Raw genomic sequence first — 57,022 nt, forward strand, 5'->3', positions numbered from 1 at the left:
GGCGAGCGCGCCTGGGGGGTGCAGTACCACCCCGAGGTGCTCACGTCAGACCTGCTGGCCTGGCTGCAGGAGTGGCACACCGCCGTGCTCGCGGGGCGCGGCAGCTCGGTGGAGGCCGAGCGGGCGGCGCTCGCGGCGGCCGAGCCGCACCTGGCGCAGCTGGCGGCGGTGCACGCCCGGGTGCTGCTGGACGCAGCCGGGGGGCCGCGGTGAGCCCCGCCGCCCCCGGCGGCCCCGCCGGCCCCGGCGCGCTGGAGCCGGGCGCCCGGCTCGACAGCGCCGCCGCCCAGCTGCTGCGCACCGGCTTCACCGGCGGGCGCAGCGCGGTGGCCCTGCTGTCCGACGCCGCCCTCGAGCCGCTGGCGCGCCGCGCGGGCGGGCTGGAGGGGGTGGTGGCCGCCCTGGGGGCCACCGCCGACCCCGACCGCGCCCTGCTCGCGCTCGTGCGGCTGCTGGAGCGCACCGGCGACCCCGAGCTGCTCGGCGTGCTCGCGCAGCCCTCGCCCGTGCGCGAGCGGCTGCTGGCGGTGCTGGGCGGCTCGGTGGCCCTGGGGGAGCAGCTGGTGCGCCACCCCGAGCAGTGGCGCGCGGTGCGCGAGGACCCGCTGCGCCCGCCCGTGGACGACGACGCCGACGGCGCGGGCGACGACGACGACGCCGAGGGCGGCGGTGACCGCGCCGCGGTGCGGGCGCTGCTGCTGCGGGCGGTGGGCGCGGACCCGGCCGACGCCGCGCCGGTGGCCGCCCTGACCGGTGACGCCGGGCGCGACGCGCTGCGGCTGGCCTACCGCGAGCGGCTGCTCGCCGTCGCCGCCGCCGACCTGGCCGGGCCGGACCCGCTGGCGGCCGTCGACGCGGTGACCCGCTCGCTGTCCGACCTCGCCGACGCCGCGCTGGAGGCGGCGCTGGCGCTGGCCCGCGCGGTGGTCGAGGGCGCGCAGCGCTGCCGGATCGCGGTCATCGCGATGGGCAAGTGCGGGGCGCGCGAGCTGAACTACGTCAGCGACGTCGACGTCGTCCACGTCGTGGCGCCCGGTGAGGACGCCGAGGGCGGCCCGGTGGACGAGGAGACCGCCGTCGCCGTCGGCACCCGCCTGGCCAGCGAGCTGGCGCTGGCCTGCTCGGCGACCACCGCCGAGGGCGTGCTGTGGCCGGTGGACGCCAACCTGCGCCCCGAGGGCCGCGACGGCCCGCTCGTGCGCACGCTGGAGAGCCACCTGCACTACTACCGGCGGTGGGCGAAGACCTGGGAGTTCCAGGCGCTGCTGAAGGCGCGCCCGGCCGCCGGTGACCCCGAGCTGGGCGCCGCGTACGCCGCCGCGACCGCCGACCTGGTCTGGCGCGCCGCCGACAGGCCCGACCTGGTGGAGGGCACCCAGGCGATGCGCCGCCGGGTCGAGCAGCACGTGCCCGCCAAGGAGCGGGACCGGCAGCTGAAGCTCGGCCGCGGCGGCCTGCGCGACGTGGAGTTCAGCGTGCAGCTGCTGCAGCTGGTGCACGGGCGCACCGACCCGGCGCTGCGCACCGCCAACACCCTCGACGCGCTGCAGCGCCTGGCCGCCTACGGCTACGTGGGCCGCCACGACGCCGCCGAGCTCGACCACGACTACCGGTTCCTGCGGGTGCTGGAGCACCGCCTGCAGCTCAAGGCCGTGCAGCGCACGCACCTGCTGCCCACCGCCGAGGCCGACCTGCGCCGCCTGGGCCGCGCCGCGGGGGTGCCCGGCGGCGTGGAGGGGCTGCAGCGGGAGGTCGCGGTGGTGCGCCGGCGGGTGCGGCGCCTGCACGAGGCGCTGTTCTACCGGCCGCTGCTGGCCGCCGTGGCCGCCCTCAGGCCCGACGAGGTCCGCCTGTCACCCGCCGCCGCCCAGGCCCGGCTGGGGGCGCTGGGCTACCGCGACCCCGCCGGGGCGCTGCGGCACATCGCCGCGCTGAGCTCCGGGGTCAGCCGCCGCGCGGCCATCCAGCGCCAGCTGCTGCCGGTGATGCTCGGCTGGTTCGCCGAGGGCGCCGGGCCCGACGAGGGGCTGCTCAGCTTCCGGCGCATCAGCGAGAAGCTGGGCGGCTCGCACTGGTACCTCAAGATGCTGCGCGACGAGGGCGCGGCCGCCCAGCGCGTGGCGGTGGCCACGTCGTCCTCGCGCCTGGTCGCCGACGGCCTGGAGCGCGACGGGGAGGCCGTGCGCTGGCTCGGCGACGACGCCGAGCTGGCCCCGCGCCCCCGCTCGGCGCTGCGCGCGGAGGTCGCCCGGGCCACCGCCCGCCAGGAGGACCTGACCGCCGCGGCCGCGCTCGTGCGGCGCCTGCGCGGCCGGGAGGTGCTGCGCACGGCGCTGGCCGACGTGCTGGGCCTGCTCGAGGGCGCCGCGGTCCGCGAGGCGCTGAGCACCTCCACCGGCGCCGTGCTCGACGCCGCGCTGGAGGTCGCCTGGCGCGCCCCCTCGGTGCTCGCCGCGGGCAGCGGGGAGCCGGTGACCCGCTTCGGGGTGGTGGGCGTCGGGCGCCTGGGCGGGGCGGAGATGGGCTACGGCTCGGACGCCGACGTCATCTTCGTCCACGACCCGCTGCCCGGGGTGGCCGCCGCCGACGCCCAGGAGCAGGCGCTGGCGCTGGCCACCGAGCTGACCCGGATCCTCACCGCCCCCGGACCGGAGCCGGCCCTGGAGGTGGACGCCCGGCTGCGCCCCGAGGGGCGCAACGGCCCGCTGGCGCGCTCGCTGGGCTCCTGCCGGGAGTACTACCGGCGCTGGTCGGAGCCCTGGGAGGCCCAGGCGCTGCTGCGGGCGGTGCCGACCGCCGGAGACCTCGGCGTCGGGCGCGCGTTCTGCTCCCTGGTCGACCCGCTGCGCCACCCCGACGGCGGCGCCGACGAGGCGGTGCTGCGCGAGGTGCGACGGGTCAAGGCGCGCGTGGAGGGCGAGCGGCTGCCCCGCGGCATCGACCCGCGCCGCCACCTCAAGCTGGGCCCGGGCGGGCTGGCCGACGTGGAGTGGACCGCGCAGCTGCTGCAGCTGCGCCACAGCGGCGACCTCCCGGCGATGCGCACGCCGTCCACCACCGGCGCGCTGCGCGCCGCCGCCGAGGCGGGACTGGTGGACCCCCACGACGTCGACGTGCTCCTGGAGGCCTGGGAGCTCGCCTCCCGGCTGCGCGACGCCCTGGTGCTGCACAGCGGCAGGCCGACGGACGTGCTGCCGCGCGAGGCGCGCGACCTGGACGCGGCCGCCCGGCTCCTGGGCTACCCGGCCGGGTCGGCCACCGCCGTCGAGGACGACCTGCGCCGCACGGCGCGGCGCGCCCGCGCCGTGGTGGAGCGCGTCTTCTACGGCTGAGGCGGGCCCCCGAGCGCTGGACGTGCGCGAGCGCGGCGGGCGGGAGAGGGTCGGCCCGTGGACCTGAAGGACGCTCGGGTGCTGGTGACGGGTGCGACCGGGGGGCTGGGGCGGCCGACCGCCACCCGCCTGGCCGCGGCGGGAGCGCGGCTGGCGCTGACAGCCCGCGACCAGGGCCGCCTGGAGGAGCTCGCCGGGTCGGTCGAGGGCGGGCGGCCGGGGACCGTGGCGGCCGACCTCACCCTGCCCGACCAGCCGCAGGCCGTCGTCGACGCTGCCGTGGCGCACCTGGGCGGCCTCGACGCCGTCGTGCACCTCGCGGGCGCGTCGGGGTTCTCCGCCGTGGGCGAGGAGGACGACGACGCCCTCGACGAGCTGCTCCTGGTCGACTACCTGGCGCCCGTCCGCCTGCTGCGCGCAGCCCTGCCGGCGCTGCGCGAGAGCCGGGGCACCGCGCTCGTGGTCACCGCGGTGCTCGCCGAGGGGCCCGTGGCGGGCATGGCCGCCTACGGCGCCGCCAAGGCCGCCCTGTCCAACTACGTCGGGGCGGCCGCCAAGGAGCTGCGCCGCTCCGGGGTCCGCGTGGTCGACGCCCGCCCGCCCCACACCGAGACCGGCCTGGCCGAGCGCCCGCTGACGGGCACCGCACCTCGGCTGCCGAGGGGCAAGGACCCCGACGACGTCGCCGCCCGCCTCGTCCAGGCCCTGGTCGACGACGAGCGCGAGGTCCCCTCCTCCGCCTTCTGAGCCGGCCACCCCGCTCCGGCTCCAGACCTCGGGCACCCGCGGGGCGGGGACGGGTCGCCGGTGGGCTTCCGGAGATGGCCCCCTCCCGGCGGTACCGCCCCCGCCTCGAGCTTTGAGGGCCATCTCGGGAAGCCGCCGGAGCCACGTGGCGCGGGCTGTCCCGTCCCGGCTCCAGACCCCCGACCGCCGCCAGGCGGGGACGGGTGCCCGGTGGGCTTCCGGAGATGGCCCTCATCCCCGGCGCCGGGGGGACCGTCAGGCAGGCCGCTGCGCGGCGGCCGCAGGCGGGCTGGACCGCGTCAGCAGCCGCACTGCTTGAGCGCCGGGTCCAGCGGGGCGTGCTCGGCGATGACGCGGCCCTCGCCGTCGTACCAGGTGAACAGCTCCACGCCGTCGACGACGCCCTCGCTGACCAGGCGCACCTCCTCGCTCGTGCTCACCCGGCCATCCTGGCGCGGCCGCGCCTCAGCGGCGAGGGGTCTTGCCCCGCCACGCCAGCGACTGCGCGTCCAGGGGGCGCAGCACCGCGTCGCCGCCGTCGGCGATGGACTCGGCCAGCGCCACGGCGCGGGCCAGCTGGTCGTCGGAGAGCCGCTCGAAGGCCGGCCCGCGCCGCCCGCCCGTCCCGGTGCGCCCGAGGACGTCGTACCAGCGCCCGCCCACGGCGTGGTCGAGCACCACGCGGCCCAGGCAGTGGTCGGCGTGCACGACCCAGCGCTCGCGGGCGGCGCGCTCGGGCAGCTCGCGCAGCACCAGCTGCCGGTAGCGCGCCAGCAGCGCCTGCCGCTCGCTCACTGGCCCAGCGAGCGGGCCACCGCCTCCAGCGGCGCCGGCACCACGCGCCGCGCGCGCAGGGCCCGCGGCGCGTCCCGCAGCGCCGGCACGAGCGCCGCGCGCTCGGGGCCGCCGGCCGCCCACGCGCGCCGCACGCGCTCGGCCACCACCGGCCAGGGCCGCCTCATGAGCGCCGTGAGCAGGGCCGAACGGGTGATCCGGGTGCGGCGCCGCTCGTCGGTGTCGCGCGAGGCGGACTTCTTCGGGTGGTGGTGCACCACGAGCTCGGGCACGTAGGCGCTGCCCCAGCCGTCGCGGGCGAGGTCCAGGGCCACGCGCTCCTCCTCCCCGGGGAAGACCACGACGTCGTCGAAGCCGCCGACCTCCAGGAAGGCCGAGCGGCGCACCACCGCGGCGCACGCGATGAAGCCCAGCGTGGAGGGACCGGGCAGGTCCGGCTCGGTGCCCAGCGGCGCCTGGGCGAGCACGTCGTTGAAGGGGTCGGGCCGCTCAGCCTCCCCGACGAGGATCCGCGCGGTGAGCAGCGCCGCGCGCGGGTGGGCGTCGAGCAGCTCCACGGCGCGCTCCAACGAGCCCGGCGCCCACCAGGAGTCGTCGTCGGCGAAGGCGACGTAGCGGGTGACCGCCCGCTCCACCCCGAGGGTGCGCGCGGCCGCGCCGCGGTTGGCCGGCAGCGGCACCACCTGCACCTGCGGCAGCGCGGCGCGCACGGCCTCGACGGTGCCGTCGCGGCTGCCGTTGTCGACCAGCAGCACCGGCAGGCCCTGCTCCAGGTGCCGCGGCAGGGAGGCCAGCAGCTCCTCGCGGCGGTCCATGCTCGCCACCACGACGGTGACGGCGTCGGCGAGCGGGCCCGGAGGCGTCGTCGTCATCCGACGTACGACCTGGCGGTGGAGCGGGTCTGGGCGTCCTCGAGGGCCAGGAAGCGCGCCTCGGCGTGCGGGGGCAGCGGGCGGCGCTCGCGCAGCACCCACGGCAGCCCCCGCACCGCGTCGCCCACGGCCAGCGCCGTGGTGCGGTCCTTGGGCACCTGCAGCGCCAGCACCCGCAGCCGCCGCAGCGCCGCGGGCCAGGGACGGCGCAGGAGCGTGAACCACACGGTGTTGCGGATGCCGTGCCGGCGCCGCAGCGAGGAGTCGCGGACGGTGGAGGCGTGGTGGTGCACGGTGAGGTCGGGCAGGTAGCACAGCTCCCAGCCGGCGGCGGCGAGGTCGGCGGCGCACATCTCCTCCTCCCCGCCCAGCCACAGCCGGGCCGAGAAGCCGCCGACCTGCTGGAAGGCGTCGACGCGCACCACCGAGGCCCCCGCGAGGAAGCTGCCCAGCGCCGGGCCCGGCAGCCCCGGCCGCGAGCCGGCCACGGGGGAGTCGCGCAGCTCGGCGACGATCGGGTCCTCCCGCCCGCTGGGCTCCACGACGATCCGGGCGGTGAGGACGGCGACGTCGGGGTGGGCGTCCAGCACGTCAGCCGCACGGGCCAGGCTGCCGGGCTCCCACCAGGTGTCGTCGTCGCAGAAGGCGGCGTAGCGCAGGCCCAGCTCGGCCAGGCGCGCCACCCCGACGTTGCGCCCGACGGCGCCCGCGTTGTGCGCCAGGGCCACCACTTCCAGCCTGCCGGAGGCCACGGCGGCCGGGTGCGCGCGGCGCAGGGCGCCCGCGGTGCCGTCGGTGGAGCCGTTGTCGACGACGACGACGCGGGGCCGCTCGGGCAGCTCCAGGAGCCGCGCCACCGCCGCCAGGGCCTCCTCGCGGCGCTGCCAGGTGATGACCACGACGCCGGTCCGCGCGTCAGGGGCGTCGCCGCGGCCGCCGTCGTCGGCGGGGGCTGTGGCGGGGGAGGGGCGGGTGGCTGCGCGGGAGGGGGCGGTGCTGGACATCGCGGCCGATCCTGCACCGGCCCTGCTCGGTTCGCGCGTCCAGCCCCGGTGGGGTGCACTGGCCCCCGGGTGGCGCCACCCGGTCGAGACCAGCGGCCGCCCGGCGCCGTGAGCAGGAGGGTCCGACCGTGGCCGACACCAGTCCCATCGAGCTGACCAAGCACCTCAAGGGCGTGGACTACCCCGCCAGCAAGCAGGCCGTCATCGACACGGCCAAGGGCAACGGCGCGCCGAAGGACGTGCTCGACGGCCTCGAGCGCATCCCCGACCGCGAGTACGAGGGGCCCTCGGGCGTCACCCACGAGTTCTTCGCGTGAGCGCCCCCTCCTCGGCCACCCCCTCGAGCGTGCTGCCGCAGCGCGGCTCCTGCCGCGCCGTCGTCACCGGCGGCGCCGGCTTCCTGGGCAGCCACCTGTGCGAGGAGCTGCTGGCGCGCGGCACCCAGGTGGTCTGCCTGGACTCCTTCCTCACCGGCGGGCCGGGCAACGTCGCCCACCTGGCCGAGCGCTACCCCTCCTCGCAGTTCCGGATGGTCCGCTGCGACATCACCGACTTCGTGCACGTGCCCGGTGAGGTCGACCTGGTGCTGCACTTCGCCTCCCCGGCCTCCCCGATCGACTACCTGCAGCTGCCCATCGAGACCCTCAAGGTCGGCGCGATCGGCACCCTGCACGCCCTGGGCCTGGCCAAGGAGAAGGGCGCGCGGTTCCTGCTGGCCTCCACCAGCGAGGTCTACGGCGACCCGCAGGTGCACCCCCAGGGCGAGGACTACTGGGGCCACGTCAACCCCGTCGGCCCGCGCGGGGTCTACGACGAGGCCAAGCGGTACGCCGAGGCGATGACGACCGCCTACCGCACCACCCACGACGTCGACACCGCGATCGTGCGCATCTTCAACACGTACGGGCCGCGGATGCGCCCGCACGACGGGCGGGCGATCCCCACCTTCATCCGCCAGGCGCTGGCGGGGGAGCCGATCACGGTGGCCGGTGACGGGATGCAGACCCGCTCGGTCTGCTACGTCGACGACCTCGTGCGCGGCATCCTGGCGCTGGCCGGCAGCGGCCACCCCGGCCCGGTCAACGTGGGCAACCCCCACGAGATGACCGTCAAGCAGATCGCGCAGGACGTGGTGGCGGCCACCGGCTCGCGCTCGGCGATCGAGTTCGTGCAGCGGCCCGTGGACGATCCCCAGGTGCGCCGTCCGGACACCACCCTGGCGCGCACGCTGCTGGGCTGGGAGCCGGCCGTGCCGTGGGAGCAGGGGCTGGCCAGCACCGTCGACTTCTTCACGGGGCTGCGGCAGGCGGCGTGAGCGCGGCAGCGGTCCCTGCGGGGACCGACGGGCGGCCGCTGGTGGTCACGCTGGCGCTCGACGGCGCCAGCCAGGACCGCCTCGACGCCCTGCGCCGCGCCCACTTCCCCGCCGACCGCAACCACCTGCCCGCGCACGTGACCCTCTTCCACGCCCTGCCGGGCGCCCGGGAGGCCCGCGTGCACGAGCTGCTCGCCGCCGAGGCCGCGCACGTCCCGGCCTTCGAGGTGCGGGTCGGTGAGGTGATGCGCCTGGGGCGCGGCACCGCGCTGCGGCTGGCCTCCCGGGAGCTGGACGGGCTGCACGCCCGGCTCCTGGCGCGGCTGCGCACCGAGCTCGGCGATGAGGAGCTCACGGCCCAGGACCGCCACCGGCTGCGGGCGCACGTCACGGTGCAGAACAAGGTCGACCCCGCGGCGGCGCGGGCGCTGGCCGACCGCCTGGAGGTGGAGGTCTCCCCGTGGAGCGCCCGAGCCGCGGCGCTGGAGCTGTGGCGCTACGACGGCGGCCCGTGGCTGCCGGTGCGGGACTTCCCCCTCGCCACCTGAGGTGCGCCGGGCGCCCCGGGCGCCCTTGGCGTCCGGGTGGCGCCAGCGCTTGCGGGCAGCGCGTTGATCGCGTGCGGCAGCACGCCCCACAGGTGCTGCACGGCGTAGGACCGCCACGGCGCCCACCCCGCGGCCCGTCGCTCCAGCGCCCGCGCCTCGCCCGGCAGCCCGAGCGAGCGGGCCGCCGCGAGCACGCCGAGGTCGCTGGCCAGGAAGGCGTCGGTGTCGCCCAGGGCCCGCATCGTCACCGTGTGCGCCGTCCACGGCCCGATGCCCGGCAGCGCCAGCAGCTGCGCGCGGGCGCGCGGCGGGTCCCCGCCGTCGTCGACGTGGCGCAGGTCGAGCGCTCCTGAGGCCAGCACCCGGGCCAGGTGGCGCAGCGTCTCGCGGCGCCGCGCGGGCAGGGCGAGCAGGCGCGCGGCGGCGTCGTCGTCCAGGGAGGCCACGGACGCGGCGCTGGGGAACAGCCGCAGGCCCGCGGGTCCTCCTCGGAGCTGCGGCAGCGGCTCACCGAGGGCCGCCACGAGCCGGGCGGCGTGCGTGCGCGCCGCCGCCGTGGAGACCTGCTGGCCGAGGACGGCGCGCAGCGCCACCTCCTCCGCGCTGGGGGAGCCGGGCACGCGGCGCCCCGGGACGGCGGCCACGAGCGGGGCGAGCACCGGGTCGGCCGACAGCGCGGCGTCGGGCGCGGCCGGCTCGAGGTCCAGGTCGAGCAGCCGCCGGCACAGCACCACCGCGAGCCGGCCGTCGGCGGGGGCGGTGGTGGTCACCTCGGCGCGCACCGCGCTGCCGCCCGGCCGCGGCACGTGCAGGACGACCGTGCCGGGGCCGCCGGGCAGGCGCAGGCTGCGCCGCAGCGCCCCGCTGCCGGGGCCCTCACCGGGCAGCCACTCCTCGACGCCCGGGACCGCCGTCGCCGCCAGGTGGCCGAAGAGCTGGTCGGCGTGCAGCGGCGCGGTGAGGGGCAGGTCCACGCCCGACAGCCTGCTGCCGGCGCGCCGCGGGCCGGCCGGGGGGTGCGCGGGGAGCCGTAGCCTGGTGGCATGGCCAGCACCTCCACGGCAGCGCACCCCACCCGATCGGCCGCGGAGCTGGAGACGATGCGCGAGTCCGGCCGGGTGGTCGCCCTGGCGCTGCAGGCCGTGCGCGAGGCCGCGGTGCCCGGGGTCAAGCTGCGCGAGCTCGACGACATCGCCAGGACCGCCCTGCACGAGGCCGGCGCGGAGAGCAGCTTCTTCGGCTACGCGCCCGCCTGGGCGCCGACGCCGTACCGGGGCGTGCTGTGCCTGTCGCCCAACGAGGTGGTGGTGCACGGGCCGCCGACGGGCCGGAAGGTGGCCGACGGGGACGTGCTGAGCATCGACTTCGGCGCGGCCGTCGACGGCTGGCACGGCGACGCGGCGATCACCGTCATCGCGGGGACCTCCACCGAGGAGGACCGCCGCCTGGTCGCCGCCACCGAGGAGGCGCTGGCCGCCGGCATCGCCGCGGCGGTGCCGGGGGCGACGCTGCTCGACGTGGCCACGGCCATCGACGCCGTGGCCCGCCGCCACGGCTTCGCCCACCTGCCCGACCACGGCGGGCACGGCATCGGGCGCGCCATGCACGAGGCGCCGTTCGTGCCCAACCAGCCGCTGGCGGGCGCCCGCGACGTGCGGCTGGAGGCCGGGCACACCATCGCGATCGAGCCGATGCTGCTCGCCGGCTCCAGCGAGTACCGCACCGCGCGCGACGGCTGGTCGGTGGTCACCCGCGACCGCCGCCGCGCGGCGCACGCCGAGCACACGGTGGCCGTGACCGACGACGGCCCCGTCGTCCTCACCGCCCCCTGACGCCCCCGGACCGCAGCCGGGCGCCCGGTTGCGGTCCCGCACCCCTCGGGAACCGCAACCGGGCGACCGGCTGCGGTTCCCGGGCGGGTCAGCCGGCCAGGAAGCCGAGCAGCACCCGGTTGAACTCCTCGGCGTGCGAGGCGTTGATGCCGTGCGGGCCGCCCTCGACGACGTGCAGCTGGGAGCCCGGGAGCGCCTCGTGGCTGCGCTTGCCGGACACCTCGAAGGGCACGACGGCGTCGCTGTCGCCGTGGATGACGAGCACCGGGATGCCGGAGGCGGCCAGCGCCTGCACGTCGCCGCGGAAGTCCGTGCGGCCGAAGGCGGTGATGCAGTCGAGGGTGCCCTTGGGGGACGCCCCCTCGGCGAGGTGGCGGGCGTACTGCCGCTGCGGCTCGCTGACCGCGACCTTCGGGCCCGTCAGCCCCCTGCCGGCGCTGAAGAAGCTCGTCGTGAAGTCCTCCAGGAAGGCGATCCTGTCGGTCTTCACGCCGGTCTGGAACTGCGCGATGGTGTCGTCGTCCAACCCGCCGTCGGGGTTGTCGGCGGACTTGTACAGGTACGGCGGCACGGCCGCGGCCAGCACGGCCCTCGCCACGCGCGAGGTGCCGTAGCGGGCGACGTAGCGGACCACCTCGCCGCCGCCCATGGAGAAGCCCACGAGCGTGGCGCCGGTGACGTCCAGGTGGGTCAGCAGCGCGTCGAGGTCGGCCGCGAAGGTGTCGTAGTCGTACCCGTCCCACGGCTGGGAGCTGTCCCCGAAGCCGCGGCGGTCGTAGGTGATGACGCGGTGGCCGGCCTCCACGAGCGCGGGGACCTGCGCCTCCCAGGAGCGCCCGGACAGCGGCCAGCCGTGGATGAGCACCACGGGGGCGCCGCTGCCGTGGTCCTCGTAGTGCAGTTCCACATCGGTGCGCGAGCCCGTGGCGCTCTGGCCGACGACGAGGCGGGGCATGGTGGGTCCCTTCGCTGGAGGTGCAGCCGTGCTGGCTGCTGACCCACCGTCCCCCGAGGACGTGTCGTGCGCGACCCGAGGGGGTCAGGAGACCGAGACGCGCTCCAGGCGCTCGACGAGCTCGGACAGCTGCTCCACGACGCCGCCCACCTCGGCCGGGGACAGCCCGGTGGCCCGGCACACCGCCCACGGGACGTCCTTGAGCTCCTCGCCCAGGGCCGCGCCCTGCGGCGTCAGGGACACCTCCACCCGGCGCTCGTCGTCGGTGGAGCGGGTCCGCGTCACCAGGCCGCGCTCGGCCAGGCGCGTCAGCAGCGGGGACAGGGTGCTGGACTCCAGCCCCAGCTCCTCCCCGACGCCGCCCACGGTGAGCGTGCCGTCCTGGCGCAGCAGGGTGATGACCAGGTACTGCGGGTAGGTGAGCCCGTGCGGGGCCAGCAGCGGCCGGTACTGCGCTGTCAACGCCCGCGACGCGCGGTGCAGGGCCAGGCACAGCATCTCGCGGACCGGGAACGCCTCGTCCGCAGCGGCGGTCTGCTCGGGCGCCTTCTCGGTCGGTTGCATCAGCCCACCGTACCGGCGAGGACGTCGCTCGGGGTCGCCCGCAGCAGCACGGGGTCGGGCGCGTCGGCGTGCGGGTCGCCCGGCGGGTCGCCCTCCCGCGCGTGCCAGACCACACGGTGGCGGTCGGCGTCCACGGCGGGTCCCCAGCGCGCGGGGGAGGTGGGGCCGAACAGCAGCACCGAGGGGGTGCGGGTGGCGGTGGCCACGTGCGCGGCGCCGGTGTCGCCGGACAGCAGCAGCGGGCTGGAGGTCACCAGCTCGAGCAGCTCGGCCAGCGGCAGCCGGCCGCACAGGTCCTGCGCGCCCGCCGCGGCCACCTGGGCGCACACCGGCGCCTCGGCACCGGCGCCGGTGACGACGACGGCGCGCCCGCGCGCGCGCAGCGCGGACACCACCTGCGCCCAGCGCTGCGCGGGCCAGCGCCGCGCCGCCGACGCCGCGCCGGGGTGGACCACCACCGGGCCCGTGCGCCCGGCCAGCGGCACGTCGCGCAGCACGAGGTCGGCCGCACCGCAGGCGCCGCCCAGGCCGCGGACCAGGGAGCACCAGCGCTCCACCTCGTGCACGTCGTCCGCCCAGGCCGGCCGCCCGGGCAGGTCGAAGGCGACCAGCTCGCGCGGGGCGAGCGCCGCCAGCGCCGCGGTGCTCTGCGGGCCGCGCCCGTGCAGGTTCACGGCGAGGCCGACCGCGTCCCCGCCGAGCACCCCGGGGTGCTCGGCGGCGGCGTGCACCAGGGCGTCGGGCGCCAGCGGTGCCAGGCCGCGCACGGGCAGGACGGCGTCGACGACGCCCTCGGCCACGAGCAGCTCGCCGGTCTCCGGCGGGCCCGCCAGCACCAGGCGGTCAGCGGGGCGGGCGCGGCGCAGCCCGCGCAGCGCGGGCACCCCGGTGAGCGCGTCGCCCAGCCCGAGGGCCCGCAGCGCCAGCGTCGTCGTCATGCGGCGGCGCGCAGGCTCACGGCCAGGACGGCTCCGTGGAGACGGTGACCACGATCTCGCGCACCTCGGTGCCGACCGGCTGGCGCAGGGCGTGCACCACCGACAGCGCGACCTGGCGGGGGTCCATGAGCGCGGCGTCGGGGCCGGGGCGGTACTGCTCGGTGCGGCCGTCGAAGAAGGCGGTGCGCATGCCGGCGGGCACGAGCATCGTCACGCCCACCTGCCCGGCCAGCTCCAGCTGCAGCGCGCGCGTGAACCCGACGACGCCGAACTTGCTGGCGCAGTACGCGGTGGCGTCGCTGGCGGCGCGCAGGCCCAGGGAGCTGGCCACCGTGACCACCGTGCCGCGCGCGGCCACCAGGTGCGGCAGGCAGGCGCGCACGGCCGCGGCGGTGCCGATGAGGTTGACCCCGACGACCTTCTCCCACCGCTCGGCGGGCACGTCCTCCAGGCGCCCGACGGCGTCGGTGCCGGCCGCCGTGAACAGCGCCGTGGGCGGCCCCACCCGCTCGACGAGCTCGGCGACGACGCGCTCCACGGCGGCCGCGTCGGAGACGTCGGCCACCGCGCTGGCGGCGGCCGCGGAGCCCTCCGGGGGAGCTGCCCTGTCGATGACCGCCGCCGTGCCGCCCAGGGCCGTGACGACCTCGACCACGGCGGCGCCCAGGCCGCTGGAGCCGCCGGTGACGTAGACGGTGCCGAGCGGTCGCTCCAGCTCCATGCCGTCGAGCAGGGGGGTCGGGCTGGCGGTGGAGCTCGTCACGGAGCGGTCTCCCGGGTGGTGGTCTGGCTCACCGGCGGCACGGCGCCGCGGGCGAGGATGGAGGTGGTGGAGCGCCCGTCGAGGTAGGGCAGCAGCACCACGCGGCCGCCCCAGCTGCGCACCAGCGGCGCCTCGGGCAGCTCGGCGCCGCCGTAGTCACCGCCCTTGGCCCACACGTCGGGGCGCAGCTCGGCCAGGGCCGTGCGCGGGTCGTCCTCGGCGAAGACGACCACGGCGTCGACGCAGTCGAGGGCGGCGAGCACGCGCGCGCGGTCGACCTCGTCGTTGACGGGACGGGTGGGGCCCTTCAGCCGGCGCACGGAGGAGTCGGCGTTGAGCAGCACCACGAGGGCGTCGCCCAGGCGGCGCGCGGCCTCCAGGGTGGCGACGTGCCCGGCGTGGAGCACGTCGAAGCAGCCCCCGGTGGCCACCACGGTGCCGCCCGCGGCGCGCACGCGGGCCACGACGTCGGCCGCGCTGCCCCCGCCGGCCGCCGCGCCCGGCGCCGCGGCGGAGCCCTGCTGGGCGGCCTCGCGCTGGGCGGCGCGCCACCCGGAGGCACCTCCGCCGGCGACCCACGCGGAGGCGTCGGCGACGGCGGCGACCACGGCCTCCGACGGCACCCGGCCCGTGGCCAGCGACACCGCCGCGGAGGCGGCGAAGCTGTCCCCGGCGCCGCACGGGTCGCCGCCGGCGACGACCGCCGCGGGGGCGAAGACCGCCTCGGTGCCGGGGGCGGCCAGCCACGCGCCCTGCGCGCCGGTGGTGACGCAGACGCCGCGCACGCCCCACGTGCTGGCCAGGTGCTCGGCCAGCACGTCGGGGGTGGCGCCGGCGACGGCGGCCGACGCGGCGGCGCGCGCCTCGGCGAGGTTGGGGGTCACCAGGGCGCAGCCGGGGACCGGGGCACCGCCGCGGGGGTGGGGGTCCCACACGACCGGCACCCGGCGGGCCGCCTCGGCCAGCGCCGCGCGCACCACCGGGTCGCGCGTGGTGCCCGCGCCGTAGTCGCTGACCAGCACGACGTCGGCCTCGGCCAGCACCGCGGCCAGCGCCCCGGCGTCCACGCCGGTGGGCGTGGCGGGGCCGCCCTCGTCCAGGCGGACCAGGGACTGCCCGGCCACCCGCACGCGGGTCTTGGTGCGCGTGCCGCCCTCGTGGCCCAGGGCGTGCACCGCGACGGGGTCGAGAGCGCCCTCGAGGGCCTCGCGCAGCCGGCGTCCGGCGTCGTCGTCGGCGAGCGGGGCCACCAGGGTGGTCTGCGCGCGGCCGGCGACGAGCAGGGCGGTGAGCCCGGCGCCGCCGGGGCTCTCGTCCACGCCGTGCAGGTCCACCACGGGCACGGGCGCGTCAGGGGCGACCCTGTCGCTGCGCCCGAGCAGGTCCCTGTCCAGCACGGCGTCGCCGACGACGACGACGCGCGGCCGGCGCACACCGGCGGCGCGCGGCGCCCGCGCGGCGGCGGGGCGCAGGTCCAGGGGCGCCGAGGAGGGCGCGGCCGCGGCCGGCGCGGCGGTGGCGGACGGCGCGGCGGTGGCGGCGGTGCCCAGCAGGTGGGCGTCGACCGCCGCGCACAGGGCGTGGACGGCCACCAGGTGGCCCTCCTGCACCGCGGAGGTGGACGAGCCGGGCTCGCCGACGCGCAGCACCTCGTCGCTGGCCTCGGCCAGCGGGCTGTGGGCCGCACCGGTCATCGCCCACACGCGCAGCCCGGCCCGCCGGCCCGCCTGCGCGGCGCGCACGACGTTCTCGCTGCGCCCGGAGGTCGAGAGCAGCAGCAGCACGTCACCGGGGCGGCCGTGGGCGTGCACCTGGCGGGCGAAGACCTCGGCGGCGCCGTAGTCGTTGCCGATCGCGGTGGTCGAGGAGGTCTCGGCGTGCAGCGCGATGGCCGACAGCGGGCGGCGCTCGGCGACGAACCTGCCGACCAGCTCGGCGGTCAGGTGCTGGGCCTCCGCGGCGCTGCCGCCGTTGCCGGCGGCGAGCAGGCGGCCGCCGCCGTCGAGCACGCGCGCGAGGTGCTCGCCCCAGGCGTCGAGCTGGCCGGCGGCGCGCAGCAGGCCGCCGACGGTCGCGTCGACCTCGCCGCGGTGCTGCGCCAGCCAGTCGGCCGCCGGGGTGGGGTCCTGGGGAGCGCCCGTGGAGCTCACACCGCCTCCTGCTCGTCGTGGGGCGCCGCCGTGGCGAGCGCCAGCTGTGTGGGGGCGGTCCGGGGCGCCGCGGAGGGGGCCGCGCGCCGGGCGGACCCCCGCAGGGCCCGACCGTAGGCGTCCTCCGTCGAGGCCGCCACGCGGTCCCACCCGTAGTGCGCCACCGCGCGGCGCCGGCCCGCCCGCCCCCAGCGGCGGCGCCGCTCGGGGTCGTCGAGCAGGTCGCGCACGGCGGCGGCCAGCCCGGCGGTGTCGCGCGGCTCCACCAGCACGCCGGTCGAGCCCTCCGCGACGGTGTCCAGCAGCCCGCCGACGGCGGTGCCGACCACGGGGAGCCCGCAGGCCATGGCCTCCAGCGGGGCGATCCCGAACGGCTCGTACCAGGGCACGTTGACCGAGACGTCGGCGGAGCGCAGCAGGCGGGGGACGTCGGGCTGCTCGACCCGGCCGACCAGCAGCAGGCGGTCCGCCACGCCCAGGGAGCGGGCGACGGCGCGCAGGCGCACGGCCTCGGGGTCCAGGTGCAGCTCGCGCGGCGGGGGCCCGCCGGCCACCACCAGCTCGGCGTCGGGCAGCCAGGACAGGGCGCGCACGGCGGTCTCCACGCCCTTGCGCTCCACCAGCCGGCCCACGCTCACCAGGCGGTGGCGGGGGGATCCGGGCGCGCGCGGCTCGACCTCGCCGTCGGGGGTGAAGTGCTCCACGTCCACCCCGCACGGCACCACGGCCAGCCGCCGGCGCGGGGCGCCGAGGGCCTCCAGCTCGGCGACCTCGTCGCGGCAGGTGGCCACCACGAGGTCGACGTCGCGGGCGAGCATCGCCTCCAGGCGCACGCGCTGCGGCGGTGAGGTGTCGTGGTCTCCCTGGTGGCGGCGCTTGACCGAGCCCAGCGCGTGGAAGGTCTGCACCACCGGCACCCCCGCGGCGCGCCCGGCCTCCAGGGCCGCCAGGCCGGACATCCAGAAGTGGGCGTGCACCACCTCGGGCCGCCGGTCCGCGCGGGCCCAGTCGCGCTGCAGCCAGGCGGCGAAGGCCGGCATCCACGGCAGCAGCTCGTCCTTGGGCACCGACCGGGCCGGGCCGGCGTCGACGTGCACCACGTGGACGCCGGGGCCCATGCGCACGCGGCGGGGCAGGTCCGGCGCGTCGCGGCGGGTGTAGACCTCCACCTCGTGCCCGCGGTCCGCCAGCGCCTGCGCCAGCGCCGCGACGTGGACGTTCTGCCCGCCCGCGTCGACGCCCCCGAGGACGGCCAGCGGGCTGGCGTGCTCGGAGACCATCGCGATCCTCATCCGGTGACTCCTGGGTAGGTCCAGGCGGGGGCCGTGCTCTCGACCCCGGGGCGTGCTCGACCGGGGCTCACGAGTGCACCCCGGCGCCGTCCAGGACGTCGTCCCAGTCGGCGAGGAAGCGCGCCAGCCCGAAGCGGCGCAGCGCGTGCTCGCGCGCGGCGAGGCCACGCTCTCGCGCCTCGCCGGGGTCGGCCAGCCAGCGCTGGGCCGTCCGCTCCAGCGCGGCGGGGTCGGTGGACAGGTACCCCGCCTCCGGCGGGACCGACTCCGGCGCCGCGGTGGTGGCCAGCGCGAGCACCGGCAGGCCCATGGTCATGGCCTCCACCAGGGCCAGGCCCAGGCTGGTCCACCGGTAGGGGTGGAAGTACGCGCGGTGGCGGGCCACCTCGGCGTGCATCCGCGCCTGCGGCAGGTCCTCGTGCAGGTGACCGGCCAGGTGGGGCGCCGTCTGCTCCAGCGCGTCCATGCCCATGCCGTACACGTCCAGCGGCACGCGCCGGGACAGGTCGACCACGAGGTCGGTGCCGGCGACGCGCCAGCGGCGCACCGGTTCGTTGACCACCACGGCCAGCGACGCGCGCTCGCCGGTGGCCAGGTGGCCGGGGTCGAGCACCCCGTGCTCGACCACCCGGACGGGTGCACCCCCGCAGTCCCACATGAGCGCGTTGAAGTGCGTCACGTGCACCACGGGGACGGGCACCGGCCGCGCGCCGCCGCCGTCGTGGACCAGGCCGTCGGCCAGCGGGTGGCGCGAGCGGGCGGCGTGCTCGCGGGGGGAGTCGTGCTCCACGTAGACCGCCGCGACGTCGACCCCGGCGCGCAGCCCGGTCCACTCCCGCAGCAGCCGCGCCTCGTGGGGCCGCTGGAGGACGACGACGTCGGGCCGCGCGCCGGGGCCCCCCGCCGACCCGTCCGTGCTGGCGGCGAGCTGCTCGGGGGTGACCTCGCGCACGGAGGCCGGCCAGTCCCACGTGCGGGCCCGCCCGCGCCCGTCGGGGCCGCGGTCGGGCAGCACCGGCACGAGGTAGTCGTGCCGGCCCTGCACGAACGCGGTGGTCCACGAGCCGTGGACGTGCCACAGCAGCACCCTCACAGCGCCTGCCCCCCGCTCGCGGCGAGCGGCCGCGCCGGCGGGGGCACCGGCACCCGCCCGCCGAGCAGGTCGGCCACCGCCGCCACCACCGCCTCCGGCGCGACGTCGAGGCAGGGGTGTCCCGGCACCGGGCACACCTGCACCCGGGTCAGGCGGCAGGGGGCGCCGAGGTCTCCCAGCACCACCACGGGCACCCCGAAGGGCGCCCACCGCTCCACGGGCATCACCGCGGAGAACAGGCTGGCCACGGGCGTGCCCACGGCGGCCGCCAGGTGCGCGGGCCCGGTGTTGCCCACCACCACCGCGTCGGCCGCCTCGAGCAGGGCGGCCAGCTCGGCCAGCGACGTGCGCCCGCCGGCGTCGAGCGCGCCGGGCGCGGCCGCGGCGACGCGGGCGGTGAGCCCGACCTCGCCGGGGCCGCCGGTCACCACCACGTGGTGCCCGGCCTCCACGAGGGCGCGGGTCGCGCGGGCGACGACGTCGGGGTCCGCGGCGCGGGCCGGCACGGAGGCGCCGGGGTGGACGACGACCAGGGCGCCCGTGGCGCCGGGGGAGCGCTCCAGCAGCTGGGCGGGGACGTCGGGCAGCGGGCGCCGCAGCGCCATCCGGGGGTCCTCGGGGACCTCGCGGCCGCTGGCGGCCACCAGGCCGAGGCTGGCGACCACCTCGTGCTCGCCGCCGGTGCCGTCCGGGTCGCCGGGCCGCTTGTGGCGCAGGTCCAGCAGGGAGCCGGGGTAGTCGTCGCTGGCGGCGATGACGCGGGGCACCCCGGCCAGGCGCGCGAGCACCGCCATCGGCAGGGGGCTCTGGTGGTAGGAGGTGAAGACGACCACCTCGTCGTAGGAGCGCTCGCGCAGCAGGTCCACGAGGCCGGTGAGCACCTCGGCGTCCGGGGCGGGCGGGCGGTAGCCCGACCACGGCACGTCGGCGACGAGCACCTCGTCGACGCCCGGCAGCAGCCGCGCCGCGCCGGCGCCGGCGGGGGAGGCGAGCAGGTCGAGGCGCTCCACCTCGGTGCCCCCCGGGCCGCGGCGCAGGGCCGCGACGGCCGGTCCCGTCATGAGGACGTCGCCGTCGCTGTCCAGGCGCACGGCGAGCACCCGCCGGGGGTCCTGGCGGTGGTCCGGGCGCGGGTCCTGCTGGGCGGTCATGCTCGGCCTCCGGTGGGGGTCGCGGCGCCCAGCAGCAGGTCCAGGGCGCCGGACAGGTCAGGGGCGACCCCGAGCACGGGACCGCCGGAGGCTGCCGCCGCGCGGGCGGCGTCCACCTCGGCCGAGCGTGTCACGGGCGTCGGGACCAGCACGCCGCGGGCTCCGGCGGCCACCGCGGCGCCCACGTCGGCGGCGATGTCGCCGACCACCGCGACCCTCGAGGGCGGCACGCCCAGGCGGCGGGCGGCCTGGAGGACCATGCCGGGCCCCGGCTTGCGGCACGCGCAGGCGTCCTCGGGCGCGTGGGGGCAGGTGAGCACCACGTCGAGCCCCCCCACCTGGCGCACCGCCTCGGCGGTGACCGCGTCGGCCTGGTCGCGGGTGATGAGGCCGCGGGCCACGCCGGACTGGTTGGTCACCAGCCCGGTGCGCAGCCCCGCGGCGCGCACGCGCTCGACGGCCTCGCGGGCGCCCTCGACCAGGCGGACCTGCGCCGGGTCGCCGTTGTAGGGGACGTCGTGCACCAGCGTGCCGTCCCTGTCGAAGAGCACGGCGGCCAGCGGCTCGGCGCGCTGGGCCTGCGGCCACGGCGCGGCGCGGGGCGCGGGGGTGGCACCGGGGCCGCGCCAGCGCAGGAGCCCGGCCACCCGGTGGCGGACGGCGGCCACGGGGATGGCCGCCGACGTCAGCACCATCCGGCGCACCTCGGCGGCGTCGCGCGGGCCAGGGGCGATGCGGCGGCGCGCGAAGTCGGCCGTCAGGCCGGCCCAGGCGAAGGCGCCGAGCGCCGCGGGCCGCCGGCGCCCGGCCAGCGCGCCGCCGAGGGCGAGCGCGAGGGCGGCCGTCGTCGCGACGTGCCAGCGCAGCCGCCCCGGCGGGGCCTGCGCGTCGCGGCGCCAGGTGGGGCCGTGCAGGGCGGCCATGAGCACGTCGTCGGCGTTGCCGCGCTGCACGCGCAGGCTCACCCAGTCGTCGGCGGGCCGCACCGGGTGCACCGCGGTGCGCTGCCCGCGCACCAGCGACCAGCCGGCGCGCTCGACCCGCAGCGCCAGGTCGGCGTCCTCGCGGTAGGCGCGCGGGAAGCGCTCGTCGAAGCCCCCGACGGCGACCAGGGCGTCGAGGCGGTAGGCCATGTCGGCCGTCGCCCACGCCGCGCGCTCCAGCCCCGCGGTGCCGCGCTCCCAGTCGGTGGGGCGCCGGTCGGTGGGCAGCGGCACGTGCAGGCGCCCCTGGGAGCCGCCGACCGGGGAGGGCTCGTCAGCGCCACCGGCCGCCGCGAGGTCGGCGAGCAGCTCGCGCGACCACGCCGGCGGCAGCTCGACGTCGTCGTCGACGAAGGCCACCCACTCCAGGGCGCCCGCCCGCGCGGCGGCCGTCCGCCACCCGAGGTTGCGGGCGGCGGCGGGGCCGCGGCCACCGGAGCGCACGACCACCAGCTCGACGCCGGGGACGTCGAGGGCGGGTCGCAGCGGCGGCGGGCCCGACCCCTCCTCGACCAGCCGCCGGTCGTCGGCGACGACGACGAGCGCCGGGCGCGCGCCGCCGTCCTCCTGCGCGGCGAGGGAGTCGAGCAGCGCCTGCAGGCTGGGACGGCCGACCGAGGGGACGACGACCGCCCAGCGAGCGGGCGTCACGAGGCGAAGAAGCTCTGCCGGCGCACGAGGTGCGGGCCGAGGACCAGCACGTCGACGGGGGCCGACCCGAACAGCTCGAGGGCGTCGCGGGGGTCGTCGACCATGGGGCGGCCGGCGGTGTTGAGGCTGGTGTTGACCACGACGGGCAGGCCGGTGCGCCGCTCGAAGGCGCTGATGAGGGCGTGCACGCCCGGGTTCGCGCTCTCGTCGACCCCGTCGCTGCTGGCGCTGCCGTCGGAGACCGTCTGGATGCGGGCGGTGCCGTCGACGTGCGTCACGGCGGGGATCCGCTCGCGCCACTCGGCCTTCACGTCGTGCACGAAGAGCATGTAGGGGCTGGGGAAGGGCCCGTTCTCGAACACGTCGGTCGCGCGCTCGGCCAGCACCATAGGGGCGATGGGGCGGAACTGCTCGCGGCCCTTGACGTCGTTCATGCGCTCGACGTTGTGGGCGTGGCCGGGGTGGGCGATGAGGGAGCGGCGGCCCAGGGCGCGCGGCCCGAACTCGCTGCGCCCGTCGAACCAGGCGACCACGCCGTCGGCGGCCAGCACGTCGGCGACCTCCTCGGCGAGCGCCTCGCGGCTGCCGGGGGTGGTGAAGGGCACCTTCGCGGTGCGCAGCCAGCCGGCCAGCTGCTCGTCGGTCCACTCCCGGCCCAGCGCCGCGGTGCCCATCGGCCGGATGGCGTCGCCGTGCTCGGCGGCCACCTGCAGCGCGGCGCCCAGCGCGGTGCCGGAGTCACCGGCGGCCGGCTGCACCCAGACGCGCTCGAACGGGGTGCGCTGCCAGATCTTCGTGTTGGCCACGCAGTTCAGCGCCGTGCCGCCGGCCATGGTCAGCAGCGCGTCGCCGGTCTGCTCGTGCAGCCAGGTCGCGAGGTCGACCAGGACCTCCTCGGTGAGGGCCTGCACGGACGCGGCGAGGTCGGCGTGCTCCGGGGGCAGGGCCTCGGCGCTGGTGGCGGCCGCCTCGGCGGGGGTGCGCCGCGGGGCGAACCGGCTCCAGTCCGGCTCGGTGGCCACGAAGCGGCCGTCGCCGGTGGCGTGCACGTGCTCGCGCAGCGCCTCCAGGTGGCGCGGCGTGCCGTAGGAGGCCATCGCCATGACTTTGAACTCGTCGGAGGAGCGCAGGAAGCCCAGGTGGTCGGTGAGCGACTCGTAGACCAGGCCCAGGGAGTGCGGCAGCTCGGTGGTGGCCAGCACCTCGAGCTTGCCGTCGACGTAGCGGCCGGACAGGTGGCTGCCGCGCTCGCCGCGGCCGTCGAGCACCAGCACGCTGCCCGTGGTCGACGGGCCCGCCAGCCCCGAGGACGCCGCGTGCGCGACGTGGTGGGGGACGAAGACGACCTTCTCCCTGTCCAGCCCCGGCAGCGCGGTGGCCAGGAAGCCCGCGGCGCGCTGGGCGTAGGTGGTGCGCAGGTGGTCCCACGGGTCGCGCAGGCCGCGCTCGTGGCCCTCCTCCTCGGACAGGGCCATCGAGGGGTCGTAGCCGTAGGCGACGGCGTCGAGGTCCTCGACGGTCAGGCCCGCGTGGTCCAGGCACCAGCGCATCGCCAGCTCGGGCAGCTCCCACGCCGAGAAGGGCACCGGGCGCTTGCCGTGCTTGCGGCGCGAGAAGCGCTCCTCCTCCGCGGCGGCCACCACGACGCCGTCCACCACGAGCGCGGCGGAGGAGTCGTGGAAGACGGCGTTCACGCCCAGGACCTTCATGGGCAGGTGTCTAGGGCACTGTTGACCATTCGCAAAGTCGATCACCCGGCCTCCGGGTGCTGGACGCGTGTGCGACCCCGTGGCGTCACCCGCGTGCCACCCCGGACCACCCCTGGGCCGACGGGCCGCCCGACCAGCCGGTAGACAGGCGCGGTGACCACGAGCACCGACACCCGTCCCGGCGCCCCCGGCGCGCTGCACACCGGCTGCTTCCTGGACGGCGCCCCGGTCGCCGCCGCGGGCCGGTCGCTGCCGCTGGTCGACCCGGCCACCGGGCAGCGGTCCGGCGAGGTCGGCTGCGCCGCCCCCGAGCAGGTCGAGGCCGCCCTCGCGGGGGCCCGCGCCGCCCGGCGCGGCTGGCGCAGGACGTCGGCGGGGGAGCGCGCCACTGCGCTGCGCGCCGCGGCCGCGTCCGTGCGCGAGCACGCCGACGCCCTCGGCGACCTGCTCGTCGCCACCACCGGGCGCCTCGTGGGGCAGGCCCGCGGCTCCGCCGTCGTGGCCGCCGAGCTGCTGGAGGAGGCGGCGACCACCGGCGTGCTCGACGCCGGGCGCTCGCTGGCGGGGGCGTCCGGAGCCATCGACGTGGTGCGCCGCGAGCCGCGCGGCACCGTGGCCGTCATCACGCCGTGGAACGACCCCTTCCCCGCCGCGGCGGGGCTGCTCGCCGCCGCCCTGGTGGCCGGCAACACCGTGGTGCACAAGCCGTCGGAGCGCTCCAGCGCCCCTGGGGCCGCGATGGCGGCGCTCATCGCCGCGGCGCTGCCGCCGGGGGTGCTGCAGGTCGTCACCGGGGACGGCGAGGTGGGCGCGGCGCTGGTGGCGGACGACCGGGTCGACGTGGTGGCCCAGGTCGGCTCCACCGCCACCGGGCGGCGCATCGCCGCCGTCGCCGGGGCCCGCGGCGGCGTCGCGCTGCTGGAGAACGGCGGCAAGGACCCCCTGCTCGTCGACGCCGGCGTCGACCCGGCCTGGGCGGCGGCGCAGATCGCCGCGGGCGCGTTCACCAACTCCGGCCAGCTGTGCACCTCCGTGGAGCGGGTCTACCTGCACGCCGACGTCGCCGACGCGGTCCTCGCCGAGCTGGTCGCCCTGGCCGCGGCCACGGTCGTGGGCGACCCCGCCGACCCCGCCAGCCAGCTCGGGCCGCTGGTGGACGAGCGGCAGCTCGAAGTGGTCGCGGCCCACGTCGAGGGCGCGCTCGCGGCGGGGGCGACGGCGCTCGCCGGCGGGGAGCGGCTCGACCGGCCGGGCGCCTGGTACCCGCCGACGGTGCTGGTCGGCTGCACCGACGCCATGGACGTCATGACCGAGGAGACCTTCGGGCCGGTCGCCGCGGTGCGCGTGGTGGCCGACTGGGAGGAGGGCCTGCGGCTGGCGGGCTCGGGCGCCTACGGCCTGGCGGCCACCGTGCTGACCCCCGACACCGCCCACGCCCTGGAGGCCGCCGAGGAGCTGGAGGTCGGCACGGTCAAGGTGAACGCGGTCTGGGGCGGGGCGCCGGGCGGGTCCGCCGACCCGCGGCGCGCCTCGGGCCGGGGCCGCGGCTACGGGCCGGACCTGCTGGGCGAGCTCACGGTGCTGAAGGCGGTGCACCTGGAGCCGGCGCCCCGGACCGGTCAGCGAGCGTGACGCCCTCCAGCTGCAGCAGGCGGCGCTTGACCTCCACGCCCCCGGCGTAGCCGGTGATCCGGCCGCCGGAGCCGACCACGCGGTGGCACGGCACCACGAGGCAGTGCGGGTTGCGCCCGACGGCCTGCCCGACCGCGCGCACCGCCGTCGGCCTGCCGACGGCCGCGGCCACCTGGCCGTAGGTGCGGGTCTCGCCCCGGGGGATCGCGGCGAGCTGCGCCCACACCGCCCGCTGCAGCTCCGTGGCGCCGGGCACGGCGGCCGAGCTGAGCGGGACCCCGAGCACGGCGGACTCCCCGCGCAGGTGGGCCTGGACGGCGGCGGTGGCAGCGGCGACCTGTGGGTCGCCCGGCTCGGCGGGGACCCCGAGGGCCGAGGGCCGCGGGGCGGGCGCGTGGTGCTCGGCGAAGTAGAGGCCGGCGAGCGCGCCGTCGTCGTCGACGACGACCACCAGGGGGCCGAAGGGGGAGTCCGTGCGGGTGTGCCGCAGCCCGTGCGGCGGGGTGTGGGCCATGCGCCACACCCTGCCCGCCGGACCCCCGCGCCCGCTGGCGCGCGCCCGCGCCCTGTGGACGGTCCCTCCGCGGCACGTCGTGCGGCACGCGCCCCGCGGGGCGCGGCGGCGGGGGTGGTGTCGTGGGCGGTGTGGCGCTGCCCGAGACTGCGGGCATGCCTCTGAGCGGTGAGTACGAGCCCAGCCCCGAGCAGTGGGTCCGCGACCAGGTCGAGCAGTACGAGTCCTCCGGCGGCACTGAGGGCACCACGCTGCTCGGCGTCCCCGTCATGATCGTCACCAACCGCGGCGCGAAGAGCGGCAAGCTGCGCAAGACCCCGCTGATGCGGGTCGAGCACGAGGGCTCCTACGCCGCCGTCGCCTCCAAGGGCGGCGCACCGAGCCACCCGGTCTGGTACCGCAACCTGCTCGCCGAGCCGCACGTGGAGGTGCAGGACGGCCCGCACAAGGCCGACTACACCGCCCGCGAGGTGCACGGCGAGGAGCGCGAGCAGTGGTGGGAGCGCGCCGTGGCCGTCTGGCCGGACTACGCCGAGTACCAGACCAAGACCGACCGGCTGATCCCCGTCGTCGTCATGGAGCCCCGCGGGGCCTGACCCCGGGTGGGCGCGCCGGCGCCGGGGAGCGCAGCTGCGCCCCGAGGCGCCGGAACGGTGCCCCGAGGTGTCGGAACCCTGCCTCGAGGTGTCGGAACCAGCGCCCGGTTCCGACACCTCGCGCCGGGGTTCCGACACCTGGCGCCCACCGCCCGGCTCGGTGCGGCGCCGCTGCGCCCGGGCCCCGGGCGTCAGTCCGGGGGGTGGCCGAGCTCGCGGGGGAGCAGCTCGCGCAGCTCCTCGGGCAGCAGCGGCAGGTCGAGCAGGCTCAGCTTGACCCGCGAGCGCCTGTCGTGGCGGGCCCGGTCCAGGCGCACCACGTGCCCGGCGTCGCGCTCCTCGACCACCTCGATGCGCGCGCCGGGCGCCAGCGGCGCCAGGACCCGCCCGTCGACCTCCAGGGCCAGCACCCCGGAGTCCGGCAGGAGCTCCAGGGCGAGGTGGTCCTCGGGGGAGAGCACCACCGGCCGGGAGATGCCCGACCACGGCGAGGCCGGGGCCACCACCATCGCCGACAGCGTGGGGGAGACCACGGGGCCTCCGGCGGCGTAGCTGTAGGCGGTGGAGCCCATGGGCGTGGCGACGATGACGGCGTCGCAGCGGTACACCCCGTAGCCCTGCCCGTCGATGCTCAGCGCGGCCGAGGCGATGCCGTCCCCCGGGCAGCGGGAGAGCGCGACGTCGTTGAAGGCCACCGCCGAGCTCGCGCCGTCCTCCAGCGCCACCCCCGTCACCCGCAGCGCCGGGCGCGCCTCCACGGAGTAGCGGCCCTCCACCACGCGCTGCAGCGCGGGGGCCACCTCCGCCGGCTCGACCTCCACCAGCACGCCCACCCGCCCGAGGTTGACGCCCAGCACCGGCACGCCGGTGCCGGCGGAGGCGCGCAGCGCCCCGAGCATGGTGCCGTCGCCGCCGAGGGAGACCAGCGCCCGGCACGCCCCTGCGAGCTGCTCGGGGGCCACCTCGAGCACGGGCCCGGCCACGCGGCCCGCCTCGCCCGCGGCGACCACCACCTGCGCGCCCTGCTCGGCGGCCCAGCGGGCCACCCGCTCGGAGACGGAGAAGACGTCACGGGTGGGGTGCAGCACCAGCCCGATGCGCGGCGGCCGCCCAGCAGTCGTCACCCGACCATGCTCGCGCACCCCGCTGCCGGGCCGGCGCGGCGGGGCGGTGAGCGGCTCAGCCCGCGAGCTCGGCGGACCGCCTCGCCGCGGCCAGGACCGCCGAGACCAGCGCCGCCCTCACCCCCTGGGCGTCGAGCTCGCGCAGCCCCGCCGCCGTCGTGCCGGCGGGGGAGGTGACCTGCTCGCGCAGCAGCGCCGGGTGGGTGCCGGTCTCCACCATGAGCCGCCCGGCGCCCAGCACCGTGGCCGCGGCGAGCTGCAGGGCGACCGCGCGGGGCAGCCCGGCGCCCACGCCGCCCTCGGCCAGCGCGTCGGCCACGGCGAAGACGAAGGCCGGCCCGGAGCCGGAGACGCCCGTGGCGGCGTCGAGCTGGCCCTCGGCCAGGCGCAGCACCGTCCCGGTGGCGGCCAGCAGGTGCTCGGCGCGGGCCAGCTCGGCCTCCCCGGCGCCCGCCCCGGCGGCCAGCACCGTGACCCCCGCCCCGACCAGCGCCGGGGTGTTCACCACCGCGCGCACCACCCGCGCGCCGGGGAAGGCCGCCGCCAGCCGCGCGGTGGTGACCCCGGCGAGCAGGGAGACCAGCAGCGCCCCCTCGCGCACCGCCCCGGCCACCTCGGCCGCCACGGCGTCCAGCTGCTGCGGCTTGACCCCGAGGACGACGACGTCGGCGGCCGCGGCCTCCCGGGCGCCCACGACGCGCACGCCGTGGCGCTCGGCGAGCTCGGAGGCCCGCTGCGGGCGGCGGGCCGTGGCGAGCACCTGCGCGGCGGGCCGCCCGCCGGCCAGCACCGCCGCCAGCACCGCCTCGCCCATCGTCCCCGTGCCGAGGACCGCCACCACCTGCTGCTGCCCGGGCTCACCCACCGCCGCAGCCTAGGGCGCGCGGCGGGGCGCCCCGAGGGCGCCGACCCGGGTCCGCGCGCGCCGCCGGGAGCCGCGGGCCCCCACAATGGGCGTCCGTGACCGCCACGACGCCGCCCCCCGCTGCCCCCTCCCCGCTGGTGCGCGAGGTCTCGGCGCGGCTGGTGCTGCAGCTGTCGGCCCCCGCCGACCTCGCCCTGCTCGTCGCGGCGGCGCGCACGCCCGGCGCGGCGGTCCAGGACGAGCTGGTGGTCGACCACGACGCCGGCCCGCTGCCCGAGCCGTCGCGGCCCGTGGAGGTCGCGGTCGGGGCGCCCGGCCGCGGTGAGCGCATGCACGTGCTCACCGGCGTCCCGGCCGGGCGCGTGGTGGTCGAGTACTCGGGGCGCCTCACCCCCGCACCCGCGGGTGCGGACGACGACGGGAGCGCCGGCGCGTCGGCGGCCCGTGAGCTGGAGACCCGCGAGCTGGAGGCCCGTGAGCGCTTCGAGCTCAACCGCCCCAGCCGGTACTGCCCCTCGGACGAGCTGGTGGCCTTCGCCGCCGCGGAGTTCGGCACCCGCGCCGAGCGCGGCGACGCCGAGCTCGCCGACGCCGTCACCGCCTGGGTGGCCGACCGGCTCGTCTACACCTCCGGCTCCTCCACCCCCTTCGACGGCGCGGTGCAGACCCTGCTGCGCGGCCAGGGCGTCTGCCGGGACTACGCCCACCTCGTCGTCGCCCTGGCCCGCGCCCTCGAGCTGCCTGCGCGCCTGGCCGCGGTGTACGCGCCGGGGCTCTCGCCGATGGACTTCCACGCCGTCGCCGAGGTCCGGGTCGAGGACGGCGAGGGCGGCGCGCGCTGGCAGGTGCACGACGCCACGCACCTGGCGCCCCGGCCCGCGCTGTGGCGCATCAGCACCGGCCGCGACGCCGCCGACACCGCCTTCCTGACCTCCCTGCGCGGCGGGGTGGCGCTGCGGGAGATGGCCGTCACCGCCGTCGTCACCGGCGGGGACCTGCCGGCCGACCCCGCGGGCCCCGTCCTGCTCGCCTGAGCCGCCCCGGCCCGTCGTCGCGGGCCCTCGTCGCGGGCCCCGGCGCACGCCCCGGTGCGGGCCGTCAGAGCGGGCGGCCCACCAGCCGGACCGCGACCAGGGCGATGTCGTCGTCGAGGCGACCGCCGACCATCCCCAGCAGCGCGTCGCACACCTCGTCAGGGCTGGCGCCGTCCAGGCCCGCGGCGGCCCCGCGCAGCCACGCCAGGCCCCGGGACAGGTCCACCCCGCGCCGCTCGACCAGCCCGTCGGTGTACAGCAGCACCGTCGCCCCCGGCGGGAGCACCGTGCGGTGGTCCGTGCGCGGCGTGCCCGCCTGCAGCCCCAGCAGCAGCTCGGCGGGCTCCTCGAGCAGCCGCGGGGCCGCGCCGGGCACCAGCAGCAGCGGCGGCAGGTGGCCCGCGCTGCTCCACACCAGCTCGCGCGAGCCGTCGGGCTCGGGTGCCGCCAGCGAGGCGAGCACGGCCGTGGCCAGCGACGTCACGCCCAGGTGCGGCAGCGCCGCGTCGAGCTCGGCCAGCACCCGCGCGGGGGTGCGCCGCCCGCTGTGGGCGATGCCCCGCAGCAGGTTGCGCAGCTGGCCCATGGCGGCTGCGGCCCGCTGGTCGTGCCCCGTGACGTCGCCGATCACCAGCTGCAGCGCACCGGTGGCGGTGGTGAAGGCGTCGTACCAGTCGCCACCGACCTGGGCGTGCTCCAGGGCCGGCACGTAGCGCACCGCCAGGTCCAGGCCCGTGACCGCCGGCGGCTCGGTGAGCAGGCTGCGCTGCAGCTCCTCGGCGATGGCGCGCACCGCAGCGGTGGCGCGCTGCTCGGCCTCGCGCGCGGCGGCCCGGTCCAGCGCCTGCGCGGTGGAGGAGGCCAGCACGGACAGGACCGCTCTGTCCTCCTCGGTGAGCTCGGTGTGCCGCTGCCCCGCGGCCCAGGCCAGCTGCAGCTCCCCCAGGTGGCGCTCGCCGACGTCGAGGTGCACCGCGCCCCGCCCCTCAGCCACCGCCGTCCCGCCGGGCTCGCCGGGCTCGCCGGGCTCGCCGAGCGTCAGGTGGGCCCCGCGCGCGCCCAGCAGCCGCGCGGCGCCGCGCTCGACCACGCGCTCCAGCTGCTCGACGTCCTCGGCCTCGGGCAGCTCCTGCAGCACCCGCACCAGCCCGACCAGGCGGCGCACCTGGGCGCCCTGCAGCTCCGCGCGGGCGGCCGCCGCCTCGGCCGCGCCCGCCACGGCCAGGGCGTTGCCGAGCGCCGCCGCCACCTGCCGCAGGAAGCCCAGGTAGTGCTCGTCCTCGGCGATGCCCGGCGCCAGGGCGACGACGAGCAGCGGCCGCTGCGCGGCCGGGCCGACACCGGGGACCCGCAGCCACGCCGTGCGCCCGGCCGGGCCCGGCCCGACCACCACGGCGTCCTCCACGGCCGTCGGCGCGTCGCCCGGCAGCGCCGCCTCGAGGCGCCGGGCGGGCTCCCCGGGGACGTGCAGCTCGACCAGCGGCAGGTCCTGCGGGTCGGTGCGCAGCACCGGGAGCGCCACGCGCGCCAGGTCCTGGGTGCTGCGCAGCACCCAGGGGAGGTCGGCCAGGCGCCGCAGCAGCGCTGAGCGGCGCCGCTCGACCACCTGGTGGGTGGTGTCCACGGCGATGTCGAGCACGCCCTCCACGGAGCCGTCGGCGCCCCGGACGGGGGAGTAGCAGTAGTCGAAGTAGGACTCCTCCGGGAAGCCCCGGCGGTCGATGTACAGCTCCTGGTCGACCATCCGCACGGCGTCCCCGCCGGCCAGGACGCCCTCCATCAGGGGGCCGATCTGGTCCCAGATCTCGGGGAAGACGTCCTGGCACGGCAGCCCCAGGCCCCACGGGTGCTTGCCGGGGAGCATCTGCGCGTAGGCGGCGTTGTAGAGCAGCACGAACCGGGGGCCCCACAGCAGCGTCACCGGGAAGCTGGTGGCGAAGGCCAGGGACAGCGCCGTGCGCAGGGCCGGTGACCAGGTGTGCGGCGCCCCGACGGGGGAGGCGCCCCAGTCCACGGAGGCGTAGGCGCTGCGCAGCTCCCCGGCGGCGGCGAAGGGCCCCTGGTCGGGGGTCACCAGCTGGTCATGCGGTCAGGTGCAGGGTGCGCGCGGTCTCCTCGCGCACCTCGGCGGCCAGGGCGGGGTCCTCGGACAGCGTCCGGCCGTAGGAGGGGATGACCTCGGCCAGCCGCGGGCGCCAGGCGTCGGTGCGGTGCGGGAAGCAGCGCTCGAGCAGCGTCAGCATCGCCGAGACCGCCGTCGAGGCGCCGGGGGAGGCGCCGAGCAGTCCGGCGATGGTGCCGTCGGCGCCGGTGACCAGCTCGGTGCCGAACTGCAGGACCCCGCGGCCGCGCTGGTCCTTCTTGATGACCTGGACGCGCTGCCCGGCGGTGATGAGCTCCCAGTCGCCGTCCCCGGCCTCGGGGAAGAAGGTGCGCAGCGCCTCCATGCGCTGCCCGCGGGTCTGCAGAACCTGCTGCACGAGGTACCTGGTCAGCGCCAGCTCCGAGCGGGCCACGCCGAGCATCGAGGACAGGTTGTTGGCCTTGACCGAGCGCGGCAGGTCCAGCAGCGAGCCCGCCTTGAGGAACTTGGGCGAGAAGCCGGCGTAGGGACCGAACAGCAGCGACTGCTCCCCGTCCACCGAGCGCAGGTCGAGGTGCGGCACGGACATCGGCGGGGCGCCGACCTCCGCCTGCCCGTAGACCTTGGCGTGGTGGGCGGCGACCAGGTCCTTGCGCCGGGTGCGCAGGAACTGCCCGCTGACGGGGAACCCGCCGAAGCCGCGGATCTCGCGGATCCCGGAGCGCTGCAGCAGCGGCAGCGCCCCGCCGCCGGCGCCGACGAAGACGAACGGGGTGACCAGGGCGCTGCGGTGCCCGGTGGCGACGTCCTGGACCACCACCTTCCACCGACCGCTGGGGGTGCGCTCGAGCCCGGTGACGCGGGTGCCGGTGGCCACGTGCACGCCGCGGCGCTGGGCGGCCTGCAGGAGCAGGGAGGTCAGCGCTCCGAAGTTGACGTCCGTGCCGGCCAGCGACCGGGTCGCGGCGACCCGCTGCGCCGGGTCGCGCCCGGCCATCACCAGCGGGACCCACTCGGCCAGCTCGGCGTGGTCGGCGGTGTGCTCCAGCTCGGAGAACAGCGGCTGGGCCTTGAGCGCCTCGTAGCGGGCGCGCATGTACCGCTGCCCGCCCTCGCCGGTGACGAAGCTGACGTGGGGGACGGAGGTGATGAAGGTCTTGGGGTCCGGCGTCAGCCCGGCGCGCACCAAGGAGGACCACAGCTGGCGGGAGACCTGGAACTGCTCGTTGATGCCGACGGCCTTGGCCGGGTCGACCCTGCCGTCGGGACCGGCGGGGGTGTAGTTGAGCTCGCACAGGGCGGCGTGGCCGGTGCCCGCGTTGTTCCACGGGTCGGAGCTCTCCGCGCCCACGGAGGGGCCGGACTCCAGGACGACGACGGACCAGTCCGGCTGCACCAGGCCCAGCAGCGCCGCGAGGGTGGCGCTCATGATGCCTCCGCCGACCATCACCACGTCGGGCGCGGCGCTGGCTGCGCGTGCGGCCTGACCCACGGACTCCTGAGCGCTCAGCGCTTCCTCCTCGGTGAGGACGTCGGACGACGTCGGTGACGGGCGGTGCGCCCGGTGCGGGGAGCCCCATGGTCCCAGCCGCGGGCCCGGTGGTCGACGGCGGCTGCGGCGTCCGTGGCGCACGTCGCAGCCGCCGGGCCGGCGGGCGGGGGCCTCAGGGGTCCCGGCGCCCCCCGCCGGGGAAGGGGAGCGGCTCGGCCAGCGGGCTGCGCCGCAGGAGGAACCACACCTCCTTGCCGTGCTCGGTCGGCTCGGCGCCCCAGGCCGCCGACAGCAGGTCGACCAGCGCCATGCCGCGGCCGTCGACGTCGGCGGGGCGCGCCGAGCGCGGCAGCGGCTGGCGGGAGCTGCCGTCGGTGACGCGCACCCGCATGCCGCTGGAGGTGTCGCACTCGACCGCCAGGGTCACCGGCGGCGCCCCGTGCACCACGGCGTTGGTCACCAGCTCGGAGGTCAGCAGCTCGGCGTCGTCCAGGACGGTGGCGTGGTGGCGCGGGCAGCGCGCGGCGCGCAGGAACACGCGGGCCGTGCGCGGCGCGCTGGCGTCGGAGGGCAGCGTGGTGCTGGCCGCCGCCGTCACGTCGCACACCGCTGCCCCCGGGGTCTGGCCGGGTGCCGGTGGCACCCGCTCGCCCACCAGTCTGGACCGCCCGGACAGCCGGCGCCGGTCCGGGGGCGCGGGCTCGCCGGAACGGCCCTCGCGGAAGGCCCGGGTGCGGCATCCTTGCGGCGTGAGGGCGAGCCGGGGGACCTCGCCCGCGGTGGCCCCGCAGCGCGGCCCCTCCGCCGGTGAGCGGCCCGGTGCGCCCGGCGGTGAGGGGAGCGCGGTCGTCCTGCCCGAGACCCCCCTGCTCGACCGTCCCGGTGCGCCCGGTGCGCCGACCGCGCCCGTCGCACGGGACGGCTCGGGCGCGGCCGGCCCGCCGTCCGCCGCGGGCCGCGACGGCGCCCTGGACCGGCACGCACGGCTGGTCTGCTCGGTGCTGGGCGTGCCCGCCGCCGTCGTCAGCCTCGTCTCCCGGCGCCTGCAGCTCTTCCCCGGCGCCGTCGGCCTGCCCGAGCCCTGGCAGACCACCCGCCTGGCCGACCTGTCCCGCTCGTCCTGCCAGCAGGTGGTCGCCAGCGGCCAGCCGCTGGCCGTGCGCGACGCCCGCGAGGACCCCGACCTGCGCCAGGACGCCGTGGTCACCGAGCTGGGGGCCGTCGGCTACCTCGGCGCGCCGCTGCGCGGCTCGGACGGCGAGGCGATCGGGGCGCTCGCCGCGCTCTCGCCGGAGCCGCGCGACTGGACCCGCCGGGAGGTGGCGCTCCTGGCGGACCTGGCCGCCGCCTGCTCCGCGGAGCTGCAGCTGCGCCGGGCCCTGTCCGACGCCGCCGAGGTCCGCGCCGCCGCCGAGAGCGCCCGCGACGAGGCCACGACCGCCCAGATGCGCGCGGTGGGCGAGCGCCGCGACGCCGAGGTCGCCGCGGCCCGCAGCCGCCTGCTGCACGAGGTGGGCCAGGCCGTCTCGCGCGCCCGCGAGGCCGAGGACGTCGCCGCTGCGGTGGTGGCGGGCGTGCGCGCCGGCCTGGAGGCGCAGATGGCGGCGGTCGCCCTGCACGAGCGGGGCTCGGGAGCGCTGCGCTACGTCGCCACCTCCGCCGCCGACGGCGACGGCGGGGACGGCGCGGGCCCGCCGGAGCCGGTCGACGTCCCCGAGGGCGCCCTGCTCGCCGCGCGCGAGGCCAGGGTCGTCTTCACCCCCGACGCCGCCACCGCGGCCGCGACCGCCTCCTCGGCGGCCCCGGTGCTGGCCGGCGTCGAGGCCGCGCTGCACGCGCCGCTGCTCGTGGACGGCCAGTGCCTGGGCGTGCTCACCGTCGGCTGGGGCTCGGCCAGGGCCCTGCTGGCGGGGGAGCGGGAGCTGGTCGCCTCGCTGGCCGAGGCCGCCGCCCACGGCGTGCACCGCTGCGTGTCGCTGCGGGCCGAGCGCGAGGCCGCCCGCACGCTGCAGCGGGCCATGCTCACCGAGCTGCCCGACCTGCCCCACCTCGAGCTCGCCGCGCGCTACGCGCCGGCCGCCGCGGGGCACCAGGTGGGCGGGGACTGGTACGACGCGCTGCGCCACCCCGACGGCTCCACGCTCCTGGTCATCGGTGACGTGACCGGGCACGACATCGGCGCTGCCGCCGCGATGGGGCAGGTCCGCAGCGCGCTGCGGACGCTGGCGGTGGCCACGGAGGACTCCCCGGGCCAGCTCCTGGCGCGCCTGGACGCCACCCTGGACGTGCTCGGCGCCGACGTGCTGGCCACCGTGCTCGCGATCCGCCTGGCCGACGACGGCCGCGGCGAGGGCGACCTGCGCCTGCGCTGGAGCAGCGCGGGGCACCTGCCGGCGCTGCTGGCGGTGCCGGGCTCCGGCGTCGTCGCCCTGGACGGCCACGAGGCGGACCTGCTGCTCGGGCTGGCCCCCGGCAGCCCGCGCCGCGAGAGCGAGGTGGACCTGCCGGCCGGGTCCACGCTGCTGCTGTACACCGACGGGCTCGTCGAGCGCCGCGACAGCGACCTCGGCGAGGGCGTGGAGCGGCTCGCGGAGGCGCTCGCGGAGGCGGCCCACCTGCCGCTGCCCGACCTGCTGGACGCGGTGCTCACCGAGCTGGTGGGCGCCGGCGGCGCCGACGACGTCGCCGTCCTCGCCGCCCGCAGCCGCTGAGCGGCGGCCCGCCCCTGCCGCGCGGCCGGGGCCCGGGCCGGGCAGGCTGGGCGCGTGAGCGTCACCGACGACAACTCAGCCAGCGCGTCCAGCACGTCCAGCGCCTCCGGCGGAGCCGGCGCCGCGGTGGTGCGCCGCATCGAGACGGCCGCCGTGGTCGGCGCCGGGTACATGGGCGGGGGCATCGCGCAGTCGATGGCGCGCGCCGGGCTGCCCGTCGTCCTGGCCGACGTGTCCGCCGACGCCGCGGCCCGCCAGCTCGAGCGGCTGCTGGGCGAGGCCCGCACCTACGAGGAGCAGGGCCTGTTCGCCCCCGGGGACGCCGAGCGCGTGGCGACCAACCTGCGCGCGGCGACGTCGGTGGAGGAAGCGGTCGCCGACGTCGACTTCGTCCACGAGGTGGTCTTCGAGAAGGTCGAGGTCAAGCACGACGTGCTGGCCCGCGCCTCGGCCGCCGCCCGGCCCGACGCCATCATCGGCACCAACACCTCGACCATCCCGGTGAAGGTGCTCGCGCCCGCCGTCGTGCGCCCCGAGCGGTTCCTCACCGTGCACTGGTCCAACCCCGCGCCGTTCATCCCCGGCGTGGAGCTGGTGGTGGGCGAGGCGACCGACGCCGCCGTCCTGCCGGTGGTCCAGGAGATGCTCGAGCGGGCCGGGCGGCGCTCGGCGCAGGTGGCCGACACCCCGGGCTTCGTGCTCAACCGGCTGCAGTACGTGCTGTTCAAGGAGGCCGCCGACATCGTCGCCGAGGGCGTGGCGACCCCGGAGGCCGTGGACACCATCGTCTCGACGACGTTCGGCTTCCGGTACCCGTACTTCGGGCCCTTCGCCATCGCCGACATGGCCGGCCTGGACGTGTACGTGCTCGGCATGAAGATCATGGAGGAGGCCTACGGCGAGCGGATCTCCCCGCCGAAGGCCCTCACCGACCTCGTCGACGGCGGCGCCCACGGCGCCAAGAACGGCGAGGGCTTCACCGTCCACGGCGACCCCGAGAAGCTGGCGCGGATGATCGCCTACCGCGACCTCGCCTACGCCCGGCAGGGCCAGCTGCTGGCCGAGCTGGCGCACGCCCACCCGGACGCACCGGCGTCCAGCCAGCCGGCGGGCGGACCCGCGCAGGACCCCGACGTCGTCGCCGAGCAGGAGGCCCGCCCGTGAGCACCCCGTCCGCTGCGGGCGCCAGGCCCGACCCCGCCACCTGGCCCATCGGCGCGGCGCTGCTGCAGGCGCCGCCGGTGCTGGCCGACGGCACCCCCGCCCAGGAGGCCCCCGAGGTCGAGTGGCGCCGGGTGCTGCGCCGCGTGCGCCTGGCCGGGTTCGACCACGTCGACCTCACCGACTCCTGGGTGCGCCCGGGGGACCTGTCGCCCGAGCGCCTCGCGCTCCTCAAGCGCCTGCTCGCCGAGGAGGGGCTGGGGGTCACGGCCATCACCACCGCGCGCCGCAGCCCGATCGCCCCCGACGCCGGCGAGGCCGCGGCCAACCAGGCCTACCTCGAGCGGACGCTGGTGGCGGCGGCGGAGCTGGGCACGGGCGTGGTCTCCGCCGGCCTGCTGCCGGTGCTCACCGACGCCCAGAAGGCCGCGGAGTGGTTCTGGCTGGAGCAGGGCCTGACCGACCCCGACCCGGAGAGCGACGGCAGCGCCGCCTTCGACCTGGCGGTGGAGCGCTTCAGCGCGCTCGGCCGGCGGGCGGGGGAGCTGGGGCTGCAGCTGAGCCTGGAGATGTACGAGGACACCTACCTGGGCACCCCGCAGTCGTCGGTCAGGCTGAAGGAGGCGATCGACCTGCCGAACGTCGGCCTCAACCCCGACGTCGCCAACATCATCAGGCTCCACCGCCCGGTGCAGCCGTGGCGCGAGCAGCTGGCCGCGGTGCTCCCGCACGCCAACTTCTGGCACGTCAAGAACTACTACCGCGACCACGACCCGGCCACGGGCTCGTACGCCACCGCGCCGGCGCCGCTGGCCCTGGGCGTCATCGACTACCGGTGGGCGGTGGAGGAGGCGCTGCGGGTGGGCTTCACCGGGCCGTTCTGCACCGAGCACTACGGCGGTGACGGGCTCAGCGTCTCGGCGCAGAACCGCGAGCACCTGCGCCACCTGCTCGCCAGCGCCACCGAGCTGCTCGCCCTCTGAATCCGCCCCCGCAGCCGAGCGCCTGGTTGCGGTTCCGGAGGGTCCTGGGACCGCAGTCGAGCGCCTGGTTGCGGTTCCGGAGGGTCCTGGGACCGCAGCCGAGCGCCTGGTTGCGGTTCCGGGGGGTCAGGCGGGGGCGGTGGCGAGCGCCAGCAGGCCCGTGCCGGCGCGCCACCCGCCGTCGTCGTCGCCCACCGCCCTGACCCGCCAGGAGCCCTCGGGCGGCACGGCGGCGGCCGGGCGGTCCTTGGTGAGGCGGTGCAGCAGGCCCGTGACCCGAGGCTCCAGCCCGGCAGCGAGACCGGCGACGAGGTTCCACGCCCGGTTCGCCGTCCCCTGCGCCAGCGCCCCCGCGCGGGTGAGCGCGAAGGTCGGCCCGTCCACGCGCAGCACGGTGACGGGCCAGCCGCCCGTGCCCCCGGCCACCACGCGCGCCAGGCCCGCGGCGTCGAGCGGGCCCACGTGCGGGGCGTACCCGGACCAGCCGCGCGGGTAGCCGGACTCGTCCGGCGTGGACAGCACCAGCACCCCGCCGGGCAGCACCGCGGCGGCCAGCGAGGCCACGAAGGCGACCTGGTCGGCCGGCTCCAGGTGCTCGACGACCTCCATGGCGGTGACGACGGCGCCCCGGGGCGCGGCGGCCAGCGCGGTGTGGACCGCGGTGCCGGGGAAGGCCGCGGCGGCGAGCGCCGTGTGGCGGGGGTCGGTGTCGACGACGTGCAGCTCGCGACCCAGGCGCTCGGCCAGCAGCGGGGAGAAGGCTCCCGTGCCGGCGCCGACGTCGAGGACGGGACCGGCCGGAGCAGCGGCCGGCGCCAGCACCTGGGCGGCCCGCACGGCGACGAGGTAGTTCACCGCGTGGCGCACCACGGTGCTGCGGTTGCGGTGCAGCCCCGGGTCCCCGCCGTGGGTGTTGGCGGCGCCGCCGGCCACGCGCGCGCGGACGGCGTCCAGGCGGTCCATCGACGCCTCGGCGGCGAGCACGGCGTCGGCCACCCGCTGCGGCTCGAAGGAGCGGTCCTCGTCGGTCCTGGTGGCGGGGGCGTCGGCGCGGGGCGTCTCCACCCCCACAGCGTCACAGACGCCGCCGGCCGGTGGGCGCTGCGGGGTCAGACGGGGTCCGCCGTCCCGCTCCAGCGCCGCGACTGGCGCACCGCGGAGGTCACGGCGGTGTCGGCGCGCTGGCCGGCGACCAGGCCCACCTCGCGCAGCAGGGCCGCGCGCACGTCCTGCAGCGGGGTGCGGGCGCCCACGAAGGTGATGTCGTAGCGGTCCTCCACCCGCCCGTCGGCGATGGCCGTGCGCAGCAGCAGCCGCACCCGGGCCACGTGGCCGTCGGAGGTGACCACCGCCACGCGGCGCACACCGGGGTCGGTGCGGGTGAGCAGCGGCAGGGCGTACGCGAGGTTGTCGGCGGTGGTCAGCGCCCGCTCCTCCAGCAGCAGGCGGCGCCCGTCGACGCCCAGGGCCACCAGGCGCTCACCGAGCGCCTGCGCCTCCGAGACCGGCTGGGCGTCGAAGGCGGTCGGGCCGGTGACGCCGCCGCTGGTGACCACCCACGGGTCACCTCCGGCCTCGCGGGCCTGCTGGACCAGCTCCGCTGCACGCGCCGCGCGGGCCTCCAGCAGCGGGGTGACCCTGCCGCGGTCCAGGCTGGAGCCGAGGACGACGACGGCGTCGAGGTGGCTGGCGTCCACGCGGCGGTGCGACCAGGCGGTGCTCACGGCGATGTCGACCACCGGCCACAGCAGCACCAGCACGGCGGTGGCGGCGCTGGCCAGCTGCAGCCGGCGCGCCCAGCTGCGCCCCCGCAGCCCCGGCAGGCGGACAGCGGTGTCACGACGCAGCACGGGCGCCTCTGGGGCTGCGGCGGTGGGCGGCCATGGCGCGCTCGGCCTCGCGGGCGTCCTGGCGCTCGCGCAGCGCCTGGCGCTTGTCGTGCTCGGCCTTGCCGCGGGCGACGGCCACCTCGACCTTCACCCACGAGCCCAGGAAGTACAGGCTGGTGGGGACCACGGTCCAGCCGCCCTCGCGGGAGCTGTCCGCCAGGCGCCGCAGCTGCGCGGCGTGCAGCAGCAGCTTGCGGGGCCGGCGCGCGGAGTGGTTGGTCCAGCTGCCCTGGGAGTACTCGGGGATGTGCGCTCCGTGCAGCCACGCCTCCCCGGCGTCGTCGATCTCCACCCAGCTCTCGGACAGGGAGGCGCGGCCCTGGCGCAGGGCCTTCACCTCGGTGCCGACGAGCACCACGCCCGCCTCGTAGCGCTGGGTGAGCAGGTAGTCGTGCGCGGCGCGCTTGTTGCGGGCCACCAGGCGCAGGCCCTCCTCGCGGGGACGGGAGGGCCTGGCCTGGCGCGCCCACGCGCCGGCACCGCGGCGGGCTACGGCGCCACCGCCTCGGAGGCGGCGGTGGATGCGGCGACCGCGGTGGAGCCGTAGCGCTGGACGGCGCGGGCGCGGGCCTGGGCGGCCAGGACCTCCCGGTCGCGCGGGGGCGCGGTGGTCGTGAGCGCCTCCAGGAGGTGCTCGGTGGCGTGGGCGACCTCGGCGACCGCCCGGTCGAAGGCGTCGGCGTTGGCGCGCGAGGGCTTCGTCGTCCCCGCGACCTTGCGGACGTACTGCAGCGCAGCCGCGTGGACCTCGTCGTGCGTCGTCGCCGGCGCGAGGTTGTGCAGCGTGCGGATGTTCCGGCACATGTCACGGAACGATAACGGCGTCCGGGCGCTGTGGGGCGAGGAGGGTCAGGTTCGCCCGAACCGCTCAGCATCGGGCACGGTCAGCGACGCCGCACGCCGAGGCACGTCACCCCTTCGGGGTGCTCGTCGCCACCCCGTGCAGTGCCAGGTCCAGGGGCAGTGCCAGGTCCAGCAGGCCGGGTCCGGCCTGCTGGACCTGGCGGTGGGCCCTCGGTGGGCAGGGCGACGACGGCGGCCCGCCGCCCCTGCTGAGGGGGAGGCGGGCCGCCGTGAACGGGGGACGCCTGGCAGCTGGACCGGCCCGGTGGCCGGGCGGCCAGCGCCGGGGCGTCAGCGGGGGGTCAGTCCCAGGCCAGGCCGCCGCCGGTCTGGTACTCGATGACGCGGGTCTCGAAGAAGTTCTTCTCCTTCTTGAGGTCCATCGTCTCGCTCATCCACGGGAAGGGGTTCTCCGCCGGGGGGAAGACCTCGGCCAGGCCCAGCTGGACGCAGCGGCGGTTGGTGATGAAGCGCATGTACTCCGAGGTGAGGTCGGAGTTCAGGCCGAGGATGCCGCGCGGCATCGTCTCGCGGCCGTAGTCGATCTCCAGCTCGCAGGCCTCCTTGAGCATCCCGCGCACCTCGGCCTGGAACTCCGCGGACCACAGGTGCGGGTTCTCGGCCTTGATCTGGTTGATGACGTCGATGCCGAAGTTCAGGTGGATCGACTCGTCGCGCAGGATGTACTGGTACTGCTCGGCGATGCCGACCATCTTGTTGCGCCGGCCCAGGGACAGGATCTGCGCGAAGCCCGTGTAGAACCACATGCCCTCGAACACCACGTAGAAGGCGATGAGGTCGCGCAGGAAGTCCTGGTCAGCCTCGGGGGTGCCGGTGGAGAACTCCCCCGACTCCAGGTTGCGGGTGTGCTTGAGGGCCCACGCGTCCTTGGCGGTGATGGAGGGCACCTCGCGGTACATGTTGAACAGCTCGCCCTCGTCGAGGCCGAGGCTGGTGCAGATGTACTGGAAGGTGTGCGTGTGCACGGCCTCCTCGAAGGCCTGGCGCAGGAGGTACTGGCGGCACTCGGGGTTGGTCAGCTGGCGGTAGACCGCCAGCACGATGTTGTTGGCGACCAGCGACTCGGCGGTGGCGAAGAACCCGAGGTTGCGCTTGAGCATGAGGCGCTCGTCCTCGGTGAGGCCGTCGCGGCTCTTCCACAGGGCGATGTCGGCCTGCATGGACACCTCGGTGGGCATCCAGTGGTTGTTGCAGCCCGCGAGGTACTTCTCCCACGCCCAGCCGTACTTCAGCGGCAGCAGCTGGTTGACGTCGGCGCGGGAGTTGATCATCCGCTTCTCGCTGACGTCGACGCGGGCGGCGCCGGACTGGATGGCGCCCAGGCCCGTCACGTTCTCGACGGTGGTCTCGACGGCGTCGTCCAGGGTGGTCACGGTGCTCTCCTCCGATGCGGTGCGGGTGGTCGGGATCTGCTGGGGGCTGGTGGGCGCGCTCACTGGCAGGCCTCGCAGTCCTCGCCGTTCTCGATGGAGCAGGCGGCGGCGTACTCGGCGCTGTAGCGCGAGGCCTCCTCGGCGGCCGCAGTGTCCGGCAGCGCCACCACGGGGGAGGGGCTGGCCGACACGGCCGCGGCGGGGCTCGCGGCCACCGCCGCCACCGGGGCACCGCCCGCGGCGGCCGCCGAGCCGCCCTGGACGGGCAGGCCTGTGGCCGGCGCGGCGGCCGGGGCGCCGGCGGAGACGGCGTTGAGCTTGCCGTCGGTGCCGCGCAGGGTCGACTTCTCCACGTGCGTGGCCGAGGACGAGCGCAGGTAGTAGGTCGTCTTCAGGCCCAGCTGCCAGGCGGTGCGGTAGAGGTTGTCGAGCTTGCGGCCGTTGGGGCTGGAGACGTACAGGTTCAGCGACTGCGCCTGGTCGATCCACTTCTGGCGGCGGGCGGCGGAGCGCAGCAGCCAGGAGGGGTCGACCTCGAAGGCGGTGGCGTACAGCGCCTGCAGGTCGTCCGGGACCCTGTCGATGGCGCCCAGGGAGCCGTCGAAGTACTTGAGGTCGGAGACCATGACCTCGTCCCACAGGCCGCGCTCGGCGAGGTCGCGCACCAGCGAGGCGTTCACCACGGTGAAGTCGCCGGACATGTTCGACTTCACGAACAGGTTGCGGTACATCGGCTCGATCGACTGCGCGACGCCCACGATGTTCGAGATCGTCGCGGTGGGCGCGATCGCCATGACGTTGGAGTTGCGCATGCCCTGGCGCTGCACCTTCTCGCGCAGCGGCGCCCAGTCCAGCGTGGTGGAGGTGTCGAGCTCGACGTCACCGCCGCGGGCCTCGCGCAGCAGCTCCAGGGAGTCGATCGGCAGCACGCCGCGGCTCCACAGCGACCCGTCGAAGCTGCGGTAGGAGCCGCGCTCGGCCGCGAGGTCGGAGCTGGCCTCGATCGCCGCGTAGGAGATCTGCTCCATGGAGGTGTCGGCGAACTGCACGGCCTCCTCGGAGGCGTAGGGCAGGCGCAGGGCGAACAGCGCGTCCTGGAAGCCCATGAGGCCCAGGCCCACGGGGCGGTGCTGCTGGTTGGCGTTCTCGGCCTGGGGGATCGTGTAGAGGTTCAGGTCGATGACGTTGTCGAGCATGCGCACCGCGGTGCGGACCGTGCGGCGCAGCCGCTCGACGTCCAGGCCGTCGGCGGTGGTGTGCGCGGCCAGGTTGACCGAGCCGAGGTTGCAGACGGCGACCTCGTCGGCGTTGGTGTTCAGCGTGATCTCGGTGCACAGGTTGGAGGAGTGCACCACGCCGACGTGCTGCTGCGGGGAGCGCAGGTTGCACGGGTCCTTGAAGGTGATCCACGGGTGCCCGGTCTCGAACAGCGCCGTCAGCATCCTGCGCCACAGGTCCACCGCGTTCACGGTGCGGTGGACGCGCAGCTCGCCGCGCTCGGCCATGGCCTCGTACTCGGCGTACCGCTGCGCGAAGGCCGGGCCGTACAGGTCGTGCAGGTCGGAGACCTCGTCGGGGGAGAACAGCGTCCACGTGCCGCCGGCGGCGACCCGCTGCATGAACAGGTCCGGCACCCAGTTGGCCGTGTTCATGTCGTGCGTGCGGCGGCGCTCGTCACCAGTGTTCTTGCGGAGCTCGAGGAACTCCTCCACGTCGATGTGCCAGGTCTCCAGGTAGGCGCAGACGGCGCCCTTGCGCTTGCCGCCCTGGTTCACCGCGACCGCGGTGTCGTTGGCGATCTTGAGGAAGGGCACGACGCCCTGGCTCTGGCCGTTGGTGCCCTTGATGTGGGCGCCGATGCCGCGCACCGGCGTCCAGTCGTTGCCCAGGCCGCCGGAGTACTTGGCCAGCATCGCGTTGTCCTTGATGGACTGGAAGATGCCGGACAGGTCGTCCGAGACGGTGGTGAGGAAGCAGCTGGACAGCTGCGGGCGGGTGGTGCCGGCGTTGAACAGCGTGGGCGTGGAGCACATGAAGTCGAAGCTGGAGATCAGGCGGTAGAACTCGATCGCCCGCTCCTCCTTGTGCTCCTCGTTGAGGGCCAGGCCCATCGCCACCCGCAGGAAGAAGGCCTGCGGCAGCTCGTAGCGCACGCCGTGCTCGTGCAGGAAGTAGCGGTCGTACAGGGTCTGCAGCCCCAGGAAGGTGAACTGCCCGTCGCGGCCGGCCTCGATGGCCTGGCCCAGCTTGTCGAGGTCGAAGTCGGCCAGGCGCGGGTCGAGCATCCCCAGCTCGATGCCCTTGGCGACGTAGCCCTTGAGGTAGCGCGGGTAGAGCTGCGCCATCTGCGGCGCGGTGGCCTGGGTGCGCTCGCCGAGGACATGGGAGAGGGCCTCGGTGCGCAGCATGTCCATGAGCAGGCGCGCGGAGACGTAGGTGTAGTCGGGGTCGGCCTCGACCTTGGTGCGGGCAGCCAGCACGAGGGCCTGGGCCAGCTCCACCTCGCCGACGCCGTCGTACAGCGTCCGCATCGCCTCGGTGACCACCGCGTCGGGGTCGACCGTGGGCAGGCCGGCGCAGGCCTCGGCGACGACGGCGGCCACGCGGTCTCGGTCGAGCGGGACCAGGGTGCCCTCGGTGGTGCGCACCGACAGCTGGCGCACCTTCTCCACGCTGGGGGTGGCGGCCTCGCGCTCGCGGCGGGCGCGGGCGTGCTCCTCGCGGTAGAGGATGTAGGAGCGCGCCACGGCGTGCTCGCCCGAGCGCATGAGCACCAGCTCGACCTGGTCCTGCACCTCCTCCACGGCCACCGGGCGGCCGGAGGAGCCCGAGCCCGCCAGGGAGCGGCGCACGAGGGTGTCGACCACGGTGCGGGTCATCTCCTCGACGAGGTCGCGCACGCGGGCGGAGCTGCCGGCGGCCTGGCCCTCGGTGGCCAGGAACGCCTTCTGCAGCGCGACCGCGATGCGGGTGGCGTCGAAGGGCACGACCTCGCCGCGCCGGTTGATGACGGCGGTGGGGGCCGCCGCGACCCCGCCCCGCCCGTCCGAGGAGCCGTCCGTGGTGACCTCCAGGACCTCGTCTGCCACCTGGGTCATGTGCTGCTCCTCGGGTCGGGTGGTGCGTGCGAGCGTGACGGGACCAGGACGCTGCGTCATCGACGCAGGCCCCGGGGAAGTGGGGGAGGCCGGGGCGCCCCGCGGGGCGCCGTCCGGTGCTCTCGACGCTACATCTAGTGGGCTGAGGTTTCCAGCGAACTACTGGTTGTGGTCGGTGTTGGCTGTTCGGACGGCGTGTCGAGCCTTCCCGGTCACGCTGAGCACCTTCCCAGGGGGGTCTGACAGCCCGTCCCGGCGGAGCCGGGGCGGTCCCCGGCGCGGGCTGGCGGACCCCGGCCCTAGCCTGCGGTGCGTGCCGCTCGACGACGCCGTCTTCCGCTGGGCCGTGCTCGGCCCCGGGTCCATCGCCCGCCGCTTCGCCGCGGAGCTGCCCGCCAGCCGGACGGGCGTGCTCGTCGCCGTCGGCAGCTCCGACCGCTCCCGGGCCGCCGCCCTGGCCGCCGAGGTCGAGGCCGCGGGCGCCGCAGGCGCCGCGCGCGGCGGGCGGGTCACCGCCGGGACCTACGAGGAGGTGCTCGCCGACCCGGGCGTCGACGGCGTCTACGTGGCCGTCGTCCACCCCCGCCACGCCGAGCTGGCGGTGGCGGCGGCCCGCGCCGGCAAGCACCTGCTCGTCGAGAAGCCCCTCACCCCCGACCACGGCTCGGCGGCGGGCGTGGTCGACGCCGCCCGCCAGGCCGGCGTGGCGCTGCTGGAGGCCTTCGCCTACCGCTTCCACCCCGCCACCCGGCGCCTGCTGCAGCTCGTGCGCGAGGGCGCCGTGGGAGAGGTCCTCCACGTCGACTCCGCCTTCTCCTTCGCCTCCTCCCCGGCCACCGGCGGCGACGGGCGCGGGCCGGGCCGCCTGTTCGACCCCGCGACCGGCGGCGGCGGGATCCTCGACGTCGGCTGCTACCCGGTCTCCTTCGCCCGCGCCGTCGCCGGCGCCGCCCGCCAGCACGAGAGCGGCCGGCCCTGGGCCGACCCGCTGCCCGGCCCGGACGGCGTCCGCGCCGCCGGCCACCTCGGCCCCACCGGCGTGGACGAGTGGGCCCTGGCCCACCTCGACTTCGGCGGCGGCCTGCTCGCCACCGTCCGCTGCGGGGTGCGCCTGGAAGAGCCCCAGACCGCCGTCGTGCGCGGGACCCTGGGCACCCTGGAGCTGCACGACCCCTGGACCGTCCAGGGCGCCCCGCGCCTGGTGCTGCGCCGCGTCGGGCAGGAGCCGGTGGAGGAGGCCTGGGACGGCGCCGCCCCGGCCCAGCAGGCCTTCGCCCTGGAGGCCGAGGCGCTCGCCGACGCCGCCCGCGCCCTGGCCGCCGGCGCCCCCGGCGCGACGGGCGAGGCGCCGGAGCAGACCCACGAGGACTCCCTGGGCACCCTCGCCGTCCTGGACCGGTGGCGGGCCGCCCTCGGCCTGCGCTACCCCTTCGAGGCCGAGACCGCGGACGTCCCCACGCTGTCGCGCCAGCCCCTGCGCGTCCCGGCGCCCGGCAGCGCCAGCATCCCCGTCGGCACCGTCCCCGGCCTGGCCAGCCCGGTCTCGCGCCTGGTGATGGGCTGCGACAACCAGCCGACGCTCTCGCACGCCAGCGCCCTGTTCGACGCCTTCGTCGAGGCCGGCGGCACCACCTTCGACACCGCCTGGATCTACGGCCGCGACGGTGACTACGAGCGCCGCTTCGGCCGCTGGCTCGCGAACCGCGGCATCCGCGACCAGGTCACCGTCGTCGTCAAGGGCGCCCACACGCCCCACTGCGACCCCGAGTCCCTCTCCCGCCAGCTGCTGGAGAGCTTCGAGCGGCAGGGCCTGGAGCGCGCCGACCTCTACCTCATGCACCGCGACGACCCGTCAGTGCCGGTGGGGGAGTTCGTCGACGTGCTCGACGAGCACGCGCGCGCCGGCCGGATCGGCGTCTACGGGGGCTCGAACTGGACCCCGGAGCGCTTCGACGAGGCCAACGCCTACGCCGCCGCCCGCGGTCGCGCCGGCTTCGGGGTCCTGTCCAACCACTTCGGCCTGGCCCGCGCCCTGGACGTCCCCTGGGCCGGGTGCGTGCACGCCACCGACCCCGCCAGCCGCGCGTGGCTGGAGGAGCGCCGGGTGCCGCTGCTGCCGTGGAGCTCCCAGGCCCGGGGGTTCTTCGCCCGCGACGACGAGGAGATGCGCGGGGACGCGGAGCTGGTCCGCTGCTACCTGTCCGAGGACAACCTCGAGCGCAAGCGCCGCGCGCACGAGCTGGGGGAGCGGCTGGGGGTGGCCACCACCGCGGTCGCCCTCGCCTACGTGCTCGCCCAGCCCTTCCCCACCTTCGCCCTCATCGGCCCGCGCACCCTCGCTGAGCTGCGCTCGTCGATGGCGGCGCTGGAGGTGGAGCTCACCGCCGAGCAGGTCGCCTGGCTGGACCTGCGCACCGCCTGAGCGGGCCGTGACCGGCGCCACGCCGCCCGGCGTGGCGCCGACCGCTCCCTCCCGGGAGGGTGGACCCGTGTCGTCAGCGAACCAGCGCCTGTACGTGACAGCCGACCGCGCCGGGGCGGGCAAGACCGTCGTGGCGCTGGGGCTGCTCGACCTGCTGGCCAGCTCCGTGCGCCGGCCGGTGGTGTTCCGGCCGGTGGTCTCCAGCCGCGACGAGCCCGACCCCCTGGTGGAGCTGCTGCGCCACCGCTACGACCTGGACATCGCCGACGACGACGCCGTGGGCCTCACCTGGAGCGAGGCCGCGGCCCTGGTCGACGCCACCGACGCCGGACCGGACCCCCGCCGCCTGGTGGCCACGATCGTCGAGCGCGTGGAGCGCCTGTCCGAGCGGGCCGACTTCGTGCTCGTCGTGGGCACGGACTTCACCGGCCCCTCCCCGGCCACCGAGCTGGACCTCAACGCGCTGCTGGCGGTGAACCTCGGCGCGCCCGTCGTCGTCGTGGTCTCCGCCGCGGGGGCCGACGACCCGGCGGCCGTCCACTCCGTGGCGGCCGCCGCCCGGGAGGCCGGCTCGGCGCTGGCGGCGCGGGGCTGCACCAAGCTGGCCACGGTGGTCAACCGCGTCGACGCCGCGCAGCGCGAGGCGGTGCTGGCCGCGGTGCGCGAGGAGAGCGGGCACACCGGAGGTGCCACCAAGCACCCCGTGTACGCCGTCGAGGAGGTGCCCCTGCTGTCGGCGCTGACCGTCGGCGAGGTGGCGTCCGTGCTGGGCGGCGCGGTGCTCACCGGCTCGGACTCGGCGCTGGAGCGCGAGGTCGGCGGGTACCTGGCGGGGTCCGCGCACGCCGACGTGGTCCTCAGGCTGCTGCGCGAGGGCACCCTGCTCGTCACCTCCGGCGACCGCCTCGACCTCATGCTCGTCTCCGCCGGCGCGGCGATCCACCGGGACCTGCCCACCCCGGGCGGGCTGGTGCTCACCAACGGCACCCGCCCCGACGACCTGCAGCTGACGCTGCTGCGCCCCAGCGGGCTGCCGATGATCAGCGTGCCCACCGACACGTACACGACCATCCACCGCCTCGAGGGCGCCACCGGCGCGATCCGCCCCGCGAGCCAGCGCAAGGTCACCGCCGCGCTGGGCGCCTTCAGCGCCGGGGTGGACGCCGAGGAGCTGTCCGAGCGGATCCGGCTGGTGCGCACCGAGGCCGTCACGCCGGCGATGTTCAACGCCCGCCTGCTGGCGGCGGCCCGCGCCGACCGGCGCACCATCGTGCTGCCCGAGAGCGAGGACACCCGCGTGCTGCGCGCCGCGGAGGAGCTCGGGCACCTCGACGTCGCCGACCTGGTCCTGCTCGGCCGGGAGGAGGAGGTGCGCGCGCGGGCGGACCGGCTCGGCGTCGACCTCGGCTCGGCGCGCATCGTCGACCCGGCCACCTCTCCCCTGCGCGAGCAGATGGCCCCGGTGTACGCCGAGCGCCGCAAGCACAAGGGCGTGACGCTGGAGGCGGCCGCCGAGCAGCTGCTCGACCCGACGTACTTCGGCACGCTCATGGTGGAGACCGGCCACGCCGACGGCATGGTCTCCGGCGCCACCCACACCACCGCGGCCACCATCCGCCCGGCGCTGGAGGTCATCAAGACCACGCCCGGCGCCAAGCGCGTCTCGGGCGCCTTCCTCATGTGCCTGCCCGACCGGGTGCTCGTCTTCGCCGACTGCGCCGTCAACCTCGACCCGACCGCCGAGGAGCTGGCCGGCATCGCCCTGTCCAGCGCCGAGACCGCGCGCGCCTTCGGGGTGGAGCCGCGGGTGGCGATGGTCAGCTACTCCACCGGCAGCTCGGGCGCCGGCGTCGACGTCGACAAGGTGCGCGAGGCCACCCGCCTGGTCGCCGAGCGCGCTCCGGACCTGCCGCTGGCCGGGCCCATCCAGTACGACGCCGCCGTGGACCCCGCCACGGGGGAGGCCAAGATGCCCGGCAACCCCGTCGCCGGCCACGCCACCGTGCTGGTCTTCCCCGACCTCAACACGGGCAACACCACCTACAAGGCGGTGCAGCGCTCCGGGGACGCCGTCGCCGTCGGGCCGGTGCTGCAGGGCCTGCGCCGGCCGGTCAACGACCTCTCGCGCGGGTGCACCGTGGCCGACGTCGTCTCCACCGTGGCGATCACCGCCGTGCAGTCCCAGACCACGGCCGAGCAGAAGGAGACCGCGTCCGCATGAGCAGGGTCCTCGTCGTCAACGCGGGCTCCTCGAGCCTGAAGTACCAGCTGCGCGAGCACGGGGACGGCGCCGCGGAGGTCCTCGCGAAGGGGACCGTGGAGCGCATCGGCTCCGCCGACGTGCCCGACCACGACGCCGCGCTGACGCAGGTGCTGGACGCCCTGCGCGACGGGCCGGGTCTGGAGGGGCTCGCGGGGGTCGGCCACCGCGTGGTGCAGGGCGGGACCCGGTACACCGACCCGACCGTGGTCGACGACGACGTCGAGCGCGGCATCGACGAGCTCTCGGCGCTCGCGCCCCTGCACAACCCGCCCCAGCTGGCGGCCATCCGCGCGCTGCGGGCCGCGCTGCCCGACGTCCCCCAGGTGGCGGTCTTCGACACCGCGTTCCACGCGACCATCCCGCCGCGAGCGGCGACCTACGCGGTGGACGCCGCCGTCGCGCACCGGTACGGGCTGCGCAAGTACGGCTTCCACGGCACGAGCGTGCAGGTGGTCACCCGGCGCGCCGCGGCCTTCCTGGGCGTGCCGGTGGACGGGTGCGACCTCGTGGTCGCCCACGTCGGCAACGGCGTCTCGGTCACCGCGGTGCAGGGCGGGCGCAGCGTGGACACCACCATGGGCCTGACCCCCCTGGCCGGCGTGGCCATGGGCACCCGCAGCGGCGACGTCGACCCGGCCATCGTCATGACGCTCGTGCGCGAGGCCGGCATGAGCGCCGCCGAGGTCGACGACCTGCTGAACAAGCGCAGCGGGCTGAAGGGCCTGGCGGGGGAGTCCGACGTGCGCGCCGTGCAGTCGCGCGCCGACGCCGGCGACGAGGCCGCCCGCGCCGCCCTGGAGGTGTACTGCTACCGCCTGTCGGCCGCCGTCGGCTCGTTCCTGGCCCTGGTGCCGCGCGTGCGGGCGGTGGTCTTCACGGCCGGGGTGGGGGAGAACGCCGCCGCCGTGCGGGCCGCGGTGTGCGCGCCGCTGGAGCACCTGGGGTACGGGGTGGACGCCGCGCTCAACGAGGCCGCGCGCGGGCCCGCCGAGGCGGTGCGGATCGGCGAGCGGGTGCTCGTGGTCCCCACCGACGAGGAGGCCGAGATCGCCGACCAGGTCCTCGCCGCCGTCAGCCCATGACCACGGACGGGGTCAGGAGCCCTGGGAGTCGCGGTGCTGGGCCACGAGGCGCTCGGCGCGCGCCAGGTCCTCCTCGAAGTCGACCTCCACGGCCACGTGGGCGGAGATGTCCACGGGCAGCACCCGCATCCCGCGGGCGATCGAGAGCTCGATGCCGCGCTCGAAGTAGTCCTGGTCCCCGCAGGCGCGCAGGCCCTCCACGAGCAGGGCCTTGTCCGCCGCGCCGACGAGGTTGATGCCGACCGCCTCCCCGAGCCCGCCGACCACGGTCTTGGACAGCTCGGCGATGCAGCCGTCGGCGTCGACGGTGTACTTGACCTCCTCCTCGGCCACCGAGGCGGTGTTGACGCACACCGCGCTCTCGCCGCGGGCGATCGGCCCGAGCAGCAGCTCCAGCAGCGAGGGGTCGAAGACGACGTCGCCGTTGAGCCAGACCACCGGGCCGTCGGCGGACAGCTCCAGCGCCCGCAGCAGCGACTTGGAGGTGTTGGTGTCCTCGTAGTCCTCGTTGTAGGCGAACAGCAGGTGGGGCAGCGCCTCCATGATCAGCGGTGCCTTGTAGCCCACCACGGCGGTGATGGGCAGCTGCTCGCCGAAGACCGAGCGCAGGTTGTCGACCTGCTGGGCCAGGATGCTGCGCCCGTCGGCCAGCTGCGTCAGCGGCTTGGGCAGCGGCCTGCCCAGCCGGGTCCCCTTGCCCGCGGCCAGCACGACCGCCTGCAGCGTCACCGGGCCACCGCCGGCGCGGTGGCGCCCAGCTCGCCGCGCTGGCCGGGCAGCGCGGCCACCCGCCCGGGCAGCACGAGGTCGAGCACCCGCCGCGCGGCCCCGCCGTCGTCCAGCGGGCAGTGCTCCTCGCGGAACGCCGCGGCGCGGGCCGCCCACGGCGCCGTGGCGGCCACGGGGTCGGCCAGGGCGTCGAGCAGCTGCTCGCTGGTGCGCAGCACCGGCCCGGGAGGGGCGTCGAACAGGTCGAAGTAGAAGCCGCGCACGTCGTCGCGGTAGTGCTCCAGGTCGTAGGCGAACAGCAGCAGCGGGGTGCCGGTGGCCGCGACGTCGAACAGCGTGGAGGAGTAGTCGGTGACCACGGCGTCGGCGGCCAGGTACAGCTCGGCGATGTCGGGGTGGCAGGAGACGTCCAGGACGCCGGGCGGCAGCGGCGCGCCGGCGAGGCGGTCGGAGAGCATGTAGTGCAGCCGCAGCAACAGCACGTGCGTGCCGGCGTACCGGCGGCTGAACTCCTCCAGGTCCAGGCGCAGGTCCACCCCGCGGCGGCCGTCAGCGTCCAGCACGTCGTCGCGCCAGGTGGGCGCGTAGAGCACGGCGGTCCTGCCCTCGGCCAGGCCGAGCCGGGCGCGCACCGCCGCGCGCAGGTCCTCGCGCTGGGGGGAGTGCAGGACGTCGTTGCGCGGCCAGCCGGTCTCCGCGACGGGGCCGTGCCAGCGGAAGCCGCTGCGCAGGGCGCGCGTCGCGGCCGGGCCGGAGGACAGCAGCAGGTCCCAGCGCTCCACGTCGCGCCAGCCGGGCACGGGGTCGCCGGGGCCGACGTGGGGCTCGTCGGCGGCGATGCGCTTGAGCGGCGTGCCGTGCCAGGTCTGCAGGTACAGGCACCCGGGGGCCTTCTCCCACTGCGGCGCCAGGTGGTAGTTGGAGATGACGACGTCGGCCGCCTCCAGGGCCGCGACGGCCTCCGGGCCGTCGGCCGGGACCAGCGCTGCGTCCTCGGGGAAGCCCGCGCGGTGCGCCGGCGACGCCAGCCAGGTGTGCTCGAGCGGGAGGCCGGTCCCGTGGCGGGTGAGGGCCTCGTGCAGCGCCCTCGGGCTGTCCGAGAACCTGCCGTCGAAGCTGTTGTAGACGATCCTCACGCGACCACTCCCTCCTGGCGTCCCCCACGGGGGACGCGTTCCGACCGCCCATGATGGGGCCCGCCCGCCCATGATCGCCCCGGAGCGGACCCCGACCGGTTGGTCGGGAAGTCGGGCCTGGTGGTTGAGTAGGGCCACGCCTCACGGCCGCAGCGCCGCCACGACGACGAGGAGCAGCGTGTCCACCACACCGACCACCCCGGCTGGCAGCAGGGCCAGCGACCAGGTCTCGGTCCAGCTCTACACCGTGCGGGAGGCCCTCGCCGACGACGTCGCGGGGACCGTGGCCCGTCTGGCCGGGCTCGGCTTCGCCGCGGTGGAGCCCTTCGGCCCGCTGGCGCTGTCCGACGAGCTCGCCGCCGCTCTGGCCGAGCACGACATCGCTGCGCCGACCATGCACCAGGGCTTCCTGGGCCGCGACGACGACGCCCTCGACGCGCTGTTCGCCGCCGCGGCGGCGCGGGGCACCCGCACCGTGGTCGACCCGTTCACCCCGCCGGACCGCTGGGGCACCCGGGAGGACGTCGAGGCCGTGGCCGCCGAGCTGGCCGCCGCCGGCGCCGTCGCGGCCCGGCACGGCGTGCGCGTGGGCTACCACAACCACGCCCACGAGCTGGCCAGCGACATCGGCGGCACCTCCGCCTTCGAGGTGCTGGCCCGGCGCCTGGCCGACGTGGCCCCCGAGGTGGTCCTGGAGGTCGACACCTACTGGGTGGCCGTGGGCGGGCACGACCCGGTGGCGCTCCTGCAGCGCCTGGGGGAGCAGGTGGTGGCCGTGCACCTCAAGGACGGGCCCGCCACCCCCGAGGTGCTCGACCAGGTGGCCCTGGGGAAGGGCTCCCTGCCCGTGACGGAGATCGTCGCCGCCGCGCCGCACGCCCTGCGCGTCATCGAGCTCGACGACTCCCGCGGTGACCGGTTCACCGCCGTCGCCGACGGCCTGGCGCACCTGCGGGAGAAGGGGCTGGCATGAGCACGACGACGACGGGCGCGACGGGGGCGGCCGGGGGGCCGCGCGGGTCCGGGCGGGTGGGCGTCGGCGTCATCGGCGCCGGGACCATCAGCACGCAGTACCTGACCAACCTCACCTCCTTCCCCGACCTCGACGTCAAGGTGGTGGCCGACCTCGCCGTCGACCGCGCCCGGGCCCAGGCCGAGGCGTTCGGCGTGCCGCGCTGGGGCGCGGTGGAGGACGTGCTGGCCGACCCCGAGGTGGAGGTGGTGGTCAACCTGACCATCCCCGCCGCCCACGTGGAGGTCGCGACCGCCGCCGTGGCCGCCGGCAAGGACGTCTGGACCGAGAAGCCGTTCGCCCTGGACAGGGCCAGCGGCACCTCGCTGCTCCAGGCCGCCGCCGCGGCCGACCGGCGGGTGGCCACCGCTCCCGACACCTTCCTGGGCGCGGGTCTGCAGAGCGCCCGCCGCCTGCTGGAGTCCGGCGCGGTGGGCGACCCGCTGACCGCGCTGGTGCTGCTGCAGAGCGCCGGCCCGGAGGGCTGGCACCCCGACCCGGCGTTCCTCTTCGCCGAGGGCGCGGGCCCGCTGTTCGACCTCGGCCCGTACTACCTCACCGCGCTGGTGCAGCTGCTCGGCCCCGTGGGGCGGGTCTCGGCGACCGCCTCCACGGCGCGCGCGCAGCGCACCATCGGGTCGGGCCCCAAGGCCGGGCAGGTCTTCGACGTCCTGGTCCCCACCCACGTCTCGGCGCTGTACGAGTTCGAGGGGGGCGCCTCGGCGACCGCCGTGTTCAGCTTCGACTCCGCCGTGGGTCGCACCCAGCTGGAGGTGGCAGGGGCCGGCGGCACGCTGGAGCTGCCCGACCCCAACACCTTCGACGGCGACACCGTGGTGCACGCCCTCGGTGAGGAGCCGCGCGGCGAGGCCCCCACCGGCTCGACGGCCGGGCGCGGCCAGGGGGTGCTGGAGCTGGCGCGCGCCATCCGCGCCGGGCGGCCCGAGCGCGCCAGCGGCGAGCAGGCCTTCCACGTGCTCGACGTCATGGTCTCCACCATCGAGGCGGCGCAGCGGCGCAGCCCGGTGGAGGTGGAGTCCACCGCGGTGGTCGCACCCGCGCTGCCGGCCGACTGGGACCCGACGGCCCGCACCCTCTGAGGCGCCCCACGACGACGGCCCGCCGCCCCTTCGGGGGCGGCGGGCCGTCGTCGTGCGCGGGGGGTGGGCCGCGCTAGAACACCCTTCGGCGGGAGCCGCCGATCGGCACGAAGTTCAGGACGATGCCGACGATGAGCAGGATGATCCCCAGGATCCAGAGGATCTGGATGTTGAGGAAGAAGCCCAGCAGAAGCAGGACCAGGCCCAGGACGATCACGATTGACCTCCTCGTGTTGAACAACCTCTGGATCACTCCAGCTGCGGATCACTGTCCTCCGACGATCATGGTCAGGCGAGTCGATCATGACTCGTTCGGGTGCACCCCCTGCCGCCGGCGCCGCGCGACCCGGCCGCCAGGATGGGCGGGTGAAGACCCAGCAGCTCGGCCGCACCGGCCTCGAGGTCAGCAGCGTCGTCCTCGGCCTCATGCGCATCGACGCCCTCGAGGACGCCGCGATCGACGCCCTCGTGCGCACAGCCCTCGACGAGGGCGTCACGGTGCTCGACCACGCCGACGTCTACGGCGGGGACCACCTGTGCGAGCGCCGCTTCGCCGAGGCGGTGAGGCTCACGCCGTCCGAGCGCGAGCGCGTCGTCATCCAGTCCAAGTGCGGCATCCGCGACGGCTTCTTCGACTTCTCCACCGAGCACATCCTGTCCGCCGTGGACGCCTCGCTGGCGGCGCTGCAGACCGACCACCTCGACGTCCTGCTGCTGCACCGCCCCGACGCCCTGGTGGAGCCCGAGGAGGTCGCCGCGGCGTTCGACAGGCTGGAGGCCGCGGGCAAGGTCCGCCACTTCGGGGTCTCCAACCACACGCCGTACCAGCAGGAGCTGCTGAAGACGGTCGTCCGCCAGCCGCTGGTCGCCAACCAGGTGCAGCTGAGCATCACCCACTCCTCGCTGGTCTCCACCGGCCTCGCCTCCAACATGGAGGGCCTGGAGCAGTCCGTGCACCGCGACGGCGGCATGCTCGAGCACGCCCGCCTCAACGGCACCACCCTGCAGGCCTGGTCGCCCTTCCAGGGAGGCTTCTTCACGGGCACCTTCATCGGCGACCGCGAGCGGTACGCCGACCTCGACGACGTCCTGGTGGAGCTGGCCGAGGCCCACGGCGTCACCCCCACCGGCATCGCCACGGCGTGGATCACCCGGCACCCGGCCGACGTCCAGGTGGTGCTGGGCACCACGAAGCCCGAGCGCGTGCGCGAGGCCGTGGCGGGCTCCGACGTCCGCCTGTCCCGCCAGGAGTGGTACCGCCTGCTCACCGCCGCCGGCTCGATCGTCCCCTGACCCCGGTGGTCGCGGCCACGGCCCTCCGCCGCCGGAGGGCCGTGGCCGGGCCGGGCGCACCGCCCCTCAGCGGCGGGCCAGCTCCGGGGCGGGGGAGGCGCCGGTGCCGTCGCCGCGGTGGTGGTCCGCCCTCGACAGGGCGCCGGGCCACCAGGCGCGCCGGCCCAGCAGCGTGAACAGCGCCGGCACCAGCAGCGTGCGGACCAGCAGCGTGTCGAGCAGCACGCCCAGGCCGACGATGATCCCCAGCTCGGTCAGGGTGATCAGCGGCAGCACGCCCAGCACGGTGAAGACCGCAGCCAGCAGCACGCCCGCGCTGGTGATGACGGCGCCGGTCACCGAGACGCCCACCACCAGGGCCTCGCGGGTGCCGCGCGGGGGCACCTCCTCGCGCACCCGCGTGACGAGGAAGATGTTGTAGTCCACGCCGAGGGCCACGAGGAACAGGAAGGCCAGCAGCGGCACGCCGGTGTCCAGGCCGGGGTAGCCGAGCACCTGCGTCGCGAGCCAGTTCCCGGCGCCGAGGGCCGCGAAGAAGCTCGCCACCACCGTGGCCACCAGCACCAGCGGGGCGACCACCGCGCGCAGCAGCACGACCAGCACCGCCAGGACCACCAGCAGCACCAGGGGGGCGACCACGCGCAGGTCGCGCTCGGTGGCGACCTCCACGTCGAGGCCCTCGGCGGTGCTCCCGCCCACCAGCGCCCCGCCCGGCACCGCGTCGAGCGCGGAGCGCAGCCGCTTCACCGCCGCCTCTGCGGCGGGGCTGCCGGGGTCGCCGTCCAGGACGGCGCTCACCTCGGTGAGCCCCGCACCGCCCGCGGCGCCCGGGGCCTGCCGCCCGGGCGTGGCCGAGACCACGCCCGGCACCGCCGAGGCGGCCTCGACCACGCCGGTCACCACGGCCGGGTCCGTGCTGAGCACGAGGACCTGCGCCGGGTCCGAGGCTCCCGCGGGGAACGCCTTCGCCAGCGTCTGCACCCCGGCCACCGCCTCGGCCTCGACGCGGAACTGCTCGGTCTGGCTCAGCCCGAGCCGCGCACCCGACAGGCCGGCCGCCATCACCGCGAGGACCGCGACGGCCACGGCCACGACGCGCCACGGCCGGCGCACCACGGCCCTCCCGATGCGCGACCACGGCCCGCTCAGGGACGACTCGGCCGAGCCCACGCGCGGGACGAAGGGCCAGAACACCCCGCGCCCGCACAGCACCAGCGCCGCGGGGAGCACGACGAGCGCGAACAGCGCCGCCACCGCGATGCCCAGCGCGCCGAACTGGCCGACGCTGCGGTTGGACCCCAGGACGGCGAAGGACAGCGCCAGCAGCGAGAGCACCACCGTGCCGGCGCTCGCGGCGATGGCGGGGGCGGCGCCGCGCCACGCGCGCGCCATCGCCAGGCGGCGGTCGGCCTCGCGCCGCAGCTCCTCGCGGTAGCGGGCGATGAGCAGCAGCGCGTAGTTGGTGCCCGCGCCGAAGACGAGCACGTCCGCGATGCCGCCCGTGGACGGGTCGAGCACCACGCCGAACGTGCGCGAGACCACGGCGAACAAGGCCGTGGCCGCCGCCGCCGAGGCGCCGACCACGGCCAGGGGCACGAGCCACAGCACGGGGCTGCGGTAGGTCACGAGCAGCAGCGCGGCCACGACGAGCACCGTGGTGAGCAGGAGCGTGGTGTTCGCCCCGTCGAACTGGGAGGCGATGTCGGTGGTGAACGCCGCCCCGCCCGTGACCTGGGCGGTCAGCCCCGGCGGCAGGTCGGCGACGGCCGAGCCCAGCGCCGCGCGGACCGCCCTGACGGTCCCGGCGAGCGCCTCGTCACCGCCGGCGGTGCTCAGCGGCACCGCCACCAGCGCCGTCGTCCCGTCCGGTGA

The 57,022-nt window shown here is 77.1% G+C and carries 50 protein-coding genes (2 of these 50 only partly in view); 19 read left to right on the forward strand and 31 right to left on the reverse strand.

Annotated features, from left to right (window positions below; genetic code table 11):
- The 3 genes in view from ACUN9U_RS11490 to ACUN9U_RS11500 are tightly spaced (at most 57 nt apart) and all read left to right on the forward strand, a layout consistent with a single transcriptional unit that may run on beyond the window.
- Positions 1-213, forward strand: partial view of a type 1 glutamine amidotransferase gene (locus tag ACUN9U_RS11490; protein WP_445485104.1) — the end only. The gene continues 558 nt to the left of window position 1, outside the view; only the last 213 of its 771 coding nucleotides appear in the window; the start codon falls outside the window, past its left edge; the stop codon is at positions 211-213.
- Positions 210-3,332 (forward strand): bifunctional [glutamine synthetase] adenylyltransferase/[glutamine synthetase]-adenylyl-L-tyrosine phosphorylase, encoded by a 3,123-nt coding sequence (locus ACUN9U_RS11495; RefSeq protein WP_445485105.1) that lies wholly within the window; start codon positions 210-212, stop codon positions 3,330-3,332. The genes ACUN9U_RS11490 and ACUN9U_RS11495 overlap by 4 nt, the downstream gene beginning before the upstream one ends.
- Before the next feature lie 57 nt (positions 3,333-3,389).
- Positions 3,390-4,079 (forward strand): SDR family NAD(P)-dependent oxidoreductase, encoded by a 690-nt coding sequence (locus tag ACUN9U_RS11500; protein ID WP_445485107.1) that lies wholly within the window; start codon positions 3,390-3,392, stop codon positions 4,077-4,079.
- 299 nt (positions 4,080-4,378) lie between these two features.
- Here the strand turns inward: ACUN9U_RS11500 and ACUN9U_RS11505 are convergent, their stop codons facing one another.
- Genes ACUN9U_RS11505 through ACUN9U_RS11520 form a run of 4 tightly spaced genes read right to left on the reverse strand, consistent with a single transcriptional unit; the run spans position 4,379 to position 6,750 of the window.
- Positions 4,379-4,519, reverse strand: a complete 141-nt coding sequence (locus ACUN9U_RS11505; protein ID WP_445485108.1) for a hypothetical protein — start codon at positions 4,517-4,519, stop codon at positions 4,379-4,381.
- A 25-nt stretch (positions 4,520-4,544) separates the two neighbouring features.
- Positions 4,545-4,874, reverse strand: coding sequence for a hypothetical protein (locus ACUN9U_RS11510; RefSeq protein ID WP_445485109.1), 330 nt, complete (start codon positions 4,872-4,874; stop codon positions 4,545-4,547).
- On the reverse strand, positions 4,871-5,746 hold the full coding sequence (locus tag ACUN9U_RS11515) for a glycosyltransferase family 2 protein (RefSeq protein WP_445485110.1): 876 nt from the start codon (positions 5,744-5,746) through the stop codon (positions 4,871-4,873). The genes ACUN9U_RS11510 and ACUN9U_RS11515 overlap by 4 nt, the downstream gene beginning before the upstream one ends.
- Positions 5,743-6,750 (reverse strand): glycosyltransferase family 2 protein, encoded by a 1,008-nt coding sequence (locus ACUN9U_RS11520; RefSeq protein ID WP_445485111.1) that lies wholly within the window; start codon positions 6,748-6,750, stop codon positions 5,743-5,745. Before ACUN9U_RS11520 ends, ACUN9U_RS11515 begins: the two co-directional genes overlap by 4 nt.
- A gap of 128 nt (positions 6,751-6,878) precedes the next feature.
- On the opposite strand from ACUN9U_RS11520, the gene ACUN9U_RS11525 reads away from it, so the two are divergent.
- Genes ACUN9U_RS11525 through ACUN9U_RS11535 form a run of 3 tightly spaced genes read left to right on the forward strand, consistent with a single transcriptional unit; the run spans position 6,879 to position 8,613 of the window.
- The gene (locus tag ACUN9U_RS11525) at positions 6,879-7,067 is read left to right on the forward strand and encodes a DUF2795 domain-containing protein (RefSeq protein WP_445485112.1); all 189 of its coding nucleotides are present in this window, start codon (positions 6,879-6,881) and stop codon (positions 7,065-7,067) included.
- Complete coding sequence (locus tag ACUN9U_RS11530; RefSeq protein ID WP_445485113.1) at positions 7,064-8,065, forward strand: NAD-dependent epimerase/dehydratase family protein; 1,002 nt, start codon at positions 7,064-7,066, stop codon at positions 8,063-8,065. The genes ACUN9U_RS11525 and ACUN9U_RS11530 overlap by 4 nt, the downstream gene beginning before the upstream one ends.
- The gene (locus tag ACUN9U_RS11535) at positions 8,062-8,613 is read left to right on the forward strand and encodes a 2'-5' RNA ligase family protein (RefSeq protein WP_445485114.1); all 552 of its coding nucleotides are present in this window, start codon (positions 8,062-8,064) and stop codon (positions 8,611-8,613) included. Before ACUN9U_RS11530 ends, ACUN9U_RS11535 begins: the two co-directional genes overlap by 4 nt.
- Here ACUN9U_RS11535 and ACUN9U_RS11540 read toward each other — a convergent pair.
- Entirely contained in the window at positions 8,562-9,587 is a 1,026-nt protein-coding gene (locus ACUN9U_RS11540) for a DNA-3-methyladenine glycosylase family protein (RefSeq protein WP_445485115.1), read from the reverse strand. The genes ACUN9U_RS11535 and ACUN9U_RS11540 overlap by 52 nt on opposite strands.
- Positions 9,588-9,656: 69 nt before the next feature.
- Between ACUN9U_RS11540 and map the strand changes: the two genes are divergently transcribed.
- Positions 9,657-10,445, forward strand: coding sequence for a type I methionyl aminopeptidase (gene map, locus ACUN9U_RS11545; protein WP_445485116.1), 789 nt, complete (start codon positions 9,657-9,659; stop codon positions 10,443-10,445).
- An 88-nt stretch (positions 10,446-10,533) separates the two neighbouring features.
- On the opposite strand, the gene ACUN9U_RS11550 is transcribed toward map, so the two are convergent.
- From ACUN9U_RS11550 to ACUN9U_RS11595, 10 genes are all read right to left on the reverse strand, one after another.
- Positions 10,534-11,400: an alpha/beta fold hydrolase gene (locus ACUN9U_RS11550; RefSeq protein WP_445485117.1), complete on the reverse strand. Its 867-nt coding sequence runs from the start codon at positions 11,398-11,400 to the stop codon at positions 10,534-10,536.
- An 84-nt stretch (positions 11,401-11,484) separates the two neighbouring features.
- Positions 11,485-11,964, reverse strand: a complete 480-nt coding sequence (locus tag ACUN9U_RS11555) for a MarR family winged helix-turn-helix transcriptional regulator (RefSeq protein ID WP_445485118.1) — start codon at positions 11,962-11,964, stop codon at positions 11,485-11,487.
- Positions 11,964-12,902, reverse strand: coding sequence for a glycosyltransferase family 9 protein (locus tag ACUN9U_RS11560; protein WP_445485120.1), 939 nt, complete (start codon positions 12,900-12,902; stop codon positions 11,964-11,966). The genes ACUN9U_RS11555 and ACUN9U_RS11560 overlap by 1 nt, the downstream gene beginning before the upstream one ends.
- A 16-nt stretch (positions 12,903-12,918) precedes the next feature.
- Positions 12,919-13,623, reverse strand: coding sequence for an SDR family oxidoreductase (locus ACUN9U_RS11565; protein WP_445485206.1), 705 nt, complete (start codon positions 13,621-13,623; stop codon positions 12,919-12,921).
- A 38-nt stretch (positions 13,624-13,661) separates the two neighbouring features.
- Positions 13,662-15,815: a PfkB family carbohydrate kinase gene (locus ACUN9U_RS11570; RefSeq protein WP_445485121.1), complete on the reverse strand. Its 2,154-nt coding sequence runs from the start codon at positions 15,813-15,815 to the stop codon at positions 13,662-13,664.
- Entirely contained in the window at positions 15,812-17,107 is a 1,296-nt protein-coding gene (locus tag ACUN9U_RS11575; protein ID WP_445485122.1) for a glycosyltransferase, read from the reverse strand. Before ACUN9U_RS11575 ends, ACUN9U_RS11570 begins: the two co-directional genes overlap by 4 nt.
- 67 nt (positions 17,108-17,174) lie before the next feature.
- The gene (locus tag ACUN9U_RS11580) at positions 17,175-18,200 is read right to left on the reverse strand and encodes a glycosyltransferase (RefSeq protein ID WP_445485123.1); all 1,026 of its coding nucleotides are present in this window, start codon (positions 18,198-18,200) and stop codon (positions 17,175-17,177) included.
- Complete coding sequence (locus ACUN9U_RS11585) at positions 18,197-19,351, reverse strand: glycosyltransferase family 9 protein (RefSeq protein WP_445485124.1); 1,155 nt, start codon at positions 19,349-19,351, stop codon at positions 18,197-18,199. The genes ACUN9U_RS11580 and ACUN9U_RS11585 overlap by 4 nt, the downstream gene beginning before the upstream one ends.
- Entirely contained in the window at positions 19,348-20,985 is a 1,638-nt protein-coding gene (locus ACUN9U_RS11590) for an HAD-IIIA family hydrolase (protein ID WP_445485125.1), read from the reverse strand. Before ACUN9U_RS11590 ends, ACUN9U_RS11585 begins: the two co-directional genes overlap by 4 nt.
- Positions 20,982-22,694 carry a carbamoyltransferase family protein gene (locus ACUN9U_RS11595; RefSeq protein ID WP_445485126.1) on the reverse strand — a complete coding sequence of 571 codons (1,713 nt, stop codon included), beginning with the start codon at positions 22,692-22,694 and terminating at the stop codon, positions 20,982-20,984. Before ACUN9U_RS11595 ends, ACUN9U_RS11590 begins: the two co-directional genes overlap by 4 nt.
- Positions 22,695-22,889: 195 nt before the next feature.
- Here ACUN9U_RS11595 and ACUN9U_RS11600 point away from each other — a divergent pair, with 195 nt between their 5' ends.
- A complete protein-coding gene (locus tag ACUN9U_RS11600) occupies positions 22,890-24,326 on the forward strand; it encodes an aldehyde dehydrogenase family protein (protein WP_445485207.1) in 1,437 nt (478 codons plus the stop codon).
- Here ACUN9U_RS11600 and ACUN9U_RS11605 read toward each other — a convergent pair.
- Positions 24,268-24,840 (reverse strand): methylated-DNA--[protein]-cysteine S-methyltransferase, encoded by a 573-nt coding sequence (locus ACUN9U_RS11605; RefSeq protein WP_445485127.1) that lies wholly within the window; start codon positions 24,838-24,840, stop codon positions 24,268-24,270. The two genes, ACUN9U_RS11600 and ACUN9U_RS11605, sit on opposite strands and share 59 nt — an antisense overlap.
- Positions 24,841-24,995: 155 nt before the next feature.
- On the opposite strand from ACUN9U_RS11605, the gene ACUN9U_RS11610 reads away from it, so the two are divergent.
- Positions 24,996-25,436, forward strand: coding sequence for a nitroreductase family deazaflavin-dependent oxidoreductase (locus ACUN9U_RS11610; protein ID WP_445485129.1), 441 nt, complete (start codon positions 24,996-24,998; stop codon positions 25,434-25,436).
- Between the two features lie 191 nt (positions 25,437-25,627).
- Here ACUN9U_RS11610 and ACUN9U_RS11615 read toward each other — a convergent pair whose 3' ends face one another.
- Both ACUN9U_RS11615 and proC read right to left on the reverse strand, forming a co-directional pair.
- Positions 25,628-26,560, reverse strand: coding sequence for an NAD(+)/NADH kinase (locus ACUN9U_RS11615; RefSeq protein WP_445485130.1), 933 nt, complete (start codon positions 26,558-26,560; stop codon positions 25,628-25,630).
- Positions 26,561-26,615: 55 nt separating this feature from the next.
- Positions 26,616-27,425 (reverse strand): pyrroline-5-carboxylate reductase, encoded by an 810-nt coding sequence (gene proC / locus ACUN9U_RS11620; RefSeq protein WP_445485131.1) that lies wholly within the window; start codon positions 27,423-27,425, stop codon positions 26,616-26,618.
- A 95-nt stretch (positions 27,426-27,520) separates the two neighbouring features.
- On the opposite strand from proC, the gene ACUN9U_RS11625 reads away from it, so the two are divergent.
- Positions 27,521-28,459, forward strand: coding sequence for a transglutaminase-like domain-containing protein (locus ACUN9U_RS11625; protein WP_445485132.1), 939 nt, complete (start codon positions 27,521-27,523; stop codon positions 28,457-28,459).
- Positions 28,460-28,523: 64 nt separating this feature from the next.
- Here ACUN9U_RS11625 and ACUN9U_RS11630 read toward each other — a convergent pair whose 3' ends face one another.
- The 3 genes from ACUN9U_RS11630 to ACUN9U_RS11640 all read right to left on the reverse strand — a co-directional run bounded on the left by ACUN9U_RS11630 (position 28,524) and on the right by ACUN9U_RS11640 (position 32,677).
- Positions 28,524-30,533, reverse strand: coding sequence for a PP2C family protein-serine/threonine phosphatase (locus tag ACUN9U_RS11630; RefSeq protein ID WP_445485133.1), 2,010 nt, complete (start codon positions 30,531-30,533; stop codon positions 28,524-28,526).
- A gap of 7 nt (positions 30,534-30,540) precedes the next feature.
- Positions 30,541-32,034, reverse strand: coding sequence for a malate:quinone oxidoreductase (locus ACUN9U_RS11635; protein WP_445485134.1), 1,494 nt, complete (start codon positions 32,032-32,034; stop codon positions 30,541-30,543).
- A 172-nt stretch (positions 32,035-32,206) separates the two neighbouring features.
- Complete coding sequence (locus ACUN9U_RS11640; RefSeq protein ID WP_445485135.1) at positions 32,207-32,677, reverse strand: ATP-binding protein; 471 nt, start codon at positions 32,675-32,677, stop codon at positions 32,207-32,209.
- Positions 32,678-32,783: 106 nt separating this feature from the next.
- Here ACUN9U_RS11640 and ACUN9U_RS11645 point away from each other — a divergent pair, with 106 nt between their 5' ends.
- From ACUN9U_RS11645 to ACUN9U_RS11655, 3 genes are all read left to right on the forward strand, one after another.
- Positions 32,784-34,745, forward strand: coding sequence for a SpoIIE family protein phosphatase (locus ACUN9U_RS11645; RefSeq protein WP_445485137.1), 1,962 nt, complete (start codon positions 32,784-32,786; stop codon positions 34,743-34,745).
- 129 nt (positions 34,746-34,874) lie between these two features.
- Positions 34,875-35,909, forward strand: a complete 1,035-nt coding sequence (locus ACUN9U_RS11650; RefSeq protein WP_445485208.1) for a 3-hydroxyacyl-CoA dehydrogenase family protein — start codon at positions 34,875-34,877, stop codon at positions 35,907-35,909.
- Complete coding sequence (locus ACUN9U_RS11655) at positions 35,906-36,889, forward strand: sugar phosphate isomerase/epimerase family protein (RefSeq protein ID WP_445485139.1); 984 nt, start codon at positions 35,906-35,908, stop codon at positions 36,887-36,889. Before ACUN9U_RS11650 ends, ACUN9U_RS11655 begins: the two co-directional genes overlap by 4 nt.
- Positions 36,890-37,015: 126 nt before the next feature.
- Here the strand turns inward: ACUN9U_RS11655 and ACUN9U_RS11660 are convergent, their stop codons facing one another.
- From ACUN9U_RS11660 to ACUN9U_RS11685, 6 genes are all read right to left on the reverse strand, one after another.
- Entirely contained in the window at positions 37,016-37,954 is a 939-nt protein-coding gene (locus ACUN9U_RS11660) for a class I SAM-dependent methyltransferase (protein WP_445485141.1), read from the reverse strand.
- Between the two features lie 44 nt (positions 37,955-37,998).
- Positions 37,999-38,739 (reverse strand): YdcF family protein, encoded by a 741-nt coding sequence (locus tag ACUN9U_RS11665; RefSeq protein WP_445485142.1) that lies wholly within the window; start codon positions 38,737-38,739, stop codon positions 37,999-38,001.
- Positions 38,726-39,205: an SsrA-binding protein SmpB gene (gene smpB / locus ACUN9U_RS11670; protein WP_445485209.1), complete on the reverse strand. Its 480-nt coding sequence runs from the start codon at positions 39,203-39,205 to the stop codon at positions 38,726-38,728. Before smpB ends, ACUN9U_RS11665 begins: the two co-directional genes overlap by 14 nt.
- 62 nt (positions 39,206-39,267) lie before the next feature.
- Positions 39,268-39,582, reverse strand: coding sequence for a DUF2277 domain-containing protein (locus ACUN9U_RS11675; protein ID WP_445485144.1), 315 nt, complete (start codon positions 39,580-39,582; stop codon positions 39,268-39,270).
- Positions 39,583-39,923: 341 nt separating this feature from the next.
- Positions 39,924-41,093: a ribonucleotide-diphosphate reductase subunit beta gene (locus tag ACUN9U_RS11680; RefSeq protein WP_445485210.1), complete on the reverse strand. Its 1,170-nt coding sequence runs from the start codon at positions 41,091-41,093 to the stop codon at positions 39,924-39,926.
- Positions 41,075-44,113 (reverse strand): ribonucleoside-diphosphate reductase subunit alpha, encoded by a 3,039-nt coding sequence (locus tag ACUN9U_RS11685; protein WP_445485146.1) that lies wholly within the window; start codon positions 44,111-44,113, stop codon positions 41,075-41,077. The genes ACUN9U_RS11680 and ACUN9U_RS11685 overlap by 19 nt, the downstream gene beginning before the upstream one ends.
- A 313-nt stretch (positions 44,114-44,426) precedes the next feature.
- Between ACUN9U_RS11685 and ACUN9U_RS11690 the strand changes: the two genes are divergently transcribed.
- From ACUN9U_RS11690 to ACUN9U_RS11700, 3 genes are all read left to right on the forward strand, one after another.
- Positions 44,427-46,535 (forward strand): aldo/keto reductase, encoded by a 2,109-nt coding sequence (locus tag ACUN9U_RS11690; RefSeq protein WP_445485148.1) that lies wholly within the window; start codon positions 44,427-44,429, stop codon positions 46,533-46,535.
- A 67-nt stretch (positions 46,536-46,602) separates the two neighbouring features.
- Positions 46,603-48,756, forward strand: a complete 2,154-nt coding sequence (pta, locus tag ACUN9U_RS11695; protein ID WP_445485150.1) for a phosphate acetyltransferase — start codon at positions 46,603-46,605, stop codon at positions 48,754-48,756.
- A complete protein-coding gene (locus tag ACUN9U_RS11700; protein ID WP_445485151.1) occupies positions 48,753-49,880 on the forward strand; it encodes an acetate/propionate family kinase in 1,128 nt (375 codons plus the stop codon). The genes pta and ACUN9U_RS11700 overlap by 4 nt, the downstream gene beginning before the upstream one ends.
- Before the next feature lie 12 nt (positions 49,881-49,892).
- Here the strand turns inward: ACUN9U_RS11700 and ACUN9U_RS11705 are convergent, their stop codons facing one another.
- Complete coding sequence (locus ACUN9U_RS11705; RefSeq protein ID WP_445485153.1) at positions 49,893-50,609, reverse strand: phosphocholine cytidylyltransferase family protein; 717 nt, start codon at positions 50,607-50,609, stop codon at positions 49,893-49,895.
- Positions 50,606-51,745, reverse strand: a complete 1,140-nt coding sequence (locus tag ACUN9U_RS11710) for a CDP-glycerol glycerophosphotransferase family protein (RefSeq protein WP_445485154.1) — start codon at positions 51,743-51,745, stop codon at positions 50,606-50,608. Before ACUN9U_RS11710 ends, ACUN9U_RS11705 begins: the two co-directional genes overlap by 4 nt.
- Before the next feature lie 178 nt (positions 51,746-51,923).
- Between ACUN9U_RS11710 and ACUN9U_RS11715 the strand changes: the two genes are divergently transcribed.
- Together ACUN9U_RS11715 and ACUN9U_RS11720 are read left to right on the forward strand one after the other, a co-directional pair.
- Positions 51,924-52,718, forward strand: coding sequence for a sugar phosphate isomerase/epimerase family protein (locus ACUN9U_RS11715; protein WP_445485156.1), 795 nt, complete (start codon positions 51,924-51,926; stop codon positions 52,716-52,718).
- Positions 52,715-53,857, forward strand: coding sequence for a Gfo/Idh/MocA family protein (locus ACUN9U_RS11720; protein WP_445485158.1), 1,143 nt, complete (start codon positions 52,715-52,717; stop codon positions 53,855-53,857). Before ACUN9U_RS11715 ends, ACUN9U_RS11720 begins: the two co-directional genes overlap by 4 nt.
- Before the next feature lie 73 nt (positions 53,858-53,930).
- Here ACUN9U_RS11720 and ACUN9U_RS11725 read toward each other — a convergent pair whose 3' ends face one another.
- Positions 53,931-54,074, reverse strand: coding sequence for a hypothetical protein (locus ACUN9U_RS11725; RefSeq protein ID WP_186718479.1), 144 nt, complete (start codon positions 54,072-54,074; stop codon positions 53,931-53,933).
- A 149-nt stretch (positions 54,075-54,223) separates the two neighbouring features.
- Between ACUN9U_RS11725 and ACUN9U_RS11730 the strand changes: the two genes are divergently transcribed.
- The gene (locus tag ACUN9U_RS11730) at positions 54,224-55,150 is read left to right on the forward strand and encodes an aldo/keto reductase (protein ID WP_445485160.1); all 927 of its coding nucleotides are present in this window, start codon (positions 54,224-54,226) and stop codon (positions 55,148-55,150) included.
- Between the two features lie 66 nt (positions 55,151-55,216).
- Here the strand turns inward: ACUN9U_RS11730 and ACUN9U_RS11735 are convergent, their stop codons facing one another.
- A protein-coding gene (locus tag ACUN9U_RS11735; protein ID WP_445485161.1) for an MMPL family transporter crosses the window boundary here: on the reverse strand, positions 55,217-57,022 show its 3' portion. Its footprint extends 324 nt past the window's final position; 1,806 of the gene's 2,130 nt are visible here — the last part of the coding sequence; its start codon lies beyond the right edge, outside the window — the gene reads right to left on this strand; the stop codon is at positions 55,217-55,219.

The sequence above is a fragment of the Quadrisphaera sp. KR29 genome (assembly GCF_052644995.1).

Coding starts and splice junctions, on each gene's coding strand:
- ACUN9U_RS11575 (WP_445485122.1), bottom strand. CDS start 17,107: ATGAGGATCGCGATGGTCTCCGAGCACGCCAGCCCGCTGGCCGTCCTC.
- ACUN9U_RS11720 (WP_445485158.1), top strand. CDS start 52,715: ATGAGCACGACGACGACGGGCGCGACGGGGGCGGCCGGGGGGCCGCGC.
- ACUN9U_RS11685 (WP_445485146.1), bottom strand. CDS start 44,113: ATGACCCAGGTGGCAGACGAGGTCCTGGAGGTCACCACGGACGGCTCC.
- ACUN9U_RS11555 (WP_445485118.1), bottom strand. CDS start 11,964: ATGCAACCGACCGAGAAGGCGCCCGAGCAGACCGCCGCTGCGGACGAG.
- ACUN9U_RS11675 (WP_445485144.1), bottom strand. CDS start 39,582: ATGTGCCGGAACATCCGCACGCTGCACAACCTCGCGCCGGCGACGACG.
- ACUN9U_RS11550 (WP_445485117.1), bottom strand. CDS start 11,400: ATGCCCCGCCTCGTCGTCGGCCAGAGCGCCACGGGCTCGCGCACCGAT.
- ACUN9U_RS11700 (WP_445485151.1), top strand. CDS start 48,753: ATGAGCAGGGTCCTCGTCGTCAACGCGGGCTCCTCGAGCCTGAAGTAC.
- ACUN9U_RS11605 (WP_445485127.1), bottom strand. CDS start 24,840: ATGGCCCACACCCCGCCGCACGGGCTGCGGCACACCCGCACGGACTCC.
- ACUN9U_RS11515 (WP_445485110.1), bottom strand. CDS start 5,746: ATGACGACGACGCCTCCGGGCCCGCTCGCCGACGCCGTCACCGTCGTG.
- ACUN9U_RS11585 (WP_445485124.1), bottom strand. CDS start 19,351: ATGACCGCCCAGCAGGACCCGCGCCCGGACCACCGCCAGGACCCCCGG.
- map (WP_445485116.1), top strand. CDS start 9,657: ATGGCCAGCACCTCCACGGCAGCGCACCCCACCCGATCGGCCGCGGAG.
- ACUN9U_RS11610 (WP_445485129.1), top strand. CDS start 24,996: ATGCCTCTGAGCGGTGAGTACGAGCCCAGCCCCGAGCAGTGGGTCCGC.
- ACUN9U_RS11560 (WP_445485120.1), bottom strand. CDS start 12,902: ATGACGACGACGCTGGCGCTGCGGGCCCTCGGGCTGGGCGACGCGCTC.
- ACUN9U_RS11595 (WP_445485126.1), bottom strand. CDS start 22,694: ATGAAGGTCCTGGGCGTGAACGCCGTCTTCCACGACTCCTCCGCCGCG.
- ACUN9U_RS11520 (WP_445485111.1), bottom strand. CDS start 6,750: ATGTCCAGCACCGCCCCCTCCCGCGCAGCCACCCGCCCCTCCCCCGCC.
- ACUN9U_RS11565 (WP_445485206.1), bottom strand. CDS start 13,623: ATGGAGCTGGAGCGACCGCTCGGCACCGTCTACGTCACCGGCGGCTCC.